Source organism: Patescibacteria group bacterium (assembly GCA_041653535.1).
In the GTDB taxonomy this organism is placed as follows: Bacteria; Patescibacteriota; Patescibacteriia; order JACRDY01; family JACRDY01; genus JBAZFH01.
In genome coordinates this window covers 230,687-288,045 of sequence record JBAZFH010000001.1, presented here as the reverse complement: position 1 = coordinate 288,045, position 57,359 = coordinate 230,687, and the positions used below count along the sequence as shown (strand labels likewise).

Sequence of the window (57,359 nt, the reverse complement as noted above, 5' to 3'; positions counted from 1 at the left end):
TAGCTAAAGTATATCACGGATTATACCCATTGTCAAGAACAAAACCTATAATTAAACAAAAATAAAAATAGGACATATCACGACCTATTTTTTATCAAATTTTAGATAAAAGTCAATACAACAACATTACCCCTCCCCTTGCCAAGTTTTTTCCAAATATTTTTATTTTTCAGCAAATCCAAGTTGAAAGAAAAAAATTTATGTTCTAATTTATGGTCTAATATTATTAATCTTCTATAATCGTTCCTTTAAACTTACCGGACAAAAGATAGTTGTCAAAATTCTTAACATCGGTTCCTTTCATTATTAAAACTTTCAAATGACTTCCTCTAGCCAAACGACTGGCTACCGGATCAAAAGGTAAATTAGCGCCAGGAGTCCACTCGTCCCCGACTAAACCAAAGAAGTTCTTCCAATTAATATTTTTAAATTTTTTAGCATCTTTATATTTCTTCGGATCTTTATTAAAAACGTAATCAATATTAGACAAATTAATCACTTCCTTGGCACCGTAAGCAATGGCAAGTTTAGCCGCATCATAATCAGTCGACCAACCAGGTCGCCAACCAGAACCTATAAGTATTGGCTCTTTAAATGCAAAAATTATACTCGGATTCATATTTATCTCCGGATGAGTATGCTCGCGAAATATCGTTCTAAGCAAATGAGCGTTGAGACGCGTAGAGTGAATCCCGATCCAATCAATGTCTTCTGACACCAACTTTCCCACCTTCTTAGCTGCCGCCTGATAAAGCCGGCAAGTTTTTCCGCCGCCCACCACTATAATAAAACGCACTCCTTTTTTGGTATATTTTAAAATAACTTTTTTAAACTTTTTTAAGAATTTATAATCAATAAATCCAACCTCTGGAACCACGATTGAACCGCCGAGGGAAATAACAACTGTACGCTTTATTTTCATATTTTTTCATCTAATTATTGCCGACAAACTTTTCATTAACCTTGCCTTCTTTTTGCCAATCACGATCCTGATTAATAATTAACTTATCTTGCACCGCCTTAATTATCGAAAAATCAAATTGATCGGAAACATGATAAATTACCATCGGCAGTTCAGCTAGAGCTGCTTTAAACTCCGCCAAACGACCACGTCGGAAGTGCTCGTAAACTGTTGACATCTGACAATGCAAAAACAAAACCGCGGTCTCAACCGTTGATTGTCCACGTTCAAACGATCGTTCTGATAGTTTTGGTGTTACTGCAAAAGTACCGGCTAAATGCAAAACACGTTGCAAGACGTCTCCCAATTCTTCATAAAAACCATCATGACCATCTAAATTATTTTGTTTATAAGCCTCATAGCTTTCAGACAACTCTGAATGAATCAAGGCTACTTTTTCCGCCACAATAATATCTTCTGATCGGATACCAAAACCTTTAGCCGCCGCCTGTGCCATAACCAGATTCTGCAATTCTCCTAAATGTTTTATTATTTTATCCATAAATCATCTTAAATACTTAGCTTTGGCAGTGTTATGTTCATCTAAAGTTTTACTAAAAACAGTCTTTCCTTCTGGAGTGGTTAAAAAGTACCAATAGTCGTTGCCCGTGGGTTCAGTTGCCGCTACTATCGCTTCTAATCCGGGATTGCATATTGGCCCGGGTGGCAATTCTCTGTTTTTATAAGTGTTATACGGAGAATCAATACTTTTATCCTTATTAGAAACAGACGGATTTTTACCACCGGTGATATAGTTAACGGTCGAATCGGCTTGCAGTGGCATACCAATATCTAATCGCCGCCAAAAAATATCAGCTACCATCCTTCTATCGTTTTCACCACGAACCTCTTTTTCAATAATACTAGCTAGAGTTATAATTTCGTGAATAGTTTTTTTGCGACTGGCTATTTTTTCCCGCAAACCGCTATCCAGCTTGCGATTAAAATTTTCCAGCATTTTTTGCACCACTTCTTGCGGTTCCACGTCAGTATAAAAACGATAAGTATCAGGAAAAAGATAACCCTCTAAATCAACACCAGCTGGCTTATTTTTTAAAAAATCGTAATCATATTTATTAGTAATAGCTTTATTCCAATCATTATAATAAACATTTTTGTCGGAAACGCTATTATAAATAAATAAATTATTAATCAAATAATCAACTAACTGTTTATTATTCCAACCTTCGACGATTGTAACTGTTTTTTCATCAACCCCCCAACCGTAAGTAATAATATTAACCAGTTCGCGTAAGCTCATACCTGGATTTAACTGATAATCCCCAGCCTGAATCTTGCCGGTACGGCGTAATAGCCATACATACAATTCGAAATTAGATTTGCTATTGATCAAATTATCTTGCTTTAGTCTTTCACTTATTTTTTTCACTCCCTGGCCCTGCTCGATTTTAAAAACTTGCGTTTTGTCGCCGGTGTTATTATTTTGCATAAAAACATCACTGACAAAATATCCCAGCCATAAAATAAATAAAACGCTAACTAACAAAAATAACTTTTTCATAGATTATAAATACTTTTTAAAACCGTTTTTTTCGATCATTTTTATCACCTGCTTAATATCTTGAGACCGATCCTTCGGACAGACAAACAACGCGTCATCTGTCTGGACAATAATCATATTTTTTAAACCAACAGTCGCTATCAACTTATTAGTAAAATTATAGATTAAATTATCTTTTGAATCATAAACCACGCTCAAACCCTTAATTACATTTCCCTTGCCGCCAGAAATCACGCCATGTAAAGCCTCCCAGTGACCGATGTCAGTAAATTGATAACTACCAGCGACAACCAGTATTTTACTGGTTATTTTTTCCAATAAACCGTAGTCGATCGACGTAGGCTTAATTTTAGTAAACTCCCTACGTAATACTGATTTTTCCTGTTTTGTACCGATCGCCGATTCTATTTTTTTCAGTATTTGATACATTTCTGGCAAATATCTTTGATAAAGCTCTAACAAACGATCAACTCTCCAACAAAAAATCGCGGGGTTCCACAGATAATTTTTTCCTGTCAAATATTTTTTGGCCGTTGCCATATCGGGTTTTTCCACGAAATGATCAACTTTATAAACACCGTTTGTTATCTTTTTACCCATTCTTATATAACCATAGCCAGTTTCCGGATGGGTTGGACGAACTCCGACCAAAACCGTATGATCTGGATATTTTTTTATCACTCTTTCCGCCTTTTTAACAACTAAAAAATATTGTCTTTCATTTTTGATATGATGATCAGAATTAACAGTTAAAATAAACTCATAAGGGTTTTTTTTATGCAAATAAACGGCTGCCAGACCAATAGCAGCGGCGGTATCTTTTTTCTCCGGCTCCAAGATAAAACATTTTTTCGATAATTTTGGTAACTGTTTTAAAATTTGAGAAAACTGCATAATGCCGGAAGAAATCAAAATATCTTCAGCGGAAAAAACCCGTCTCGTTCGTTTGAATGTTTTTTGCAATAAAGTATCATCGTCTAAAAATGGTTGTACTTGTTTTGGTTTATTGCGCCTTGACACCGGCCAAAGACGGGTACCACTGCCACCGGCGAGAATGATTGCTTTCATAAAATAGTTAATATAATAACTCCTATTTTACTATAAACGGTTCAATCAGGATAGTCCGACAAAAAACCGCAAAATAGCGATATAACTAATTGATTAATCAAATTTTTGAAACTATCAAAATAAGCTTGAGTAAACTTTTATTGTTATTGTAAACATTGTATAGTCGACCTCTAGGTATATAAATCATTTCGTCTTTACGAATTTTATAGATTTCGCTGTCTACAGCAACAGTAGCAATACCCTGCAATACACCGACGACCTCGGGATTAGAAAGGGTTCGATGAGCACCAAGATGTCTTCCCTCTCTCACTACAAAACTTTCAGCTTTAAGGTTACGCGCTGGAAAAAAATTCATTAGCTGATTGACTCGAGAAAACTCTTTGATGATAATTTTTTCCTCTTTTTTAACCATAAATGTATATCCAAAATAAAAGCAAAACACCCAACACCACCCTATACCAACCAAAAAAATTCAAACCGTGGTTTTGAACATAACGTAAAAAATATTTAATACAAAAAAATCCACTTACAGCAGAAATAGCAAATCCTATTACAAAAACCGATTTTTCATCGGCGGGCACGCCGACGCTAGATAAATCATAAATTTTCTTTACTCCGGCGCCAAATACTGCCGGTAAAGAAAGTAAAAAAGAAAAACGGGTCGCTTCACTCCTTTTTAAACCTTCGCCTAAACCTGCTATAATAGTAATACCGCTGCGAGAAACTCCCGGAATTAAAGAAAGGACCTGAAGTAACCCGATTCTGACCGTCGACCGCCAACTCAATTGTTCTATCGTATGTTCTTTTTTACCGATTTTCTCATAAATAAAGAAGAATACGCCAAAAACAATCAACATTATCGCTACATTACGTAAAGAATGAAAATAATTTTGCGCTGATGAGCTGATAATATATCCGACAAAAAAAACAGGAATACTGCTGACTAGTAGCATCCAAGCAAGCCGTTGATCGGGATTATGAAGCAAATCCCATTTTACCAAACTAGCAAAAAACGCCTTGATTAAACGCGTCACATCTCGGTAAAAAAACAACAACAAGGCGAGCAGGGTTCCTAAATGCAAAGCGACATCAAAAGCCAACGAATCCGCTAACGGTAAATTAAGAAAGTGATGCAGAATCACCAAATGACCGGAGCTGGAAACCGGTAAAAATTCAGTCAAACCCTGGACTAAACCGAATAAGATACTGTATATTATTGACATAGAATGCAATTTATTAATTATTAATCATCATCTATGAATTACTGGATATTTGGTCTACCAATTATTGCCGGGCTATTAACCCAAGCCATCAAGGTCATCGTCGAAGGTTTTAAAAATAAATTCTCTTGGAATCTTTTTAGCAAATATGGCGGTATGCCATCGTCTCACTCAGCTTTTGTTTTTGGCCTACTTGCCGAAATTGTTAGTATTGACGGTATTTATTCGACCACCTTTGCCACGGCATTAATTTTAACGATTTTAATCGTTCGCGATGCTACAGGCTTTCGTCGACTTATGGACTCTCAGGCTAAGGCGATAAACAAACTAACGGAAAAACTTCCCGCCGACAAACAAAATGACATCAATCATCTTCCGGAGAATATCGGTCACACTCCGCTGCAAATAACCATCGGTGCGTTACTGGGAGTAGCTATCGTTATACTTGGTAATCTAATATTAACCAAATAACAAAAACAAATCATCTATAAGAATATTGTCAATCACTCTTTTATTACCTGCCATTTGTTTTATTTTTGGCAACTTTCACAATAATGCGTCCCTCTTCCATTTAATTTAATCTTTTTTATTACTCCGCTGCAACGTTTGCACTTCTGTCCGCCACGACCGTAGACTTTAAGATATTTTTCAAAACCGCCCTTAGTGCCGTCGGTACGAACATAGGTATCAGCCGAAGTCCCGCCTTTACTGATTGCTAATTTCATTATTTTACTAATGCAAAGAAAAAGATTTTTTGATTCGATCTTAGTTAAGGTTTTGGCAATTCGCGTTGGTCTTATTTTAGCGCAAAAACAACTTTCATCAGCATAAATATTACCCACTCCACCAACCAAACTCTGATCCATCAGAATTTGTTTTATTTTTCTATTGGAATAATGAGCCAAAACTGCCAAAAAATTGCTAAGGGTAAAATCACGTTTAAACGGCTCGATACCGTAGCTCTTATCAATCAAAGATAAATGCTTGCCGTCAACTATTTTCATCCAACCAAACTTACGCATGTCATTATAAAACAATCGCGAACCGTCAAAAAAAGTAATAACAATATGGGTAAATTTATTAGGCAGACCGTCTAGCCCGCCTCGTTGTGGGTGTCCGCCCACCGCCGCCACTCTGCCGTCTTTCTTGGCATATATCAACTGACCGGTCATTTTCAGGTGTATCAACAAATAATGATTATCATCCAGCTCGATGATAATCATTTTTGCCCTACGATAGACTCTTTTTATTTTACTACCTATTAAATATTTTTTAAAATTTTTAACGGAAAAATTAACCATTTTCGGCACTTTAACCTCAACGGATTTAATCTTTTTATTTTTTATCTTTGAATCGAGTTCACGGACAATCGTTTCCACCTCGGGTAATTCGGGCATACTATTTTAGACCTAATTTCTGTTTAAAAATATTTTGGTAAATGTCGCGACGACTGACAATTCCCACTATCTTACCCTTAGTTATCACCGGCAACCGATTCACTCTTTTAGTAAGCATGATAGAACCAGCCTTCATTACAGGATCGTCCGGTGACAATATCACCAAATCTTTCTTCATAAACTGTTCGGCTTTGATGCTTCTGATCTGCTCAACACGCTCTTCCATCTTTTCATGATCCAAAAACATTTCCGGATTCTCTTGAAACTCCTGATAAGTTGGATACATCATTTTATAAACATCTTTCTCCGAAATGACTCCAACTAATTTTTTGTTGCCATCAACAACCAAAAGTCCGCTTATTTGATTTTTGAACAAAATCTTTACTACTTTTTCCAAACTGTCAGAAGACTTTACAGTGATAACCTTTTTTGACATTATTTGTTTCACCTTCATAAAGTTTTCTTATTTTTTTATATTATATTAAATCTCAAAAATCAAATTAACGGCGCACCTAACATGTCTTCGGGGATTTTAAGTTTCAATATTTTTAGCACAGTCGGCGCAACATCCGATAAAATGGCTTTAGGCGGGACTATGGACAAATCCGATCCGACACCTTCTGGCAAACCGGCATTTTTTCCCTCCCATTCCTTTCCCACAATAATAAAAGGTACTGGATTAGTGCTGTGTTCTTTTACCGGTTCCCCGGTCTGCAAATTTAAAAGTTCATCAGCGTTACCGTGATCAGATGTAATAACCACCACACCGCCTTTAGCCAAAACTAAATCAACTACCTGACCGACACAGCGATCTAAAAATTCTACAGCTTTAACCACTGCCGAAATATTAGAAGTATGCCCCACCATATCAGCATTGGCATAGTTAACTAAAATAAAATCATACGTATCAGCCTTTATTTCCTTGATTAATCGATCGGTTACTTTATCAGCGCTCATTTCCGGCTGTTTATCATAAGAAGCGACATGAGGCGAAGGAATAACCACCTGATCCTCGTCTTTATGTTTAATATCTTTTAAGCCATTAAAGAAAAAAGTGACGTGGGCGTACTTTTCCGTCTCGGCAATATGCAGTTGCTTCAGTCCGGCGGCAGCAACGACGTCAGACAACGAATTTTTTATTTCCTGCGGCGGAAAAGCAACGGCAGAAACCGGCAAATCTTTTTCATATTCCATCATCGTGACAAAAAATAAATCGGCAAAATAGTCACGCTTAAACTTGTCAAAATCCGGTAAAACAAAAGTTTTTGTCATCTCCCGTGCGCGATCCGCGCGAAAATTAAAAAATATCACTGAATCATGATCGGAAATGGTACCCACGGGGTTTTCACCGCTGACTATCACCACCGGAACGAATTCTTCGTCAAAAATTTTTTTCTTGTAAGATTTTTTTATTGCATCCTGCGGATCACTAAAAAATTCCGCCGACTGACCATCAACCATCGCGCGATAAGACTTTTCTATCCGATCCCAACGATTGTCGCGATCCATGGCATAATAACGACCGGAAATCGTTGCTATCTTCCCCACCCCTACTTCTCTTATCTTGTCTTCAATTTTTTTAATAAAATCTCCGGCAACATTGGGCAAAGTATCACGACCGTCAATAATAGCGTGAATATAAACCTCTTTTATTTTTTGTTTTTTAGCCAAATCTAAAAGCGCTAGCAAGTGATCGAGATGAGAATGAACACCACCCTCGGAAGCCAACCCAACTAAATGCAACTTGGATTTATTTTTTTTGACATGCTCTATTGCTTTCAAAAATGCTTCATTTTTAAAAAAATCACCATCGCGAATCGAGCGAGAGATGCGAGGTAAATTTTGATATAAAACTCGACCGGAACCTAGGGTCAAATGACCAACCTCTGAATTGCCCATTTCACCAAAACGAAGACCGACTTCCTCAGAAGAAGCTTGAAGAGTCATTGCCGGATAAGTGCTAATCAACTTATTGATCACCGGCGTCTTAGCAAGAGTGATACCGTTACCATCGCTGGGCGGAGCCACTCCCCATCCGTCCAGAATCATCAGAACAACTGGTTTTGGTCTTCTAGACATAAAATAACGGCGTTATAAAAAATTAAATAATTAAACTTCTACCCTTCATTTGAACAGGCTTTTTGATTCCCATGACCTCTAAAATCGTAGGGGCAACATCACCGATAACTCCTTTTCTTATTTTTACTTTTTTGAATTTACTACATCCTAAAATAAAAGGTACTGGATTTTTAGAATGTTCCGTTAGCACTTCCCCCGTACGTAAATCGAGCATGGCATCGCAATTACCATGATCTGACGTGATAATAAAATTACCATCCTTTTCCTTAATAGCATCATATATTTTCTCCAAACATTTATCAACCACTTCCAAACATTGCACTGTAGCGGGAATATTTCCGGTATGACCGATCATATCAGGATTAGCAAAATTTATCGTAATAAATTCGTGTTTATTTTTATTTAACGATTTTAAAACCATGGCGGTAATCTCCCGCGCACTCATCGCCGGTTTTTTGTCATAACGCGAAACGTCAACTGACGATATCCTGATCCTTTCTTCACCCGCTACCGGATCGGCATAACCACCGTTAAAAAAGTAAGTAACGTGAGCGTACTTTTCCGTCTCCGCAATATAAAGTTGCGGACGGGTATCGACCACCATTGGCAATGTCCCCAACAGATCAACTGACGGATAAGCTGTCACCACTGAATCCAAATCTGGACCAAAATCGGTCAATGCCACAAAATATAAATTATTTAAAATTTTCTCTCGTCTAAAACCACCTTTAACTTCGAAGTCTTTTTGCACAAAAGGTTTAGCTAATTGCCTGGCGCGATCAGATCGTAGGTTAAAAAAGATTACAGCGTCACCATCCTTAATCGTGCCAGCCGGTCTTTTTTTATCGTAAACTACCGATGGCGGAATAAATTCATCGGTTAATTTTTTACCGTAAGCGTGCAAAATGGCATCCTGAGGATCATCCACTATAAAACCCTTACCTAAAACCATTGCTTCGTAAGCCGCTTTGGTTCGCGACCAATCTTTTTTACGATCCATGGCGTAAAATCTTCCCATGATAGTTGCCATCACCTCACCGTCTTTGAATCTTTTACGCAATCGCTGCAATAATTTTATTGCTAAATACGGCGGCGAATCACGGCCGTCGGTAAAAAGATGCAGATAAACTCGTGGACAACCTTTTAGTCGAAAAAGCTCCAGCAAAGCATTTAGATAATTTGGATCAGCGTGAGCGGATTGATCGTTGGAAAGCATGCCCATCAAATGAACATCTGATTTGTTGCGCGTAACATGTTTTATCGCTGCGGCAAAAGCTGGGTTTTTAAAAAAAGTGCCGTCAGCAATACTCTCGCTAACCCGCACCGCATCTTGCTCTACCACCCTACCAGCGCCAATATTCATATGACCAGCCTCGCTATTACCGGCCTGCTTAGTCGGTAATCCAGCATATTTACCGGAAGCCTGTAAAGCAGTATGAGGAAATTTTTTCCACAAAAAATCATAGGTCGGCATTTTAGCAAGACTTATGGCATTGGCTTTCGATTTTGGCGCAATACCAAAACCATCCAAAACACACAATACCGTTGGATATTTTTTACCCATAAAAATTAAATCTCTCTTTCAATTTCCGTCAAACGATTGTATTTAGCAAGCCGTTCTCCACGACTAAGCGAACCAGTTTTTATAAAATCAGAATTAACCGCGACAGCTAAATCGGCAATAAAATCATCATTGGTCTCGCCGGAACGGTGAGAGATAGCCGTAGCATAACCGTTGCGTTTAGCCAAGGCGATACAATCAAGCGTTTCGGTCAGGCTGCCAATCTGATTTATTTTTATCAAAATCGCATTAGCTACTTTTTGATCGAGTCCTTGCTGCAAACGCGCCGTACTAGTAACAAACAGGTCGTCGCCGATCAAGGTAATTTTTTTACCAATCTTCTTGGTCATTTCTTGCCAACCAGACCAATCGTCCTGATCAAGCGGATCTTCCAAAGAAATAAAAGGATACTTAGTTATCCAGCTTTGGAAAAAATCAACCATCTGGGTGCTAGAAAATTCGCCTTCGTTCCAAACATATTTTTTTGATTTTTTGTCATAAAACTCAGAAGCTGCTATGTCGGCTCCCAAAAATATCTGTTTTTTGCCCTTGGAGTTATAACCAGCTTTCTTTATCGCTTCCAAGATACAAAGTACGGCTTCTTCCACCGAGGTCATGGCCGGCGCATAACCGCCTTCATCACCAACATTAGTATTAAAACCCTTGTCTTTCAAAACTTTTTTTAGCACCGCGAAAATTTCAGCCCCGGCTCGCAACTTTTCCGAAAACCTACCGATTCCCTTTGGCACAATAATAAACTCCTGAAAATTAAGTTTACTATCAGCGTGTTTACCGCCATTGATAATGTTCATCAACGGCACCGGCAATTTGTAGTCATTCAATTTAACACTATAGATAGATCGCAAATATTTATAAAGTGGCACGCCCTTGTACGCTGCGGCGGCTCGCGCACAAGCTAGAGAAACCCCGAGTATGGCATTGGCGCCCAAATTGGCTTTATTTTTCATGCCATCAAGACGCAGCATCATCTCATCAATCTTTCTTTGCTTATTAGCCTTCTTGCCAATCAACATCGGAGCTATTTTTTCATTTACGTTTTTAACTGCTTGTAAAACCCCTTTACCGCCATAGCGGTTTTTATCACCATCGCGTAACTCCCAAGCTTCGTGCACACCGGTTGAGGCACCGGATGGTACAGACGCCTTGGCCTTAATCCCTCGACGTAAAGTTACTTCAACTTCAATAGTCGGATTACCTCTTGAATCCAATATTTCCCGAGCTTTAATTTGCTTGATTTTCATAAAATAGCTGCTGGCTTTCAGCTGTCGGCTTTCGGTCAAAAATTTCACCGAAAACTGCAACCAATCACCTGTTTTTATTTTTTTATTTTATAGCGATATTATACCACAATATTGATCTAATAAAAAAGCCCTGATTTTTTTATCAGGGCCTTTCCATATTCTAAATCCTAGATTCTAAATCTCCGTCTCTTTTTTACAGAACTTCGTACATCACTGTCACGTCGTCTTGTATTTCAGTGCTACCCACCTGTACGTCTGGTGCTGGCGCTACCGAAGACAACGACTTCATCATTTCTACACTGCCGCCGATTCCATAATACGGAGTCGGCTGTCCGCCACCGAAACTTTCAGAAAAATTAACCACTTTGCCTAGCTTGATTCCCAAATCTTTGGCTAAAGCCTCGGCTTTTACCTTGGCGTTGTTTAAAGCTTTAGAACGAGCCTGGGCTTTAAATTCTTCCTGATCGTCAACAGTAAACTGTAAACCGCTAACGTCATTAGCACCCAGCTCTCCTGCTTTGGCAAAAATGTCACCGACTTTTTCCAAATCACGAACTTTAACAGTTACGCTTTGGTTAACAATATAACCGGCAAGCGTACTCCTATTACCGTCCCAACGATAATCCGGAGAAATATTATAATTGCTGGTCTTAATATCTTTGTCGTCAATCCCCAAATCTTTAAGCGCTTTGGTAATGTTGTTCATTTTATCAGTATTCTCTTTTTGTGCTGCAGCGACAGTCAAACGATTGGTAACCAAACCAATGTTAAAGGTAGCAATATCAGGAACAACTACTACTTTTCCCATGCCCTGAATCGCTATAGTGTCGCGAGTCTGAGCCTGACCAATGTAATCATAACTCTTGTACCAGTTACGAATGAGCAAAATACCGGCGACAATTACAATCACCAGTATGATTTTAAACAGGACTCCTGAAGCGCCATGATAGTGGTCGCAGCAGCAATCCTTACCGCATTCTTCGTGCATAAATTTTTTAGTATTATTTATTAATTAAAGCTTTGATAAAATGTTTTGTCCAAATAGTTTCTAAGCACTCTGGCGCTGGGAAAAAATATTGGTTCCGGCAAACCGTTTAAATCAAACCAACGCCACTCGGTTATTTCATCCGGTTCCATTATCTGCACTTCGCCGGTAAAATCTTCACATAGCAAACCAATGGTAACGAAATGAGCGTCTGTCACTTTGTCATTGGAAACACAAATAACTTTCAAACCCGTCGCCTCTAGACTAGTTTCTTCTTTCAGCTCTCTGGTCGCAGTAGTTTCCGGCGTCTCGCCAAAATCCATTTTGCCGCCAGGCATAGTCCAGCTAGATTCTCCATGCAGCTCCGAGTCGGCTTTGGCCGGATCAGCATGACGTTTACCAAGCAGAATCCGACTGTCACGTAAAACCATGACACCGACACCAACGCCGACTTTCTTTTTTATTTCTTCTGGCATAAGACAAAGATTAGAAATTAAGAAATGAGGAAATTGAAAATTGGAGACAAGAATTAAGAATATGGAATCGATACTATTTCTTAATTTCTTTATTTCTCAACTCCTAAACAAATTTTAACCACTTCAAAAATATCCAGGCCAGCACTCCACCAATCAAGGCTGTAACTAGCTGCGGCCAACTCATCAGTATCGCCAGACTATTAAACAAACTCCCGGCAAGGATAGACTTCATCAACAGATGAACTATAGCATACAACCAAACAAACTTGATAAGCGCGGCGACAACCACTGCTAGCCAATAACCACGATCGCGTAATACATCAAAAAACCAAACTAGAAACGCGTTACTGATCATAATAAACGGTATCATTGGCGCGAGTGGTAAGGGTAATAATCCGTAAGCCAAGGCAATAGAGCTCGGAATCAAGGCAATTAGCAAAGCCTCGCGGACACCGACAACAACAACCGTAATAATCAAAATAGCGTTAACCAGCGGTCCGGTCAACCATTGCAGATGAACAAACATCGGGACAAATGTCGCAATACCCAAAAGAGCTAAGAACTTAACCATAGCAACGCTTTGCACTTTAGTAATGGTTGATGCGACGGTTTTGGACATAGAATTAATAATTATTAATTATTAATTAAGTCTCCTCGCCCCCCAACGTTTCTGTCGATAATTGGAAGTGTGAAACATTTCGTGATGTAGATCAGGATGTTTATCAATATATTCTTTATAAAGTTTTTTTAATCCAGGATTGTCGTGCGCTTTGCGGAACTTTGATTTCTTATCAAGGACATAAAGTGGCGCAGCGCGCTTGGCTCTAATCTGCGCGTTAGTCGGCACTGGCTGACCGCCGCCATTAATACAACCACCGGGACACGCCATTACTTCTAGGAAATGGGGATTTTCCTTGCCAGCTTTGATTAAATCCATAACCTTTTTAGCATTGCCTAGTCCGCTGGTAACAATTATTTTCACCTTTTTACCTTTAACCATGATCTCGGCTTTTTTAGTACCCTCTAATCCCCTTATCTGTTTAAAATCAATTGATTTTAATTTCTGACCAGCGTAATAATCAAGCGCCGTACGCAGAGCCGACTCCATCACGCCGCCAGATACGCCGTAAATTGCCGCGGCGCCGCTGGATTGTCCGAGCGGATCGTCAAATTTTTGCGGTTTCATTTTGGTAAAATCTATCTTGGCTCGCCGCATCATGTGAGCCACTTCGCGAGTAGTCAAAACATAATCAACCATTTTCATATTATTGTATTCTAATTCTGGACGATCGGCTTCAAACTTTTTGGCAACACAGGGCATAATCGAAACCACTTTAATTTTTCTAGGATCAATCTTCATCTTCTCGGCAAAATAAGTTTTAACCGCCACTCCCAAACATTGCTGCGGCGATTTAGTGGTAGAAATATTGCCGACAAATTCCGGATAGTTAAACTCGACAAATTTCACCCACGCCGGACAGCAAGAAGTGGTAACCATTTTACCTTTACCCAAACACTCAAAACATTCCCCTGCTTCTTCAAAAGTAGTAATATCAGCGCCAAAATTAGTATCAAAAACATAGTCAAAACCAAGCTTTTTGAGAGCCGATACTAACTCTCCTGTTACCACCGTGCCTGGTTCGTAGCCAAACTCTTCGCCAATCGAAGCGCGAACCGAAGGTGCCACTTGAGCGACGACAATTTTTTTCTTATCTTTAAGACTTGCTTCCACTTCCGGCCAATGCGGATTACCTTGAATCGCGCCAACAGGACAATGCGTTATACATTGACCGCAAGTAGTACAATCATATTTTTTATTTTTGGTTGGTAGTACAATACTGTCGGCACCTTTGCCGGCTTTGTCATAAAAATGCACTTCTTGTTTGTGGCAAACTTCAATGCAATTATTACAATCGATACATTTAGTTTGATCAAAAAGAATTGTATTACTAAAACCAAAAATATTGCGATTTTTTTTGCGATCCTTAAATCGAGTGATTTTGCCTTGGTATTTTTTGGCGTAATCCTGCAGAGAACAATTTTTATCCCAAATACACTCCGGGCACTTCTCCTCATGCTCGGCAAATATCATTTCTAGATTTATTTTGCGCGCTCGTTTTACTTTTTCCGTATCAGTAAAAACCTCCATGCCGTCTTTAACCTTAGTTGAGCAAGCCGTAACTAGCTTACCGTTTTTTAGTTCAACCAAACAAACACGGCAGTTGGCTTTTACTTTTAAATCCGGATGGTGGCAAAGTGTCGGAATAGCAACAATGCCGTGCGCCGCCTCCAATATTGTTTGCTCAGGTTTAGCCGAAACTTTTTTTCCGTTGATTTTGATATACATAGTAGCTAGTATCTAGTGACTAGTAGTTAGTAGTTTTTTTATTGCTTCTTCATACAAAGGTTTGGTAATGCCTTTGGCCTCCGGAGTAGTAATACGACTATACATCCAATCAAACTTTTCCTTAACTTTATCAAAACCAAGCTCAAGAACAACAACTTTCAAAAAATGATCAATATTTTTCTCAAAAAAACTCAAACAATCGGCGTCTTTAAGCAAATCCTTTTCTTTGTCTCCACCCACTTCATGATTAGCAATCAAATCAGTTATTCGATCAATAACTAAGGGATCGACTTTTTGTGACTCCAAAAAATTTTTAATTATTTCTGCCCCTCGATTTTGATGCAATGTCAAAAATTCTTCATCCAACAACCCTCTTTCTACTTTTATTTTTTGAACATCTGGTTGGCGAAAGCAACGTTCAATGTCACGAGCAACCGCCGCCGAAAGCAATATTTCATCTGCCTCCGGGTATATTCTTTTTAGTTGAACCGCCGTATCTTGCAAATAAACCAAGTCACCAGCCATACCTCGACTAACAAACGAATCAACGACAAATTTTTCCACCATTTTGTACAGATTATCCATATATTCATTTAAACTTTAATTCCTAGTTCCTAGCTCCCAGATCCTAGTCCCTAACTCCTCTTTTTTACATTCTTCCAGTATGTCAAAATCGGCCGTGGTACAGACATACCCAGACCGCAAAAACTAGAGTTTTCCAAAGCAAACAAAATATCTTCAAAGAGTTGCCAATCTGTTTTTTTGCTGTTTAATATTTCGAGCAGCCGATAAGTACCCTCTCGACACGGCACACATTTGCCGCAACTCTCGGCTTTGAAAAATCTGACCCAATTCAAAATTAATTTTTTTGGACCTTCGCTGGCATGATAAACAACTATTGAACCAAGACCATGAATATCTTTAAGCGTTTGCTGCAGCTGTTTGCTGTTCAAGACTGTTCCAGCCGCGCCACCGCCAACTTGTACAAAAAAAGAAAACTTTGGCCAATTACCGGTTTCCTTTAGCATTTTTTCTATAGTCCAATTTTCTGGTAACTCATGCACTTGTGATTTTACACCTTGACCGGAAAAACAAATCAAACGTTTCTTTTCATATTTGCCGCGCAAAATCAAACCAATCTCGTAAAATGTTTCTAGATTATTTACCAACGTTGGCTGACCGTAAAGTCCAACTTGTGGCGGATACGGCGGTTTGAGGCGTGGCTCGACGCGTCGTCCTTCCAAAGATTCTAGCAAAGCAGTTTCTTCACCGCCGATATAACCTCCAGCCTCTTTAAATAATTCTATTTTGTTTTTACCAATCAATTTGCGCAATTTACTCTGATATTTCTGATAATAATCTTGGCGCAGATAAACAACCGCCTTTTTGGCGCCAAGGTATTTGATAGCGTGTTTAATGCCTTCGATAGCGATATCGGGATGATTTTGCAACACCCAGCCGTCTTTAAAAACCCCGGGCTCGCCTTCAGAAACATTGCAGACCACATATTTTTTAGCGCCTTTAGCCTCTTTAACCATTTGCCACTTACTGGCTGTGGGAAAATTACCACAACCACGGCCGATTAAGTCAGCCCTGGTAAGCTTTTCGATTGTTTTGTCCATATAAAGACATTATACAAAATTATCGACTTGCCGTCTAACAAAAAACCCGCGCCATAAACGCGAGTTTTTCTATCAAATTTTTTTCTATTCGATTCCTTTGAACATCGGCAGTCCAGAGTCCGGACTAGTTGGAATATAGATAGTCCCTTTGAGATCTTTAAGCTGTTGGATATACAAATACTGTAAATATTTTGAAGTCAAGCCTTCGTTGATAATAACCTGTGCTGCTTTTTGACCTTCGGCTTCAATAAGTTTTCGTTCTTTTTCCTTTCGTTCTTTTTCCAAGACAAAATCATATTTTTGCGCTTCTTGCTCGGCTGACAATTTTTCCTGAATACTTTTTGCCAAACCTTCCGGCAAACCAACGTTGCGCAGTAAAACATCTTCAACCGTAATACCTCTCGGTTCTAGCTTGCCCTGCAACGCGCTCAAAATTTTTATTGCCGCTTCCTGACGCTTATCAGAATAAATATCTTTTACTTCATAAACAGCCACTACCTCGCGAATCGCGCTACGAATTTCCGGCCGAATAATTTTTTCGCTGTAATCAATACCCAGATTCTTATAAACATCAGAAGCTTTATCTTCGATTAAATGAAATAAAACCGTAATATCAAGATCAACGCTTAAACCCTCTTTGGTCAAAGCAGCGATAGTATCATTGTTACTTCTAGTACCCTCTTCTTGCAAAATAGACATGGTATACTCTTCGGTGCGAATACTCATCTCCGTAACATTAGCTAACGGATTTATCAAATGAATACCAGACTGAAGTTCACCATCTTTAACCTTACCAAAAAGATGATAAACGCCAGTAGTACCGGCAGGAATAATCACAATACCATTGGCAATAATCACCAACACTATAACAACCGCGATTATCAACAAGGCTTTACTTTTAATTGTCGCCATAAAATTAGAATTTATTATTTTATTATTTATATTGCCAAGGTTAACCTTTTCACGGCTATCGCTGACTGATTCGTCCGCCAAGCGCTGAGATATTTTTTTAAAAAATTTATAAACAAAAAGAATCATGATTAATAAAAAAACCATGATGGCGCCTCCTCCACCTTGCGAAGATCTAAAAAAGACAGAAACTAATATAATTATACCGACAATTAAAAGAATTTTTTTTGCCGCATCTGGCTTGGGCATATTTTATCGCTCTAAAACATCTTCGTACTCAGTTTCATAGATATGCAGTAGTACGAAAAATATCGATATCACCACCGGACCAATAATTATCCCCCAAAAGCCGAAAGCGATAATACCGCCGAAAATAGAGAAAAAAATCAACAACGGATGAACTTGCGCCTTACCCTTAATCAACATTGGTCGTAAAATATTATCGACTAATGAGACTATCGCTCCACCCCAAACCAAAAGAAATACTCCTTGCCAGATTTTTCCGATCAGCAGCAGATAAATTCCAGCGGGCAACCACAAAATAGCCGCACCGACATATGGCAATAAAGCCAGCATGGTCATCAAAACCGCTGGCAAAAACGCCGGAATACCTACTATCAAAAAACCGATACCGCCGGCGATACCTTGGGCAATTGCCGCTATAAAAGTACTAACTATCGATGAATAACTGACATCGCGAAATTTTTGGAAAATCTCTTTGTCGTATTTGTTTGGAAGCGGTGTCAGATACATTACTCGCTGCAAAAGCTTATCTCCATCGCGGAACAAGAAAAATATGGTAAAAAACATTAAAACTAAATAGGTAACAAACTGTCCCGTGCCTCGCAAAAGCGAGCTAGCCCCAGAAACTAAAAAACTGGAAATTTTTGAACTGACAGAAATTAAATAATTACGAACATTGAAGACCGAAGGGTCAACAAAGTTAAATCTGCTAATTACCTGCTCATTGATGGTTTTTTCCAAAAATCCTGTATTAATCCAATTGGTGACTAAACTAAACGCCTCTACTGATTTTTTGGAAAGATAAAAGATAAAATCAGTAGCTGGTAAAACAATGATAATGGCAATCAAAATCACCATTACTAAAGCAGCCAGATTATTCCTCCCCTTAAACCAGGTTAGTAGTTTTTTATACCAACCGTAAAAAATGGAAACCAAAACGCCGGAAAGTATAATCACTATCAAAAACGGTTTAAAAAAAAGGTAGACCAGATACAAACACGCCGCGAGCAATGCGAAGAGAAAAATATCGGCGATTATTTTTTTGTCATGCATAAAAACAGTGGTTAGTAGTTAGTAGCTAAAAAACTAATTTTTTAATTTTGAGTTGTGATTTTGATTTTTGAATTTTGATTTTTTACTTTTTATTCACCACGCTGATCATTTCCACTAACCTATTTGAATAACCCCATTCATTATCATACCAAGCAACCACTTTAAGCAAATTACCGTCGACGACTTTGGTCAAAGCAAGATCAACAATAGCCGAGGCTGGATTGGCAATAAAATCACCAGAAACCAACTCTTCTTCTGTCACCGCCAAAATACCCTTGTAGCGCGGTGTCTTACTCGCAGTGATAAGCGCATTATTAACCTCTTTTTCCGTAACGTTTTTCTTGATCAACATCGTGATGTCAGAAATTGAAACGTCAATAGTCGGAACACGAATAGATAATCCGTCAAACAAACCTTTTAATTCCGGGATGGTTTTAGTAGTAGCTACAGCTGCTCCAGTGGTAGTCGGAATCATATTGACTCCAGCAGCGCGAGCGCGACGCAAATCTTTGTGCGGCGCATCAATTAGACGCTGATCGGCAGTATAAGAATGAATAGTAGTCATAGTAGCCTTGAGGATACCGAATTTACTTTGAATCACCTGGACTACTGGAGAAATACAATTGGTCGTACAGGAAGCATTATCGATAATCTTTTCCCCTTTATAGTTAGCGCTATTTACTCCCAAAACATAAGTATTTACTCCGTCGCCTTTTACCGGAGCGGAGATAATTATTTTTTTGGCGCCCGCCTTGATGTGCGCCATCACTTCTTTTTCCTCGCGAAAAGCGCCAGTACACTCCAAAACCACATCAACACCTAGCTTTTTCCACGGCAATTTCGAAGGATCTTTTTCTGCTAGGCAAGGAATTTTCTTGCCGTTAACTACTAAATTTTTGCCGTCGAAACCAACTTTTTTATCGTAGGTGCGGAAAACCGAATCATATTTCAAAAGATGCGCCAGGGTTTTATTGTCAGTCAGATCGTTAATAGCAACGATTTCTAAATTATTCTTACCAAAGGCGATGCGGAAAGCCGCTCGACCAATGCGACCAAAGCCATTGATAGCAACGCGAGTTTTTTGAACCATAAAAATAAGTTTATTGATTTGATTTTATTATAGCATAAACAGGATACAGGATACAGGATGCGGGGTACAGGATTAAAATACACAAGTAACAAGACATCCTGCCTCCTGTCTCCTGTCTCCTGTCTCCTGTACTAAAAACCCCCTACTTAGGGGATCTAAACTAAAAATCTAAACTCGTATTAACGAGAAATTTTATCCACTGGAACTTCAATAAAAACTACTTCTTTTTCCTTGCCATTGTCGGTTACCACCCGCACGTCCACCATTTGCTTGATCAGCCTCCAACCAACCACTTCGCCCTTACCGCTCTCTGTTTTTACGATTGAACCAAGCGGTGGCATTTTGGCAGCTAAATCACGATAAACTTCTTTTTCAAAAGCCAGACAGCAACGCAGGCGACCGCAACAACCAGAAAGGCGCTCCGAACCACGATGCACCACTTGTTGCGCCTCAGCTAAATCAGAAGTAATGCTGCCGAGCTCTTTGACAAAAGTTTGACAACACAGCTGCATGCCGCAAGGACCGATATCGCCGCACATTTTCATTTCATCACGAATACCGAGCTGCTGTAAACGAATATTTTTTTTATAATAACGGGATAAATCTTTAACTAATTCGCGAAAATCTATTCTGCCTTGAGCAATAAAGGCAAAAGTAATTCTCTTGTCGTCAAAAGAAAAGTGAGCGTCAACAAGCTTCATCGGCAGGGCGTACTTAGTTACCATTTTTTTGCAGTTTTTAACCGCTTCTTCCTTTTCCTCATCAAGGCTAAGACGTTTTTTTAAATCGTCCTTTGTCGCCTTGCGGGTAATTGGCTTAATTTCTGCTTCGTCAGCCAACTTGGCTATATCTTCAAAACCGATAATTTTCCCCATATCTATTCCTATCTGCGTTTCCACAATAACAAAATCCCCAACCGCAAAGTTTTCCTGCGCCGGATCAAAATAATAAGCCTTATCCCAAGTAGTAAATTGTACGAGCGCGACCTTCATAAAATTAGGAGACTGGAGACAGGAGACTGGAGACAGGAGACAGAAGCTTCTTTATCTCCTGCATCCTGTATCCTGTCTCCTGTATACTTATATCTGGAAGCGAGAAAAACGAACGACTTGAGCACCAGCGGCAGCGAGTAGCTGCTCAATAGTCATCTTGTCGTCTTTGATAAAGGCTTGATTAAGCAAACAAACCTCCGAGTAAAACTTATTCAATTTTCCTTCAATAATCTTTTCGATTACCGCTTCTGGCTTATTTTCCCCTTTCATCTGTTCTCGATAAATTTCCTTTTCCTTAACAATCTCATCAGCAGGTACTTCGGACGATTGCACATATTTTGGTGACATGGCAGCAACCTGCATAGCAATGTCGTTAGCCAGTTCAACCGTACCGCCCCGTAAAACAACGACGGTGGCTAACTTCTTATTGGAATGAAGATAGGTGCCGATAACCTCGCCTTCAATTACTTCCGCAGCCACTAGCTTCATATTTTCACCAATCTTAGAAATTAGCTCTTTGGCTACATGTTCTTCGGCCCAAGGCTTAAACTCTTCAACCGGAGTATTTAATAGTTTGATGGCAAAATCATTTACTACTTTAATAAAATCTTCGTTGCGAGAAACAAAATCTGTTTCACAAGTAAGACCGACGACAGCAACCTTTTTCCCCTCGCAGGCAAAAGAAATTAAACCTTCCTTAGTACTGCGTTCAGCTTTCTTACCGGCTTTTTCCAGTCCTTTTTTGCGCAATATTTCTACCGCTTTTTCAATATCGCCGTTAGATTCATCTAACGCTTTTTGACAATCAACCATACCGGCACCGGTACGTTCACGAAGTTGTTTGATAGTTTGTAGGTCGGACATATTTAGTGGTTAGTGGTTAGTGGTTAGTGGTTAGTAAACCACCCGCCCCCACCACCTTTTTATTTTTTATTGAGAGTATTTTTCTACTTACTTACCACCGCGTTTTTGCCTTCTTTTACCGCTTCGGCGACCAACGCAGTGATCATTTCTATTCCCTTAGTTGCGTCATCGTTAGCTGGAATGGGATAAGTAACCTTTTCCGGATTAACATTGGTATCACAAATCGCCACAACCGGAACATGGCGTTTTACCGCTTCAGTCAAAGCTGTTTTTTCACGCATGATATCGACAATAAAAATCGCTTCGGGAACTTTTTTCACCTCCGCAATACCACCAACACGCATATCTAAATTTTCAATTTCATTTTGGAAATCAAGCTGTTCTTTTTTAGTATAACCCTTAAAACCACCGGTCTCTTGCTTAACTCTCATGTCTTTATACTTTTTGGTGAGTTTCAAAATAATCGGAAAATTAGTCAACGTGCCGCCAAGCCAACGTTGATTAATATAAGGCATGCCGCACTCCTTGGCATATTTTTCAATAATCGGTTTAGCTTGATCTTTTGTTCCTACAAACAAAACAACACCGCCACTAGCAACGGTATTTTTAATAAAATTTAGAGCCTCTTCCAGCTTAACTAGGGTTTTTTCCAAATCAACGACATGAACGCCGTTGCGCTCAGCAAAGATATAGGACTCCATTTTTGGGTGCCATTTTCCGGTCTTATGACCAAAGTGCATCCCGGTTTTTAACATCTCCTCCAAACTTGGTAATTTTGGCATATTTTTCCTTTATTATCCCTCTTTTTCGCCGCCCCTTTGTTTAAAATTTCGGGGAAGGAAAATGCGAAAAATGAGTGATTTATTAATAAGTAAGGAAAGTTTAACAGAAAAATAAAAAACTGGCAAGACCAGCCAAGTCCGATTTATTTCTATTGACAAACAAACAAAAATAATATAACTTATAATATTCGCAAATTAACGATCAAACCTAAATAACAGCTGCCGATGTCATCGGCAATGAAAAAAAATTTTTACTCAACACCGGACTCTTTAGCAAAGTTGGGTGCGGTGTACCCACCAACTAATAACCAAGGAGAAGTGAAATGAAGACCGGGAACAACAAAGGGTTTACACTCGTTGAATTGATACTCTTTATCGCCATCATCGGAATCGTCGTCCTCATCTTCGGAGCTCTTGGCGCCGTTGTCATGGGCAACTACTGGGTCGACAAAGACGAAGCAATGAACTGCATCAAGACCATCGACCCGACCATCTCCGCTATCGACCGACTCGAAAAAAAAGTTTACTGGAGCACGGTCGCTACAGCCAAAAACACCGACGGTGTTGAAAAAAAATTCCTGATCGACGCCAATGTCTTTCGCAGCGTCGACTGCGAAGCCAAATAGCCAACAACAAAACCCCGCTCTATTACGACGCGGGGTTTTTACTTTAGCTATAAATATTTTATTTGACTGGTTCAGCGGCTACTGACGTCGAAGCGGTAACATTGAATTTCACTGAGTTCAAAATCTTTTCCATGATCACCTGATCATCAAACGAGATGTCCTTATCATCTTCTTTGGCAAGACTGGTGTTGCCTTCAGCCCAAATATTAAAATAATAGTCGCCAACGGCAATAATACCCTGATTGTTAGTACCATCGTCTTTGTGGCTATAGCCGTAAACAATCATTTTTATCTTTTTGTTATAAGAAGAAACGACCTTGTCGGTAATGATTGTACCGCCTAGATTAATCTTTGTCGCGACCACTGAAGGATAATCTTTCAGTTTAATTGCTGAAAACAAGCTACCATTATCAGCAGCTTGTTTTCTGACAAAACTAACGTGTATTCTGTTTCCGCTTACGCCATTAACGAAAGATATGTTATCTTCAGTCGTCGAAGGCACAGACCCCTGTCCGGCTATTTCTGCATCGGTTACTGCGTCCCAATTAGTGGGATAACGAAAACTAATGTTGTCCACAACGCTAGTATAGGTATTCCAACCGGCGTAATCACTTTCGCTAGCCAGTGTCGCTTCTTGATTTTTTTGCTGCAAACTATTACCCAGCGTAGTGTTTTGATCCTTACAGGCGTTTAGATCGGTTTGCAGGACAATTTTTTCTTGACCTAAAAAACCAACCTGCTCATTAAGATTATCTGCAACGGTTTTGGCGGGCAAAACAACTAGAAAATAACCGACCAGTGCCACTACTAGCGCTGCTAGTACTATACCGATAATCACTGGCAGCAAGGCGGAACTCTTTTTGGCAACATAGGGCGCAGGGCTGGCAGTCGGCGTTCCAGAAAGAAAAGGCGTAGGTTGATCCATAAATTTATTTTTTTATTTTTTATACAATGTTATTATACCACATTAACAACACCTAGTGCACAATTCCCCGCCCCCAGCTCCTAGTTCCCAGCTCCTAACTTCTCTTCCCTCTCAACAACTTATGATACCCAATCGCAAATCGATGGGCTTCATCGCGAATATTTTGCAGTAATTTCAAACCATCAGAACGTCGTTCTAAAACTATTGGCTCGCGATAACCAGGAATAAAAATCTCTTCCCGTTTTTTAGCTAAAGAAATAACCGGTAAATCCAGGCCTAATTTGGCTAAAACTTTAAGCGCTATGCCCAGCTGACCTTTGCCGCCATCGACCAAAATCAAATCCGGCATCACCCATCCTTTGTGGGCATAACGGCGCGACATCACTTCTTCCATCATGGCATAATCATTTGGCCCAGAAACTGTTTTAATTTTAAACTTACGGTACAAATTTTTATTTGGTTTGCCGCCGCTAAAATGCACGCACGAACCAACCGCTTCTTTGCCCGAAGTATTGGATATATCAAAACCGTCTATTTCTTCCGGCAATCGCGGCAGCTGTAATCTGGCTTGCAGCTCGGCCAGTGGTCCGGCATTTAGACGCACCAAAATATTTTGTCGCACCAAATCAAGCAACTTTTTTTTATCCCCTGTTTTAGGAACCAGTATTTCGACTTTTGAGCCTTTAAAACTTTCCATATATCTAACGAGTAAACTTTTATCAGTTGGCTCCACCGGCAAAATCAGCTCACGTGGCACTGGTCGCGTCAGATAATACTGCTCGACAAATCCCGACAAAATTTCGGCTAGTCCCTGCCCTGCTACCTGTAATTCAAAATGATTACGCGAAGTTACTATTCCTTTGTTGATATTAAAAACTTGAACCAACGCCTTGTCGCTAACCACCACGCAATTGATCACGTCCTGATCGTAATTTTTAGGCAGTAAAATCAGCTGCTTTTCGCTAAAGTTTTTGATCGAACGAATATGGTCGCGATACAGCCGCGCCAGCTCAAAATTTTGCTCGGCGCTGGCCTTCTTCATTTTCCTTTCTAATTCAACCAACAGTTGTTCTTTACTTCCGCGCAAAAACATTTCGGCAAGCCGGACATTGTATTGGTATTCCGTAGCGGAAATTTTTTCAAGATCTCTTTCTTTAATCTCACTGAGCAGCTTATAGAGTTCGCGACCGCTGCGAGAGATAAACCTGTCGGTCCGCAGTCCAAACAATCGAGCTGTCGTCAGCATTAAATATTTCTTGCCCTTACCCGAAACAAAAGGTCCAAAATATTTTCCGTCGCTGCCAATAGTACGGACGCTAACCAGGCGCGGAAATTCTTCATCGGTAATTTTGATATAAGTATAAGGCTGGTTTTCTTTCAACATCAGATTAAACCGCGGTTTGTGTTGGCGGATTAACCGAGCTTCGAGCAGCAGCGCCTCAACTTCGTTGCGCGTAACTATGAACTCGATATCAACAACACTACCGAGCAGCTCGTCGGTTTTCCAATCGGCATGGGTCTTTTGCCAATAACTTTTCACCCTTTTGCTCAAATTTTTCGCTTTACCGATATACAAAATATCGCCCGACCGATCTTTCATGATATAGCAGCCGGGGCTCTGCGGGATCTTAATTTTGCTTAAATTAATAGGCATAACTCTATTTTAACACAAATAAAAACTAGTCCATAACCAAAAGACAACAACTTACAAAACCGCCCGGCAAAGATTGAGCGATAATAACTGGTAGTTATATTCATAGATCATATGCCGGTCAGGGTATTTGCGTTAGTTTTTTTAAACTCGCCGTTTTTATCATTGACAAAAAAACAAAAAAAATATATTATCTAATATCCTTTATCCCTTCGAATTGACAATCAATCCGAAGGCTTTCCCCTCTTGGTCTAGAAAACCAGAGGGCAATCAAGGAGGTTCCTTTCATGAGACACGTTGTTCCAAACATCAGAACCGTTATTCCCTACAGTTTTTTTACTCTTACCCTTAAAGAAATCGATGAAATGGAGACGGTGGTAACCACACTGATCCACACCATTACTCTCAACTACATCGACTTGCCTCACCATTCACCCACTCCCGACTTCGAGATCCACTTCACGCTGTTGCGCGAATCAATCCGGGCGAGAATCCTAAAAAGAATCCAGGGCAAACGGGATGAAAAATGGCTACATCTGCACGCACCAAGAGCAGTTGATGACTTCGAACAGTTTAGCGACCCAACCACCTACGAATTTTCCTTCCCAAACGGCGCTAACCCATCTCTCTTTATCAATATTTTAGTGCGCCGTGTCGAACAACTGCTAACCGCTCGAGGTCGACTGCAAAAAACCCAAATGACCAACCACGCCAAAAAAATTCAGTATTACATTTACCTGCGGTAAAGGAGAAAAGAGATGGATAACAAATTCAAATCTGGCGTACTAGTCGGTCTTGCTATCGCTCTGGTCATGATCATTTGCTGCTCACCACACGACAGCGCTGACAAAAACCCGCCCGAAGTAGTTGAGGCCGTTTATCTGGGCATGGGACTCTGGCGCATCGATATTATAGTCGGACTCGACAGTAACGTCTGGCAGGAATTGCTTCTCAATTTCATGCAAAAACATGCCGATCTGCAAATTACTGCCATGTATTCATCGGCTGAAAATGGCTACGGCAACGCCTTGGGAATGTTTTTAGTCACAGCGCCCAAGTGTGTCTGCCAACCGCTACAACAGTAAAGAGAAAAAACGATGAACAAAAAAGTGAAAGTTGGCATTCTGATTGGTTTCGTTATCGCCATCGCTCTGGTTATGATTGTCTGCTGCTTACCACGCAGCAGTTCTGGCAAAAACCAGGATCAAATAAACGAAGGCGTCGAGGTAGCGCCGGGTCTCTGGTTAATCAAAGCCGGGGCCTGCATCAACAAGGATGCCTGGAAAAAATCGTTGCCAAACTTTATCCAGAAACATCCTGATTTGCAGATTGTTTCGATCTATCCCGCGGTAGCATCTCAGTGTGGAGATGAAGAAACTTTTTTAGTCACCATACCAAAAAGCATCTGTCCGATAAAACTGTAACAACAAAGCCCCGCTTTTTTCAGGCGGGGCTATTTTTATCCAAAAAGTTTTATTTAAAACACTGACAATTTTTCTTTTTTAATATTTCCCTTTGCCTTTCCAGAGAATCGACTAAAACGTTTTGTCTAGCACTACCTCTGGCTAACTTTTTATCAAGCGGCGACAGATGGCGATAGCCACGCGAAGCAAACTCTTTGACCAATTTTTCATGACGCAAATACAGGGCCTTCAGCTTTCCTACCCAGCGCTTGGTTTCCGGATGCTGACTGTAGCCTTTTTTATTTTTCGTTATTATCGCCCAAATCGCGTGCAGCTCGTGATGTTCGGCAACCAAATGTTTATTACAAAGATATTTTGGACTTATATCCCAAACGCGCATAAATTTTATTTGTTCAACAACCAAACCTTGTACGTTAAATAAGTAGCAAAAGCCACCCAACCAGCGTATGGCATAAGCAGTATCGACGCAGCTTTAGTTAGCGGCCAAATCAAAACAATCAAAGCCACCACCGATAAGCCCAAAACTCCTGCCTCCCAGATTGCTGCCGCCAAAAAATGTTGACCAAAAAATAAATAACTCCAAAAAATATTTAGTATCGCGTTGATAACAAATATAGAAAAAATAAGCCACACTCTTGAGCCGTGATGACCGTTCCAAACCAGTATCGCTGCAATTGTCGCCAAAAGGAAAATCGCTGTCCAGACTGCTCCAATCACCGATCCTGGTGGCGTCCAGCTAGGTAAATTGATAGTTTTGTACCAACTCATTCCGTTCGAAGTGACAGCGCTCCCCGCCCAAGCAACGATGATGGTAAACAGCGGGATGATAAGATAGTTTGGTTTCATATTAGTTTTGGCGCGCCACCATGATACAAGCATCGTGGACGCAATTTATATTATTATTTTTACAAAATTCTATTGCTTCGGCGCTCTCGCTACCCGGCTGCATCCAAACCTTATCTATTCCTAGATTTTTGACTTCAATCAAAACTTCGCTAGTCACCGTCGGTGGCACGACAAAAATTGCGACATCAATTTTTTCTTTCACTGCCGAAAGACTCGGGTAAACCTGCAGTCCTTCTATCTCACCGCCTTTTGGATTAATCGGGATTACTTTATAGCCAGCCGTATGCAAATCGATCAAAACTTTGTGACCGTATTTTTCGATATTAGCTGACGCACCGACAATAGCGTAGGTATAATTTTTATCGATCATTTCCATATTTTTGGTAATTATTTTTACTTTTTACTGATAAATTTTGAATAGACTTTCTCAACCGAAAAGTCGCCGGTGTTCTGTACGCCGGTCTTCCCGCCCGATTTCCCACTTTGGCATGGTTTTTCATTTTGTAACTTTCAACTTTATTGATCCTTCGTCCCGCGATGCGGGACTCAGGATGATGCCTTCGGCATCACTTTTTATTTTATTGCCAGTTGACCACAGGCCGCGGCAATATCTTTACCAAAACTGTGACGCAAGGTGACTTTGACTCCGGCTTCTTCCAAAACTTTTTTAAATTTATCCTGACCCTCTTTTTCCGTAGCGGAAAACTTGCCGGTTGGATTGTACGAAATCAAGTTAACGACGTAGAGTGGTTTTTTCATCAACACCCCTAGTTCACTAGCTAACTCCGGGTGGTCGTTAATATTTTTGATCAACAAATATTCAAACATCACTTGACGGTTGGTAATTTTGATATAATCGTCAACCGCGGAAATAACTTTTTTGATCGAGTATTTTTTGTTAATCGGCATCAGTTGATCGCGAAGCGAATCGTTTGGCGCATGGAGAGAAATCGCCAGATTGATTTCCATTCTTTCTTTGGCCAGTCTTTTGATACCGTCGATAATACCGATAGTTGATATGGAAAAACGCCGAGCGCCAACATTCATTGTTTCCTTGTCGTTGAGAAACCGAATCGCCGACAAAACATTGTCATAATTCAAAAACGGTTCACCCATGCCCATAAAAACAATGTTGGTGATTTTGCTGTCTTCCCTTTTTACTTCTCGAGCAAAAAATAAAACTTGTTCGACTATTTCATCGACAGTTAAGTTGCGCTGAAAACCCATTTGTCCGGTAGCACAAAATAGGCACCCGAGCGGACAGCCAACCTGTGAAGAAACACAAACAGTGTTACGCTCGTCGCGACTGCGCATCAAGACGCCTTCGATTTTCTTATCATCTTCCAGAGTAAAGAGTGCCTTAACCGTACCATCACGAGAAATAAATTTTTGCGCGTTAATATCGAGCGGACAGTTTGCCGCGAGTTTCTCCCGCAAATCTTTGGGTAACGCCGTCACCTTTGACCAGTCGTCAATCAGGTCAACAAAAATCGCCTGATAGACTTGGACTAAGCGGTATTTCGGTTGATCAGACAGGACTTGTTTTAATTCAGCTATTTTCATAAATAGTTATAAAGTGCCGGCTTTGCCGGCATCCCGCCCAGGCGGGATTGGTTGTTAGAACAACCAAAAGTAGAAAGTTGTAAAGTTAAATACCAAAACTTTCAACTTTATAACTTTCAGACTTTCAACTAATAATGGTATTCCTTACCTTTAATTATCGTTACCGCGCGGTAAATCTGTTCTAGCAGCACGACGCGCGTTAGTTCGTGCAGTAGGGTAAACTGTGACAAAGCAATCTTGTTTTTATATTTGTTTGAAACTTCCGGCGCAAAACCCAGTGTTCCGCCAATAACCAAAATTAACGTCTCATTTTTCTTGTCCAAAAATTTGGCAAAATCAACCGAAGTGAATTCTTTACCGTGTTCATCAAGCAAATAAACTTGCGCGCTTTCGTATTTGGCTAGGAAGTCTAGCAACCTGTCACCTTCTCTGCTTTTTGCTCGCTGCTTATCACCAGCACCAAAAGGCTCGGGTTTTATTTCCGCTATTTCAACCTTAACGTAAGGCCGCAATCGTTTCACATATTCCGCACATAGATCACGATAAGACGCTTCTTTGATTTTACCGATAGCAACGATGACAATGTTTTTCATATTTTCTTTAGCTCAATTAAACCGCGAAAGGGTCTTTGTGTCAAACATACGGCTTACCGCAATTTTCCATTATGTCGTTTGTCACGCTTTCAATATTTTTAAAAACCTCGCTAGAGGTGTAGCGCAAAACCTTAATCCCCCTGCTGCGTAAATACTCTTCGCGCCTAGCGTCTTTTATTTGTGCCTCTTCGCTGTCATGCGATATGCCGTCGACTTCAATAACTAAATTTAATTTGGGACAATAAAAATCAACTATAAAATTTTCTATTCCATATTGCCGCCGAAATTTGTAACCCAACTGCTCTCCGCGTAGTTCTCGCCACAACCTATCTTCTGATTTGGTGGAATTACGACGTAGCTTGGTGCGAAGATGTTTAAATTTTTTGCGGTTATATAACTGACCCATAAAAATATATTTGGTGCTTGATTCCATGCCCGGCACCCCCTCCGTCTCCCCCTTGGCAGGGGGAGAACTATAAGACAGACTCCGTCTAGTCTCCTCCCCTGCCAAGGGGAGGAACAAGGAGGGGTGCCGGGCGTGTTCCTCTAATTAAAAAACTGGCAGTCACCTACCAGCTTATAACATCCAAGATTAAATTTTTCTAAACTATTTCAGATATCGATTCTTCGATTTTAAATCGTCTATTCTACCATTAATATTATTAACATTGTTATTCAAAATATTAACTTTATCATCCAACAAATAAATCGAGCCACTCAATCCGTCATCCGAATAAATTTTTTCTTTTAAACCATTTGCTAACGCCGCGCCATCTCGTTGAACGTTATTAATTTTATCACCTAATTCGCTATGTCCAGAAACATTATAAAACCAAAATTCTAAAATTACACCTAACACCATGAGCCCTAAAACGAGAAGACCGCCAACAAAGAAAGTATACATTTTATCACCCACATCTTTAGTTGTGACCTGTATACTTCTCTCAATCTCCCCTAATCCTTCTTCCACCTTAACCTCAATCTTCCCTACTTTATCCTCTAATCTATCCGTTATTTTTTCTACCTTCACTTCTGCTTTTTCCACCCTGCCCTCCAATTTATCAATAGTAGATATAGAGTTATCCAGCCTATCAATCTTATATTTAAGATCCTTTAAAAACCACTCGCGATAATCAATCTCTTTGGTTGTTGGCTCGCTACCACCGACAACATCGACGACCGTCCGACTCGCTCCATCATCAACGCCGCCGACCGTCTGATTCCCTCCACCGGCGGCATTATTAACAGGCTGCGGAACAATGGTCTTATCATCTTTTCTACTATTTTTTTCATTCTCTCCAGGCATAATTTTATTGAACTATGTCTAACGTAAAAAAATTATTCTCACTATTATCACTAATAACAGAAAACGCCTCTTCATCGTCTTTTTTTATTGATACTTCAATTTTATATTTACCAGAATCAGAAAGCGGAACATTTGAAAAATCTGCTACAAACGTATGACCAAAAGCATCGTCAATCTTAGATTTACCACTAGCTCCAGCCAAAGGTTTCCCCAAAGGAGATACTATCTTAATTTCTTGATCATATACCCCTTTGTCTCCGGTTATTTTTGTTACTACACTAAATTTAGGAAAAAAAGCAGGCAAGTTAGGCGCGGTTATTCTATTTATAATATTAATAACACTGACCTTTACACCCTTGTCCTCGTTAACAACCAATGCCTGCTCACAAACTAGGAGAAAATTTAACTTAACATCAGCCATATACTTATTTATTATTTATCGTTTATTATACTTATCTTTCTCCTATTTCCCCTTTTTGTCAACCCTTTTTATTATTAATTCGTAATTAGTAATTATTAATTGTTTACAACACCTCTTTCAAAAACCTCCCCGTATAGCTATCTTTATCCTTGGCAATATCTTCCGGTGTACCTTTGGCAATAATCTGCCCACCACGGTCGCCGCCCTCAGGACCAAGGTCAATCACCCAGTCGGCGGATTTAATCACGTCGAGGTTGTGCTCGATCACCAGTACACTGTTACCCTTGTCTACCAAACGATTTATCACCTCGAGCAACTTTTCGATATCAGCAAAATGTAGCCCGGTCGTCGGTTCATCCAATATGTAAAGAGTACGCCCAGTATCGCGTTTTGACAACTCGGCGGTGAGCTTGATGCGCTGCGCTTCGCCGCCAGATAGCGTCGTAGCTGATTGACCAAGTTTGATATACCCAAGCCCAACATCAAAAAGCGTCTGCAGTTTACTCTCGATCCGCGGAATGTGCTGAAAAAATTTAAGCGCTTCTTCCACAGTCATATCCAAAATCTCGGCAATGCTTTTGTCTTTATATTTTACTTGCAGCGTTTCTTCGTTGTAACGACTACCTTTGCATTGTTCGCAAGTCACGTAAACATCAGGCAAAAAATGCATTTCGATTTTAATCACGCCGTCGCCCTCACAGTTACCGCAGCGGCCGCCTTCGACGTTAAAACTAAACCGTCCCGGACCGTAGCCGCGAGTTTTGGCTTCTTTACTCTGCGCAAAAAGATCACGCATATAAGTAAAAACACCGGTGTAAGTAGCCGCATTACTACGCGGCGTGCGACCAATCGGCGATTGATCGATAATAATCACCTTATCGACATAACCAAAATTTTCCACCGCGCGATATTTGCCGACTTCGATTTTGGTATTGTAAAGCTTTTTGGCAAGTAACGGATAAAGCGTGTCAGAAACCAGGCTCGATTTGCCGGAACCAGATACGCCGGTGACACAGCAAAAAACTTCAACCGGGAAATCGACATTAACTTTTTTCAGATTGTTATGCTCAGCACCAGCAATACTAATAAACCCGTGCGGTCGGCGACGTTTGGCTGGCACTTTAATTTTTTTGCGGCCGGACAAATAAGCTCCGGTCAGAGATTTTTTACTCGCAATAATTTGTTTTGGTGTACCTTCGGCAACAACATGACCACCATGCACTCCGGCGCCCGGACCAATATCCACTACGTGATCGGCCGACATGATCGTCTCTTCGTCGTGCTCCACAACAATCACAGAGTTACCAATATCACGCATGTTTTGTAACGTTTTTATCAACTTTTGATTGTCGCGTTGATGCAGACCGATCGACGGCTCGTCGAGGATATAAGTCACGCCACGGAGCTCGGAACCAATCTGAGTTGCTAGACGAATGCGCTGGCCTTCACCGCCGGACAGCGTACTCCCCCTTCTGGCTAAATTTAAATAGTCCAAACCAACATCAACCAAAAACCCGAGACGATCGTTAATTTCCTTGAGTAGCTGGTGGGAAATCTGTACTTCGGTTTTATCTAATTTTAATTTTTTTATAAACTCCAACTCTTCTTTTATCGACATGCTGGTCAACTCGCTAATATTTTTGCCAGCAATAGTCACGGCCAAGCTTTCTTCTTTGAGCCGAGCGCCGGAACATGCGCCGCACGGTTTTTCAAACATAAATCTTTCCATTTCCTGGCGTCGAGATTCTGATTCGGTTTGTTTATAAAGTCTTTCCAGACGCGGGATAATACCTTCCCAGCGACCAGTCCACTCCCAATAAGTATCAGTGGTGCTGGAATCAATCCGCCAATCAATCTTGTCGTTAGTACCGTAAAAAATAATATCCAGCGCCTTTTGCGGTAATTTTTCAAATGGCACGTCGAGACTGAATTTATATTTTTGCCCTAGCTTTTCCATCATCTGCAAAAAGAATCCGTGGGCGGAAAATCCTTGCGGTTTGATAGCGCCATCAGAAATACTGAGCGTTTTATCTGGCACAATCAAATCTTGATCGAACTTTTGGATAAAGCCAAGACCATGACAAATCGGACAAGCACCAAATGGTGAGTTAAAAGAAAACATGCGCGGTTGCAGTTTATCAAGACTAAAACCGCAATCCGGACAGGCCAGATGCTGCGAATATATTTTTTCGGTGATTGCACTTTTTTTGACATGATGAGCAGCAGCTGACTTTTCTAACGCCACGATAGCCAGTCCGCCGCCAATTTTGAGCGCAATCTCAACTGCATGATGCAAACGACTTTTATCTGCCGGCTCAACTTTGATCGTATCAACTATCACTTCGATATTATGTGCCGCGTAACGCACCAATTCTTTTTTGCCCGGACCAAAAAAATCAGTAACTTCCATGGTCTTGCCGTCAACACGAACATGCACATAACCTTGTTTATTGAGATCGATAAAAACCTGCTCGTGATTTCCCTTTTTACCGCGAATCGCCGGCGCCATTATTTGCGCCTTTTGTCCGGTAAACTCAGCTAACAAACTTTTGGTGATTTTTTCCGGATCCTGTGGCGAAATTTCTTTGCCACAAAGCGGACAATGCGGTACGCCAATACGGGCATAAAGTAAACGCAAATAATCGTAAATCTCAGTAATCGTGCCGACAGTCGAACGCGGATTGTGCGAAATGCTTTTTTGCTCGATAGAAATCGCCGGCGACAAACCCTTGATACTGTCGACATCGGGTTTACCCATCACGCCCAAAAACTGTCTGGCGTAACTCGACAGACTTTCTACATAACGGCGCTGACCTTCGGCGTAAATAGTGTCAAAAGCGAGCGTCGATTTACCCGAGCCTGATAAACCGGTAATCACCGTGAATTTATTTATCGGTATATCAACGTCGATATTTTTTAGATTGTGTTCCCGCGCGCCGCGGACCTGGATGTTTTCGGATTGATTCATAGGGTTAGAATAGAGTATATAGTATAGAGTATAGCGGGATAGATATCCACGTTTTATCTATATTTAATAAAAAGTTTAGGATTTTTTAATCTTTCTTCGTTTAATATAACTTTATAATCAATTTAATATTTTACCTAATTAATAAGCTAAAATTATGACAGACAAAATAAAATCATTCACCGATCTAATCGCCTGGCAAAAATCCAGAGTCTTAGCTAAAGAAATCTATCAGACAACCGAGTCTTTTCCATCAAAAGAAGTTTATGGTCTAACCAACCAAATACGCCGCGCAGCAATCTCTGTTGTATCAAACATCGCCGAAGGCTTTTCTCGAAGGTCCAAGGCAGAGAAATCACAATTTTATTCTATCTCCAAGGGATCGCTAACAGAACTTCAGGCTCAACTGATAGTCGCCAGTGACATTGGTTATCTCAAAATCGATATTTATCAAAAGTTATCTGTTATGACCGATGATTGCAGCAGACTGCTAACCGGTCTTCTACGCAGCACTGAAAGCAAATAACCCCCCCCTCTATACTCTATACTCTATACTCTATACTCTATTCCTTTTTCCCCTTAAGCCCTTTTAGCTTTTCCCTCAGTTCTATTGCTCGCTCAAAGTCTAATTCCTCCGCTGCCGCTTGCATCGCTAGTTCCAGCTCAACAATCATCTGCTCGCGATCAAGGTCTTTACCTTTTAACTCTGGCAAAATAACTTCTTCGCTTTCTCTGATTCCTTTCTTAATGCTCTGCGGCGTAATGCCGTGCTTGGTATTATATTCCCTCTGTATCTGACGACGACGATTGGTTTCACTCACCGCTTCTTTGATCGATCCAGTCTCAATATCGGCGTACATTATTACCTTGCCATCAACGTTACGAGCTGCGCGACCGATAGTCTGAATCAAACTACGCGCGTTGCGCAAAAAACCTTCTTTGTCTGCGTCCAATATTGCTACTAACGCCACTTCGGGGATATCCAGTCCTTCACGCAAAAGATTGATACCAACCAGCACGTCAAATTTACCCAAACGCAAATCGTGCAAAATCTTGGTTCTTTCCAGAGTGTCGATTTCGCTATGCAAATATCGGGTCTTAATATTTTGTTCTGTCAAATAATTGGTCAGGTCTTCGGCTAAACGCTTGGTCAAAGTGGTGACCAAAACACGATAACCGCTATCAATCACCTTACGGATTTCTTTTTCGACGTCTTTAATCTGACCTTCAGCCGGTTTGATAATAATTTCTGGATCGATCAGTCCGGTCGGACGAATAATCTGCTCGACGATCTGACCGGAATTCTGCCGTTCATAATCTGCCGGCGTTGCTGTGGTATAAACCACGTGACCGAGATATTTTTCAAATTCTTCAAAAGTCAGTGGCCGGTTGTCATAGGCCGACGGCAAGCGAAAACCGTGATCAATTAGATTGGCCTTACGCGCACGGTCGCCGGCATACATACCGTGCACCTGTGGTAAAGACACATGACTTTCATCAATCACCATCATCCAGTCGCCTTTAGCAGCAAAATAATCGATCAAAGTATACGGCTTTTCACCAGGTAGTCGCCCATCAAAATGTCGAGAATAGTTTTCTATTCCTTTGCAGTGACCAAACTGCTCGATCATTTCTAGGTCATAATTAGTCCTTTTTTCCAAACGGTAGGCTTCAATCTGACCAAGCTGCGGCAAGCGTTCCTTTAGCTCGGTGCGAATACTGGCCATCGCTTTTTTCACTTCTTCCGGATTGGCCACGAAATGTCGGGCCGGAAATATCCAGACACGAGACAACTCGCCTATTTTTTTGAAAGAAATTGGATTCAGCTCAGTAATCTTAACGAGTCTGCTTTCGTCAAACTCGAAACGCCAAACCGTCGAAGCCGATCCGGCGATTACTTCGACAATACTACCGCGCAAACGAAAAGTTCCCGAGTGTAAACGCAAATCGCTATTTTCATATTGAATATTAACCAGCTCCCCGACCAGCTCGCGTGGAGTGATTTTTTGACCAACTCGAAGCTCAAAAGCGCTGGCCTTGAAACTATCCGGCCGACCGAGACCGTAAATACAAGAAACCGACGCCACAACAATCACGTCGTCGCGCGACATTAGACTGGCCGTAGCTTCAAGTCGCAGCTGCTCGATCTTCTCGTTTATCTGAACGTCTTTTTCAATATAAGTATCGGTAATCGGCAAATAGCTCTCCGGCTGATAGTAGTCATAATAAGAAACAAAGTAACAAACCTTATTTTCTGGGAAAAAATCACGAAACTCGTTGTACAGCTGCGCTGCCAAAGTTTTGTTGTGCGACAAAATTAAGGTCGGTTTACCCACCTTGGCTATCATATTGGCAACAGTAAAGGTCTTGCCCGAACCGGTGACGCCCAGCAAAGTCTGCTGCGGGTATTTTTCGTACCCGGCGACTAACTCCTTGATCGCTTTTGGCTGATCACCTTTTGGTTTAAAATTTGATTTTAATTTAAATTCCATAAATTAGTATATAGATAGTATGTAGTATGTAGTATATAGAATGTAGGGATTTTATACCTCTCGTTCGCAAAAACAATCCCCTATAACAATATACTAAATACTAATTCTTTATCCCCATCCCCTGTATACTCAAAAGGGGCAACGGTATTTTTCTTATACCCCTGCTTAGACCCACTTGATTAGGTTGTACTACCAGCTTAACACCAAAAACCGTTTTGATCAACTCAAGCAAAAAGAAGTCAACTCAAAAACAGACTGACTCTTTTTAGCTCAAATATCTAGATCTGAATCTTGGAAAAGAAATAACCGCCAAGTGAAAGCAAAACAACCGTCACCGCTCCTAAAACCAAAAAGTCTATTCCTAGCCCGAAATGTGAGCTATTAATCAAAAATCCGCGCAGCGCATCAATACCGTAAGACAATGGATCAAATCTAGCGATAGTAACTATAACTGTCGGCAAACCTTGAAGAGGAAAAAGCGCGCCCGAAAGGAAAAATAACGGCATGACAAGGAAGTTAACAATCAACTGAAATCCCTGCATGTCATCAAGAAAAGACGCAATCAGTGTTCCTAGGGCGGTAAAAAGTAACGCGATCAGCAACATCACCACGATCACCAATGGTAAAAAAGACCAGCTGTATGGACGGAATCCAGCGATAAGTGATATCAAAAACACGATAACGCCTTGCATTGTCGCTACTGTCGCACCGCCTAGCGTACGACCAATCATAATATTAAGACGCAATACTGGGGCAACCAGTGTTTCTTTGAGAAAACCGAACTGTCTATCCCAAATCACTTCCAACCCGGAAAATATGGCAGTAAAAATAATACTCATGCCGATAATTCCCGGCGCTAGAAAATTAATGTAATTGCCCTGCCCCGCTTTCTGAAAAATCGGACCAAAGCCATAACCAAGCGAGACTAAAAAAAGTAGCGGTTGCGCTAGCGAACCGACAATCCTCGAACGTGATCGTAGATAACGTTTAATTTGTCTTAACCACAATATGTAAATAGTTTTCATATTTTTATTATTATTTTCTCCCACCAGCGTGCATGGCATGCATTCGACGCATTTTATCCATTTGAACACTCCCCTCGTCTTCACGGATTGCTTTACCGGTGAGCGCCAAAAAAGCATCTTCCAACGTATCTTTTTTGGTTAATTCTTTGAGCTGCGCTGCAGTACCAGAAGCAACAATCTTGCCATGATCGATAATCGCAATCCTCTGGGCGATACGTTCGGCTTCTTCCATATAGTGAGTAGTAAAAAATACAGTCGTACCTTCGGTTTTATTTAGCTCCTGTAGATAGTTCCACATATAATTTCTCGTCTGCGGATCAAGACCGAGCGTCGGTTCGTCCAAAAAAATCACTTGTGGATGATGTAGTAGTCCCCTGGCAATTTCCAGACGTCGTTTCATACCGCCAGAGAACTCTTTAACCAAGTTATCTTTACGATCCCACAAATCAACGTATTTCATCAATTGCTCAGTGCGCTCGCGTCGCAATTTTTTTGGCACGCTATAAAGAACGCCGTGAAACTCCATATTTTCCAAAGCTGTCAGCTCGTCGTCCAAACTCGGATCTTGAAAAACGATGCCAAACGATCGACGAACATCAGCTGGATCCCGAGCAGTATCGTGACCGGCGAGCGAAACTTCACCGCTAGTGGGTGTCAAAAGCGTGGTCAACATTTTTATTGTTGTTGATTTGCCGGCGCCGTTGGGACCAAGAAAAGCGAAAACCTCTCCTTTAGCCACGTCAAAAGAAATATTGTCGACCGCCATAAAGTCGTCAAATTTCTTCGTCAATCCTTTTACTTCAATAATATTCATAATATGTTTCTTTTTTTATTAACGTGAAAAATTTTCTCCTACCGCAAAACCAGTACTCCAGCATACTTGCAAATTAAATCCGCCAGTCGGACCATCTAGATCCAATATTTCACCTGCCAGATAAAGATTTGTGACGATTTTTGATTTCATGGTTTTGGGGTCAATTTCTTTTAGCTCCACGCCACCGACAGTGACAATCGCCTTGCCAAAACCGTCTACTTTTTTTACCTTTAGCCTAAAATTTTTCAGCAAACGAACCAAAGTCTTTCTTTCTTCCTTAACTATTGAGTTTACTTTTTTCTCCGGGTCTAAACCGAGAAATCGAATCACCACTGGAATCAAAGTTTTGGGCAGTAGGTCATCAAGGCTGTTTTTGAGCATTTTACCCTTAGACTGCTCAAAATCTTTTTGCACCCTTTTATCCAGCTCAGAAAAATCTAACGCCGGTTTGAAATCAACCGCCAGTTCAACCGTACCGATAGTTAAAAGCTCGCCGATTTTTTTACTCATGTCGAGGATAATCGGTCCCGACATACCGTCATCGGTAAAAAGCGCTTCGCCAAAACGCGAATCAACTTTTTTATTATTTTGATAAATACCAATCTCAACGTTTTTCAAACTAAGCCCCTCCAAATCTTTGACCCAGCTCTCGGCAACCACTACCGGCACCAAAGCCGGTCGCGGCAAAATAATAGTGTGACCCATTTTTTCTAACCAAAAGTAGCCATCGCCGCTTGATCCAGTCAAAGGATAAGATTTGCCACCAGTACAAATGGCGTAATTTTTCGCTCGTAATTCTTTTCCGCCAAACAACACTATTTTTTCGATTTCTCCATTTTTAACAATAATTGATTTAACCGTCGCGTTGGTTTTAATCTCTACCTTGTTTTCTTTCAAATATTTTACCAAGGCGCGCAAAACATCGTCAGCTCTATCACTAACCGGAAAAACACGCTGACCGCGTTCGGTTTTGGTCGGTACCCCCCGGCTGGTAAAAAAATCGATCACTTCAGCTGGACCAAAGCGACTCATAGAGGAAAATAAGAATTTTCCCTTGGGGCCAAATCTTTCCACAATATTTCGTTGTTCTGATTCGGCATTGGTGATATTACAACGACCTTTGCCGGTAATCAAAAGTTTCAATCCCAACTTGTCGTTTTTTTCGAGCAACAAAACACGGGCGCCGCACTCCGCCGCCCGCCCGGCCGCCATCATACCAGCCGGTCCTCCGCCAATAACTATTAAATCATATTCCATATTTGCACGCCTAGATTATACCCCACCTATAGTAAGCAGGCAAAATCATTTTAATAAAATGAAAAAGGGGCTGAATCAAATCAGTCCCTTTTATGTTGAAAATGGTGGGTACGAGGGGATTCGAACCCCCAACCTCCGGGGTCACAGCCCGTCACTCTGCCAATTGAGCTACGTACCCGATTGGATCGTTAAAACTTACCGCAATCGTCGGATATTGTCAAGTGGCTTCGCGAGTGGCGAACTGCAGAAAGTCACGCAAAGCCCCGCGATTAAGGTTGTCCTGGCTACGAAACTCCAGGTCTTTGAGCGCAACGACATTTCCGGCAACTTCCTTTTCCCCCAGCAGGATAACGTAACGAATACCTCGCTTGAGGGCAAAAGCGATCTGCTCTTTGAGCGGTACGTCACCATCCGGAAAAAAATCGACGTTGAAACCATCAGCTCGTAAATCGCTTGCCAGTTTCAGACGTTCCGCCACAAAGCTGTCGCGCCAGTTAACAATCAAAGCCAAAGTTTTGGTTTTGATCTGTGGCAATCGACCCAATTCTTCCAGCGCGGTAAAGAGCCGATCAACGCCAACCGAAGCACCGGTAGCCGGAATCTTGTTGCCGGTAAAACGCATTACCAGGTCGTCAAAACGGCCACCCGACATGACACTGCCGATATCCGGCAAATCAAGCAAGGTCGTTTCAAATACCGGCCCGGTATAGTAGTCGAGCCCGCGAGCAACCGACAAATCGATCACCCAATTCATCGAGTCGAGACCGTAGGCATAAAGGTACTGGCAAATCTCTTCGAGTTCGGCAATACCTTCTTGACCGATTGGAGAGCTGGCGAAAAGCTCACGCAGCTCAGCAAGCATAATTTTGGGAGCATCAATTTTGGCCTTACCCAAATCGATAAACCGAACGATCTTGGCGATCTGGTCGGGATTCAGATTGGGCGCCGTCTCGTCGTATTCGTTGTCCGGCTGTCGAGCCAAATCAGCGACTACGCCTTCGATGCCAACTTTTTCCAGACGATCGAGCGCACGCAAGACCAGCTTAATTTTGGTCGGATCGAAACCGGCATACTCGGGCAGAGCGTTGAGAATCTTCCTATTGTTGAACCGGACGCAAAACCGACCGACGTCGAGCGCCTCCATCACCTTAATGATAATACTGATGATTTCCGCATCAGCAACCATCGATGCCGATCCGACGATGTCCGCATCAAGTTGAGCGAACTCACGATAACGCCCGGCTTGCGCTTTCTCACCGCGCCAAACATCACCGAGCTGATAACGCTTAAACGGTCGAGGCAGCTGGTCGCTGTAAGCGGCAACCACTCGGGAAAGCGGAACGGTCAGATCGAACCGCAACGAAACATCGAGTTCGCCGAAGTTGAAGCGGTAAACCTGCATGCCAAAATTTGGCTTGTCGACCCCCAAAACACTCGCCCTTTCCAGAGCCGGAGTTTTGAGCGGCACAAACCCGAAACTGCGATACACCTCGATCACTCTGTTGATCAGCCATTCACGCTGCTCCATCTCCTGGGGCAAAAAATCGCGAAAGCCGCCGAGCGCCTCGGGTTTTATGGTTTTTTCGGTTGACATTTTTCTCTCCTTTATGTCGACGTCTCTTGGTTTTTTGGTTGAAAAAAGAACGATTTGCCCTCCACAAATTTTCATTTAACTGTACCACTTCAGTCAAAAAAGTCAATGTTATTGACTACGGTCTCAAAAAAGGTTAAAATTTCTTCATCAGCTTAAACAACTATCAAAAACCTATGTCAATGCAACCACACATTAAATGCCAAGAAGGAGATATTGCTAAAATAGTTTTAATACCCGGTGATCCGGCTAGAGTTAAAAAAATCGTCACCTACTGGGACGAAGCCAAGGAAGTCGCTAATAACCGGGAATTTTTAACTTATACCGGAAAATACAAAGGCATCCCGATTTCCGCTACCTCAACAGGTATTGGCGGACCATCGGCTGCTATCGCCGTAGAAGAACTGGCTAATATCGGCGCCAAAGCTTTTATCCGAATCGGCACCTGCGGCGCTTTCAAAAAAGAAATAAATCCTGGCGATTTGATTATCCCCTTTGCCGCTATCCGCGCTGAAGGCACCACCAAAGAGTATGTACCGGCTGAATTTCCCGCCGTTGCCGACCCCAATATTTTTCGCACGCTCGAAGAGACTGCTAAAGAAAAAAGTTTTGTTTATTTTACCGGCATCAACCGCACTCATGACGCTTTTTATGAACACCTGGACAATATGCTACGTTGGGGCGATATTTACAAAGATAAAAGAATGAGTAAATGGAACACACCGCTGGTCAGTTCAGAAATGGAATGTAGCACGGTTTTTCTGGTCGCCATGTTACGCGGCTTAAAGTGCGGTACAATTCTCTCCGTCAATACCACCGAACCGTTAGATGAAATCGCGGAAAATCCGGATTTGATTTATGAATTAATCGAAAGCCCCAATGCCGCTGATGGTATAGATAAAGCAATCCAAGTAGCGCTCGATACAGCCGTCAAAATCAGTCCGTCAATTGAATAAAAACCCTTAATTTTAGAACACAAAGCAACACTTTTAACAAGTGTTGCTTTATTTTTACCTTCCATGATAAGCTAATATATTAGCAAGAAAAACCAACAAGGAGGGCTAGTTAATGGCTATAAACAAAAAAAAGATCGTCTTGCTAGACGTCGACGGAACGATCCTTGACAATCGATATCAATTCAATATCGAAGAACTGACTTGGCTTGCCGCTATCGCCAAAGCCAAAGCCGCTGGTTTCTACGTCGGTCTCAATTCTGACAGTCCGTACGAAAGCCTGCGTGCCTGTTATGACAAATGGCAAATGAACGGACCGATTATTTCCGAAAAAGGCGCAACGGTCTGGACGCCTGACTTCGAGCTACCGCAGGTTCTCGCGCCTTTCAAAACCGGCGCCTTTCCTGTTGTTCGCAATCAACTACGGTTGGTGACTCCGCTCAAAAAATTCGGAATAAACTATTTCGTCTGGGTAGACTTTCTCAATTTTCAAGAAAAAAAAGCTCAGATCAAAGCCAACCAACGCGTTTTGATGGTCAATCAATTCCGGCGCCACAGTCTCAGTTTTTACGCCATGCGCAATGTCGACGGCAATAACATCCAACCCGATTTCGAAGTACTGGAAGCCGTCCGTGACTTCATCAAGGACTGCTTGCGAAACGGTCACGCGATCAAAAAAGAAGATCTCGATATCGATTCCAACCGTGATTACGGCATCTGTATTTTTCACCACGTTGCCACGACCAAGAAAAATGCTATCACTTGGCTCAATATGCGTTATCCCGACTATCCCGTCTTTATGGTGGGTAACAGCATGTCCGACTACTGCGGTCCGAAAAACGTTACCCATTTGGCGGTAGGCGGAGCCTCGCAAGAGTTTAAAGATTTCTCCGCCTATACTGCGACTGCCGACCTGACCGAAGGCGTTGTAGAAATCCTGAAAAGACTAACCGCTACCTAAGACAACCTGCCGAACGAAGAAGGAATACGACGATGAACGACAAATTCTATTTGATCACCGAGGACCTAGGAAATCTTGTCCGACATTTTCTCCTGCGCGACGGCAGCCAAGAAACAAGGGATCTACCCACGGATAAAATCTTGGTTGCTCCGCGCAGGTTACTACAAACCGAGATTAAACACTTGCTGCAGGAACATCGGGTATTGGTATTCAAAGAAGCGTATTTTCGCGCCAGACTTAACGATCAGGTCGACAAAAACCGTTCAGCCGACCGTCTGGTGGTGGCAATGGATTACTACGCCAGTAAACCCGACTACATCTTGCATATCACCCGGGTTTCCATTCCTGACCAAAACGCGCCTGGAAAATGGGTCAAAATCAACGATCCGCGCCACCGCCCAGGTGAACTGTCGGTAGCCGATCAGGTTCGATCGATCAGTAATATCGCCAAACAAAACCAGAAAGACATTGTTTTGGTTGACGACGGCATCTGGAGTTCCGGCACCTTCGAACACATCATTAAGTTGTTCGCGGAAAACAACGTCAGGGTGGTTAAAATCGTCGCCGGAATCGTGGCAAAAAAAGACCTGACCGACAGCAGTATTTTGGATCGCACCGACTTTCTTCACTCTTTCGAAAGTAAAAACATGGCTGATTGGATCTGCGAACGAGACTTTTTTATCGGGTCGCCTTTCTTTGGTCGAACTTTGGGAACCAACGGCGGCAGCGAACCCGATCCGCGCGGCATCGGCATCCCCTATTGCCAGCCACTGGGTGATTGCGACTGGGCCAGCATTGACCCGGCTCGCGCTCAAGCCTTCTCGCAACTTTGCATCAAAGCGTCCAAATCACTATTCCTGGAAATCGAAAAACACCTGGGTCGGCAAATTATGGTCGGCGAACTGCGAACCATGCCACTCGGAGCCCACCGCCAGCCGCAAATGCCGTTTGTCGACTGGCTGGATCAACTGGCTGGTCAAATTTGAAAAAAACAAACCAAAAACGGTCTGACAACAAAAATCAGACCGTTTTTTTTAAATCAAAACTAAAATTTTTTACCTACTAATATTTCTTTAATATTTCAACAAGGTTTTCTTTGGTAACCATAGACTGAGAGCTAGTCGTCATATCTTTTAACATAAACTTACCTGCCGATATTTCATCTTCACCAATAAAAATAACATACGGTATCCCTAATTTATTCGCATAATTAAGACGCGCTTTTATTTTAGCATCTTCGAGAGAAACTTCAGTTGGAATACCCGCGGAACGAAGCAAGGAAGCAATCTCCAAAGAAGCCGACATATCTGGTAAAAAAGAAACTACTAATGCCCGAGTTTTTGTGGCAGGACCAATATTTAAGAGTCCTAAATTTTGCAGTTGAGAAAAAAGTCTAGTCAGCCCGATTGATATTCCGACGCCGGGAAGTTTTTTATTGGTGTATTTTTCCGCTAAATTTTCATATCTTCCGCCGGAACAAATAGATCCGATTTCCGGGTGACTAACAAGCACTGTTTCATAAACGGTACCGGTATAATAATCGAGTCCGCGCGCAATAGATAAATCAATGTTATAAAAATCTCTCGGCATACCCAATATTTCCAAATATCGAACAACCTCTTCCAGTTCGGCGATTCCCATGGCAAAAAAATCGTTAGTTATATTAAGATCGCGTAACTTACTGATTATCTCGGTTGGTGAACCTTTGATTGCTAAAAATTCAAAAACACTGGCGATTGCTTGCTGTGTCAAACCAATCTCAATCAATAATTTTTTAACCTCTTCTTCTCCAACTTTCTCAATCTTGTCAATTATTCGCATAACGTCCACTGCTGACCGTTCGGCGCCCAAAAAAGCCATAAGACCATTGATCAATTTCCTGTTGCTGATACGAACTACAAACGGACCAAAGTCCAGTTTACGAAAAACATCATAAATCACCCGCGGAATTTCGGCATCATTTATAAGATTCAGATTTTCGTTACCAATCACGTCAATATCGCACTGATAAAATTCACGAAACCGACCTTTCTGCGGACTTTCTCCGCGATATACTTTACCAATATGATAGCGGCGAAATGGAAACGTCAATTCGTTGACATGATCGCTCACATATCTGGCGAGCGGAACAGTCAGATCGAATCTCAAAGCCAAATCGTTTTCACCCTTGGTAAAACTATAAATTTGTTTCTCGGTCTCTCCCCCGGCTTTAGCAAGCAACACTTCTGCCCTTTCGATCACCGGCGTGTCAATGGAAATAAATCCATAGAGTTCATAAACCTCTCGTATTTTTTTCATCATCTCGTCAAAAATTATCTGTTCGGACGGCAACAACTCCATAAAACCAGGCAAAACCTTGGTATTTATCGTTTCTTCTCTTGACTTTTCGCTTACTGCCAAATTCATAAAAATTTTTACTCTTAAGTTAATGACTGAATTATAGCAAATATTAACCCATTTTTACAAATAAAAATACGCGCCTTAGTAACAGCGCGAAACAACCAGCTGACTGCCATCAAAATATCAAACCTTTATTTTGCCGATTTCTTCCTCAACGATATTTATTACCCGAGGCAAAATTTTGACTATCTTTTCCAAATCACGATAAAGCGGACGATCTTCCGCTAAAAAATCAACTACACCGCGCACCACCTGATGAGCCAAAAAACTGCCGCTGCCGGCTTTAAGCGGCTGACGAAAATCTATTGCTTGAGTGGCGCACATCAGTTCTATGGCTAAAACCTGCTCGACATTATCAATAATTTTTATCAATTTTCGCGCCGCGATAGTACCCATACTAACATGATCCTCTTGGTCAGCCGAAGTTGGAATGGAATCAACGGAAGCCGGATGAGAATAAACTTTATTTTCGGAAACCAACGAAGCGCTGGTGTATTGCGCGATCATGAAACCGTTGTGCAACCCGCCCTTATCTTTGGGAATTAAAAAAGCCGGCAAACCTTCATTCAAAAAACCAGTTAATAATCTAAAAATTCTCCTGTCAGAAATATTAGCCAGTTCGCTCATGCCGATTGCCAGGCAATCCATGGCAATCGCTATCGGCTCGCCATGAAAATTACCCCCGGAAATTACCTCGTCCTGATCCGGAAAAATCAACGGATTATCAGTAACCGAGTTTATTTCGGTTAAAACTACCGAATAAGCATAGCGCCAAACATCTTTGACCGCGCCATGGACCTGCGGCGAACAGCGCAAGGCGTAAGCGTCCTGCACCCGATCGCAATGTTTATGCGACTCCATAATCTCGCTATTGGCACAAACTCTACGAATATTATCAGCGCTATCGATCTGTCCTTGATGCGGACGCAAATCATGAATTTTGTGATCACAAGCAGCGGCCGTACCCATTAAAACTTCGACCGACATACCGGTAACAATATCGGCAAGTTTAATCAAATTTTGCGCCTTAACAATATTTAAAACCGCCACTGCAGTCATAAAGGCCGTACCGTTATTAAGCGCCAGACCTTCCTTGGAGGTCAATATCAACGGCTCCAAACCGAAACCGGACAGAAATTCACCGCTTTCTTTCCTTTGTCCGTCAACCAAAACCTCGCCCAATCCCATTCGGCATAAAACCAAATGCGACAAAGGCGCCAAATCGCCGCTAGAACCGACCGACCCCTGACTCGGAACAAAAGGATAAATATTATAATTAATAATATCTAACAACGCTTCGATTGTTTCCAGGCGCACCCCCGAATTGCCATGCGCTAAAGAATTTGCCCGAATTAAAACAGCAGCCCTAACGACTGCCTGCGAAAAAGGTTCACCGACGCCAATGGAATGACTGGTGATTAAATTTTTTTGCAACTGCACAGTCTGGTCCTTATCGATTGCAACTTTCTTAAACTCGCCAAATCCGGTAGTTAAACCATAAATCAGCCTTTTCTCATCCACCGCTTTTTCTACCAACTGACGCGCTTTAAATATTTTTTCTCTTGCGCTATCCGCTACTCGAACCTTAAAATTGTTGTTTACGGCTACTTCGTAAACATCTTTAATCGTCAAACTATGACCATCGATTTCCAACTCGTGCATAAAAATTTAGTTACTCATGTTACTAAATTACTACCTCTGCCAGAAATGTCAACTAGCCAAAATCAATAAATTCTGTTATCGCCTTTTTAATCAAAAAACATCAAAAAAAGGTCGTCTTTTGGCAGACGACCTTCGGATGACTTGGACTAGCTAAAGTCTCTTCGCCTTAGCTAGCCGTCGCTGTAAAGCGAAATATTCTTGACCAATCTCCAAAATTTCTGACGAAATCCAACCATCCGGTAAAGCCAGTATTGGCATCGATTCACGAATAATTTTCTTGGTTTCCGAATCAACCATAGCACAAACAGCATATCCGTCATAACTGACTTTATCCATGGCGGTTGCGTCGACTGGCTTTACACCGAGCGGCTGGGAATAAACTCGACCGTAGATCAGGGCAAATCCCAGTTTCACGTCAATCACCTGAAAAACAGAGTAAACACTGTGACCGGTAAAAACCGGGTTGTGAAAACCAACCAACTCAGAAACATGCAAAGCGTGACCTCTGAAAAATAAGCCGGCAAGTAACCCGCTCAACTCGTCAAAAGAAGTCAGCACCACTCCACCGAACAACATTCGATAAGGATTTTCCTGAGTCGGCATCAAGATGCCGGTGGAAGACAGCCCGACGACATTGCCGTTTCCGTCTTTGACAAATGGGCTCAAACCAAAACCGAGCATAACCAACCTCCTTTGGTTTTGTATTATTTTATTCAAATCAAAGAACTGACATTTAAAATTATCATGTCTGTTGCAAAAAATCAAGGGTGGAAAAAATAAAAAGGGGTCGGAAATATCCAACCCCAAATAGATTTTAGACGGCTTGTGCCACCAGCGTTGTACCGGCTAACAACCGACTCTCAATCTTAGCGATCTCTTCTTGAGTGAATAGGGCCCGTAGCTCGTTGAAGAAAGTCACTTCATCCTTGGTGGAATGTGTGATGTTTCTCCTGATGGACTCGCCAAATCGTCTTCGGATTGTGCTAACCGCGGCTTTTTCCGGATCAGTGTTACCCACAATAGCATTAAGGACATTGATGGCGTCTTTACCTATTACCACGTAAGCGTAGACTTCACCCGAAAGAAGGAAATCCTTCAGACCAAGAAAAAAATCCTGGTCGGCATAACTGCCATACACCGCCATTATGATTTGGATACTTCCTCTGGCCGGCAAAGGAACCAGAACCAAAGAGATGGGAGAGTTTAAACCGTTCATCAAAATTAACGGCCAACCTATTCTTGGCTGGTGTCTTTCTTCAGTAAAACACCTCTTTAAGCCAACCGACAAAATAATCCTGATCACCACTCATTATTTCGCAGAAAAATATCATTTTCAGAAAGAAACAGAAAAACTACTACAAAAACATCGGATACCAAACCCAGCCACAATAATCACCTGTGACGAAGCTCCCGGCGCATCCGCCACGATTTTGAAAGCTAAAAAAAAGATCAACAATGCCGAACCGGTGATCGTCGTAAACCCTGATCAGTATATCGACTTTGCCTTACCACAAAATTTTAAAAAAAATACCGCCTATTTGGGCGTCTATTTTAACATGGAAAAAAAATCTGGTTTTGTAAGAATAAAAAATGGCATAATCACCTCCTTTGTCGAAAAAAAAGCCATCTCCTATTATGCCAGCGCCGGAGTCTACTTGTCTCCTACTGGTAAAAAGCTCGTAGCCGCTCTAGAACACCAAATAGCTCACGGAAAAAAATTAAATGGCGAATATTATATTGGCCCAGCTTTCAACTATCTAATCAACAATGGAATGACGGCAATACCCTTGCCGGTGTACGCCAAATACGATCTAGGCAATCCCGAGAGTATAAAATATTTTCGCGATAAACGTTTTAGATATTAGGATTAAGATAACCTGACAATTCTGTCAAAACTTTTTCCACAGTATCAAAATAGTTGGTAAAATCTTTCGTCTCGTGATCAATATAGTTTTTCAACTGATTGTGACTCACCCACTGATATTTTTTGATCTCGTCGGCTAACTTGAAATCTTCATCTTTACCCAAAAATTCAACTAAAAAAAATTTTTGTGTCTGACCGCGCCACCTATATCCAGCCTTTTCAACAGAATCGTTACTCCAATCGTATTGATTCATATATTGACTTTTGGCTCGAATAACAAAATTGTTCGTACCCAGCTCTTCCGCACATTCCCTCAAGACTGCGTCTTCATCGGTCTCACCGCTGTCAACGCCTCCCTGAGGAAACTTCCAGCAAGTATCTAACCAATCTATCCGTTGCAATAATAAAAACTTGCCTTGACGAAAAACGATAGCGGCGACATTGTCGCGATAAGGCAGACTGTTAATATCAGTCATAATTTTTTTGTTATATTTAATAATGAAGGACTATCACTATAGATACAGGTCGGATTTTTTATGCCTGGTTGGACGAAACGATTTAATTCCGTTTCATATTTTGACCCCTGACATCGTCCATTAGTAAACTCATCGCAACGATCACAAAACAAAATCAGCAGTCTCCCGTCATCTCTAATCTGCTCCAGCTTCTGGCTTTTTTGCCACACATCAACAAGATCATCGGTTCTGACATTGCCTAATATGAGCGACGGATCGATATATGGAGCGTAACCACCACAGCAATAGCTACCATCACTTAATAGATTAAAAGTGGTGGTGCCTGAAGGCGGACCAACGCGCAAGCCGAATTTCTCGCCCAAAGATTTATCAACAGATGTTTTGCGCGACACTTCAGCGAAATGTAACACTCTCAACTGAGGATATTTTGGTTTTAATTTATGTAAAGCAACCGACATTTTAAAATGATCTTCTACCGTAACACCTTCAACTGTCTCCAATTCAGCGCCACGGCCAATGAATACGATGGTAAAAAAGTTGATCTCGTCAGTATATTTAGCAGCAAGATCCAACATATACTCTATGTCGTGCATAGAATATTTATTAACCAAAGTGTTAATCCTCAATCTAACTCCGCCCCGATGGAGCCCTGCTAGATTCTTTATGGTTCTATCAAATGATCCGACGCCACGGTTTAAGTCATGATGCTCTTTGATACCATCTATACTAACCGTAACCTGGTCTAGATCCAGTTGAGCAAATTTTTCACTAACGGTATCATCATGATACGCCGCATTTATATTGCACGATATAGCAAACCCCAAATTTTTTGCATATTGTAAAATATCAAACCAATCAGAACGACAGGTTATTTCCCCGCCGGTAAAGCGTAAATCCAAAACGTTGCTTTGACGTAGATGATCTAAGCTCTGCATCACCTCTTTTGTAGTGAGCTCGTTTTTTCTCGGAATACCAGAACTATTGAAACAATACCGGCAACGCAAATTACAACCTAGCGTCAATTCATAGTATATCCGAATCGGCGAATAAATAATATCCTTGCGATACTCCTTCCGCCGGGCCTTGATTAGTTCCACCTCTTTTGCAGAAACACCTCTATTCCTCAAAACCTTCTTCAATTCGGTTTTAGCCAAAAATTCGTGTCTCAGCTTGCGTTTATCAAAAAACGTATAGCCAAAAGACTCCTCTCTGACAAAATATTTTTTCATAATATCATTATATTCGACTTATCTACAACTTTATAATATGCTATGGTATATCTGACTTTTTATCAAGTCTCTTATACACCGGGTAATGAGCGGATAAACTATTTTTAAAATGACACCGAACACTACGAAAAGTACACCGGAACCATCGGCAGGCATCCGCTTTGTTCCCGAAATCGGTAAAACGATAGAGGTAACTTTTAATTATACTAAACATTCTCAGCCACAAGGACAAAGAAAAAAAGAAATAGAAAATTTTTATCAGACGCTACTTAAAGAAATAAATAATCTTCAAATAGAGAACATAATCGACATCGGCTGTGGCGAGGGTTTCACCCTTGATCGGATACAAAAATCAAGTATAAACAAAGAGCTTGTTGGAATAGATAGCTCGCTGGTTGCCGTCAACCTGGGGAAAGAACTGTTTCCCCAATTAGACTTACGCTTGGGCAATATCTATCAACTCCCCTTTCCCGATAAATCATTTGATTTAGTTGTTTGTACAGAAGTGCTGGAGCACCTAGAAAATCCCAGTCAGGCGTTACAGGAAATCGTCCGTATGGCAAAAAAATATATCATCCTTTCGGTACCGCACGAACCATTTTTTAGCCTGAGAAACATTTTGCAGGGTAAACACCTAAAACGTCTAGGCAACACCCCTGGTCATATCAACTGGTGGACTGAGGCAAAATTTAAAAAATTTGTTGAAAAAGAAAATATTACTATTTTAAAAACAAGACATCCTTTCCCTTTCACTATGGTAATAGGAATAAAAAAATAAAACTAACCAATTGAATATAAAAAACCGCTCGCCTAGACGAACGGTTTTTTGTTTACTGATCCAACTAAAGATTCTAATCAACGAGTTTATGGCCGTGACGGTAGAGGTGAAGAGAGATCGTTCCCATTCCAACCAGGAAAAAAACCGCACAAATAACCCAGCCCACTATCGGAACCAACATCAAAACTGACAACAAAATTATACCTATTACCACCGACCAGTGATCAACTCGGTAATTTTTGGTAAACAAACGGAAAATCAAAGCCCCTAAAATCATACCAGCCACCGGCGCCGCCAAAATACAAAGTATGGCATACAAAAGCATTGCCAAAATACCTAGCGGCAAACCAACTATGGTAATCATCAAAATAACCGCCACGATTGGCAAAACAATCATAACTACCAAACCCCTGAGGAGATCCAAGCCAAACTTTTGACTGCTGTATTGAGCTACTTCCTTTATTTTCTTTTTGAAGACGAAGTAAAGTAGCAGACCCAAAATCAGCGTACCAATAAGTTTCAAAAACCAGACTACGCCAAATAACGCAGATAGCGCAGCCTTACCGTCTACTTTCTTATGTCCGTTACCAAGATCTTTTTTAATATAATTGGTCTCGCCTTTAACTGCGGCGCCAGCGGTAATTTGCGGTTCGTTCGGACCAGTGCAATCCAGATTACCATTAACCACGGCAGTTGATGCCAAAATTAAACTATCGGCTATTACCTTTAGGTTACCGTCAATAGTACCGTGAATCTCTATTTCTCCAGCGCCAAGCTCCGCATCGCCTTTTATATCACCAAGTAAAACCATTTTTCCTGCGGCACTATAAAAATTGCCAGCTATTTCCGCTCCGTCTGCCAAAACCACATAGCCACCCGCAGTCATTACTTCTCCGCCAATATTTTTGTTAATATAGACGTTACTACCAACCGCGCGCAGATCGCCGTTAACCTGACCGTTGAGTAAAACATTAGCTCCGGCAACATTGAGGTCGTCTTGCACTAAACTGCTGACAGTTAGATTGGCGCCGGCTAGATAGGCATCTCCCTGGATTTCATCATTGATGTTAAGCGAAGCACCGACACCGTAAAAATTGCCGACAAGCGGTTTACCGCTGTTTAGACTGTACATTTCGCCACTACCAAAAGTAGCGGCGGATGCCGGCAAAGCAAAAACAAACAAGAGCAAACCAGCTACAATCAAGGTTTTTTTCATAGTTTTTTTGAATTAATTATATAAATATATCGCTGGTTTAATTATAGCAAAAAACCGTACGATTGACGATTTGTCTGGATAGACAAAACCCCCGCCGTAAAGCAAGGGTTTATGATCTGATGTGGGGCGAAGATCAGTACACCGTCGCCCAGCGACAGGCGTCAAAAACTTCGAGAGACCCCCACGGTCTCCGGCGAACCGTGTCTCCGACTTCGATCATCGACTGACCATTCAAGTCGATGCCGAAGCCAAAAAGCGAATACTCGCGTCGGATCCTACCGTCCTTGTTTTTCACATCGATTTCCCAGCCGATGTAGTAGTAATTGCCGCTATCGACGCTAGACCAGACATTGGTCACGGTTCCTTCGAAAGACCGGGTGTGCCGGTAAATCCACCGAGGGACGGTGTACGGTAACGACACGACGGCGGTCAAAAGTCTGAACCAAAACATGAAAAAATCAATAATACCTTTCATTTCTACCTCCAGTAAGTTGCTGATAGCCAAAAGTTCTTTGTATTTAAATCATATTTTACACTAACATAATTATAAATACTTGTCAACAATAACTGCTACCCTCAAAACACTACTTACTCACCCGATCTCCTTGTATTAAAAACCTCGCCGTAAAGCGAGGGCTTTCAAGCAAATTAATTTAAAAATCTTAATCTACATTGCCAAAAACTTCAGCAGTCCATAAACCAAAAAAGCTGGCCAAACCAAAGCTTTGAGAAAACCCAAAACTCCTAGCCAAAAACTGGTTGCTGTTGAGATGTAGTATATCGCCGCACCAATCAGACCGAGTCCGTAGGCAGCGCCACCACCGGCATTTTTATTCATATTGTTTTTTATTTATTAACTAAAAGAAATTATACCTCATCTAAAGCGGGGAAACAAAAAAACTGTCATACACTATTTTAATGCCTTTCGCACCTCTTTCGCAATTTCTTCCAAAGAATAATGTGCTTTGATAAAATATCCTTTAGCACCCAGCTCTTCTGGACTGATTTCATTACTTGATTCAATTTTTGGTTCGCCTAACATAAATTTTATTTATTTTCTAAATCTTCTTCTTTAATATACCTCATAATTTTTCCAAATGCAATTTTACCTACATCAAAAAAACCTCTAAATTTATAGAGATTTTTTTGATATGAGCCTTGTCAGTCTGGAACCCCCAACTAGCAATCTTCAAAGGCTTTTGTGGGGATCAATTTGGGGTAGTTAGAGACCCTTTCGGGTAGGGGTCTGAATTCGAAAATGCGACAAATGCGACAGTGCAGTATAGAGGGATTCTTTTACCTTGGTTTAAATCGACTATTTGTTTTTTATAAACCAAACAGCCAAAAGAGTGGCGATCGGCATGGATAAAGCCACGCCGATACTGCCGACAAGAGTGCGGACAATTTCCGTAGCTATCAACTCATTATTAATTACCTGCGAAAAAGAAACTGTTCCCATCGGGTTGAGATAAAAAAGTAACAAAAGCGGCAGGCTGGCTCCGGCATAAACTAAAAACAAAGTATTGACGATCGCTCCCAAATGAGTATTGCCGACTTCATAAGCCGACTTATAAACCTGCTTATTAGTGAGGTCAGGATTAGCTTTCTTAATTTGTTTAACCGATTCCACTTGACCGACGATAATATCATCCAAAACGCCGACTGTGCCGATCAAAATTCCCGCTAAAAGCAAACCTTGAAAATCTATCGCCCCACCGTTCGTACCAAGCAGAAACATCGCTTCTTCCTGAGCCATGCCGGTCAATCTGGTTAAAGAGGTAAATATCCAAGATAAAACAAAAGTGACTAATAACGAAAAAAAGACGCTGGTTACGGAAATATGCGACTTCCTATTCCACCCTTCAGTTAGATAAATAATGATCGCTAAAATTATTAACGCTCCGAATACGCCGACTAGAAGAGGACTGGCGCCGTTGACAATTTGCGGGACGATAAATTTAATAATGATAATGAAACTGACTACTAAACTTATTAACGACTTAATGCCCTTCTTTTTGCTAATAAAGATAATTACGGCACAAAAAATAAAAGCCAGCCAATATAAATAACCGCTGCGAACTAGATCAGTTATATAATAATTCGTGGCGCCGTCAACCGTCTTGACTTCACTGACCAAAACTTTATCGCCGACTTTGTAGGTATTGGCGCTAGCCACATCAATTTTAGAAATTCCTTGATGCTCAAATTCTTTGCCTCGCCATTCCTTTTCCAGCCCGCGCAGAAGCAGGTTTTGCTGCAACGCGCTTGAGCCGTCCTCTCTCTCTAGCGTCTTTTCTTCCAAAATCTTTATCACCTCGGCTTTAAAAACCCGATCAACCAAATCCTCGGCATTATTCTCTGTTTGAGCCGATACAAAAATTGGCGCTAGGAGAAACAAAATGGATAATAATAAAATTATTTTCTTAAACATAAATTACTTTAACAAGTATAAACTAAACGCCATAATTATCATGCCAACCACTAGGCCAAATAAACTTATATGTCCGTGACCGAATCTCCTGGCGGCGGGCAAAAGTTCATCAAAAGCTACATAGACCATAATACCGGCAACCAGCGCCAACATTATACCTAAAACAAAATTATTAATAAAAGGAAAAAGTATCAGATAAGTAATCAGTGCTCCCAGCGGTTCGGCTAAACCGGCCAATAAAGCGTACAAAATACTTTTTTTCTTATCCTGCGTTGCGTAATAAATCGGTAAGGCGACACAGAAACCTTCCGGTATATTGTGGATGGCGATAGCGATGGCGACCGATAAACCAAACAAAGGATTAATGCTAGCGGTGGTAAAGGTAATTATCCCCTCGGGAAAGTTATGCAGAGCAATAACTATGGCGGTAATTGTCCCTGTTTGCAAAAGAGCTTGCCGTCTCGACCAATACCTTCGGCGACGACATCGTCCGCCAAATCCATCGTTCGGACATTGAACGGCATCCCCGCCGCCATTCAATCCGTAATCAGCAACCGAACAAGTTTCCATACGATTATGAGTAAAGGCGTCGATTACGCCGGCAATCGCCAAACCGACTAAAAACATCAAAACTACCAACCAATGATAACCGCCACTGGAAGCTTCTTGAAAAAAATTATTTGATTCCTTGAGCAATTCAAAAAAAGACAAATAAATCATCACGCCGGCCGACAGTCCCAAACCGAAAGACAAAAATTTAGTGCAAGTGGTTCTGGCCCAAAAAATCAAACCAGCGCCGATGACGGTCGAAAGTCCGGCTAAAATAGTTAAAGTAAAAGGTAAAAAGAAATTACCAGCCATACTCAATTAAACATTATCCATTCCGGCTTAAATATCAACGCTAAACCAATCACCAACATTACCAATCCGCCGATTAAACGAGATGCTCTGGCATATTTGGTGGTGACTCCCGTCATTTCTAAGGTAATCATAGCGATAAAAAAGATAAATAAATCGTCCAACATAAAAAAGAATATATAGAGCAGAATGTAAAGGTAATAATGCCAACCAGCCATTTCATTTAAAGCTAAAACTTGTGTGTAAACCGCCGGAAGTCCGGCCGAACAAATCAACTCAACTAAATTAACGGCGAAAGCTAAAATAATAATTCCCCCCAGCGCCAGCCATAAACTATTTTGTTGAACCGCTGACTTTAATCTGGCAAAGGTTTTTTGCCTTTGCTCGTCACCGGCTATTTTACAGCCGCTGTCCTTATTAAATAAAAATTCTTTAAGACTGTAACCGCCACCCAAAAGAGCCAATAATCCAATCAATGTTCTTACCCAAACCACGAATCCTAAGAAGAGAATTAGATTGAGCCAAGCTGACATGAACAGAAAATAAACGGTGGCAGAAGCGACGATAAACGCGCTACCTAGAAGCCACATTCTTTTCCT

The 57,359-nt window shown here is 41.2% G+C and carries 63 protein-coding genes and 1 tRNA gene (1 of these 64 cut by a window edge); 11 read left to right on the top strand and 53 right to left on the bottom strand.

The features are described 5' to 3' along the window. Positions 1-226 precede the first annotated feature (226 nt). From pyrH to WC310_01400, 6 genes are all read right to left on the bottom strand, one after another. Positions 227-922: a UMP kinase gene (gene pyrH / locus WC310_01425; GenBank protein MFA5358464.1), complete on the bottom strand. Its 696-nt coding sequence runs from the start codon at positions 920-922 to the stop codon at positions 227-229. 10 nt (positions 923-932) lie between these two features. Continuing rightward, the gene (locus WC310_01420; GenBank protein ID MFA5358463.1) at positions 933-1,463 is read right to left on the bottom strand and encodes a hypothetical protein; all 531 of its coding nucleotides are present in this window, start codon (positions 1,461-1,463) and stop codon (positions 933-935) included. A gap of 3 nt (positions 1,464-1,466) precedes the next feature. Continuing rightward, positions 1,467-2,483, bottom strand: coding sequence for an endolytic transglycosylase MltG (gene mltG, locus WC310_01415; GenBank protein MFA5358462.1), 1,017 nt, complete (start codon positions 2,481-2,483; stop codon positions 1,467-1,469). A gap of 3 nt (positions 2,484-2,486) precedes the next feature. Beyond that, positions 2,487-3,551: a sugar phosphate nucleotidyltransferase gene (locus WC310_01410; GenBank protein ID MFA5358461.1), complete on the bottom strand. Its 1,065-nt coding sequence runs from the start codon at positions 3,549-3,551 to the stop codon at positions 2,487-2,489. A gap of 97 nt (positions 3,552-3,648) precedes the next feature. Further along, positions 3,649-3,963 (bottom strand): cupin domain-containing protein, encoded by a 315-nt coding sequence (locus WC310_01405; protein ID MFA5358460.1) that lies wholly within the window; start codon positions 3,961-3,963, stop codon positions 3,649-3,651. Then, positions 3,956-4,774 (bottom strand): undecaprenyl-diphosphate phosphatase, encoded by an 819-nt coding sequence (locus WC310_01400; GenBank protein MFA5358459.1) that lies wholly within the window; start codon positions 4,772-4,774, stop codon positions 3,956-3,958. The genes WC310_01405 and WC310_01400 overlap by 8 nt, the downstream gene beginning before the upstream one ends. A 33-nt stretch (positions 4,775-4,807) precedes the next feature. On the opposite strand from WC310_01400, the gene WC310_01395 reads away from it, so the two are divergent. Beyond that, positions 4,808-5,242 (top strand): divergent PAP2 family protein, encoded by a 435-nt coding sequence (locus WC310_01395; protein ID MFA5358458.1) that lies wholly within the window; start codon positions 4,808-4,810, stop codon positions 5,240-5,242. Between the two features lie 59 nt (positions 5,243-5,301). Here the strand turns inward: WC310_01395 and mutM are convergent, their stop codons facing one another. The 17 genes from mutM to rpsB form a co-directional block, all read right to left on the bottom strand. Next, complete coding sequence (gene mutM, locus WC310_01390; GenBank protein ID MFA5358457.1) at positions 5,302-6,168, bottom strand: bifunctional DNA-formamidopyrimidine glycosylase/DNA-(apurinic or apyrimidinic site) lyase; 867 nt, start codon at positions 6,166-6,168, stop codon at positions 5,302-5,304. A 1-nt stretch (position 6,169) separates the two neighbouring features. Next, positions 6,170-6,622, bottom strand: a complete 453-nt coding sequence (locus WC310_01385; protein ID MFA5358456.1) for a CBS domain-containing protein — start codon at positions 6,620-6,622, stop codon at positions 6,170-6,172. Positions 6,623-6,663: 41 nt separating this feature from the next. Further along, entirely contained in the window at positions 6,664-8,247 is a 1,584-nt protein-coding gene (gene gpmI, locus WC310_01380; protein ID MFA5358455.1) for a 2,3-bisphosphoglycerate-independent phosphoglycerate mutase, read from the bottom strand. Positions 8,248-8,269: 22 nt separating this feature from the next. Beyond that, positions 8,270-9,811 carry a 2,3-bisphosphoglycerate-independent phosphoglycerate mutase gene (gene gpmI, locus WC310_01375; protein ID MFA5358454.1) on the bottom strand — a complete coding sequence of 514 codons (1,542 nt, stop codon included), beginning with the start codon at positions 9,809-9,811 and terminating at the stop codon, positions 8,270-8,272. Between the two features lie 5 nt (positions 9,812-9,816). Further along, positions 9,817-11,070, bottom strand: coding sequence for a phosphopyruvate hydratase (gene eno, locus WC310_01370; GenBank protein ID MFA5358453.1), 1,254 nt, complete (start codon positions 11,068-11,070; stop codon positions 9,817-9,819). 193 nt (positions 11,071-11,263) lie between these two features. Beyond that, on the bottom strand, positions 11,264-12,058 hold the full coding sequence (locus WC310_01365) for an SIMPL domain-containing protein (protein ID MFA5358452.1): 795 nt from the start codon (positions 12,056-12,058) through the stop codon (positions 11,264-11,266). 20 nt (positions 12,059-12,078) lie between these two features. Continuing rightward, on the bottom strand, positions 12,079-12,531 hold the full coding sequence (locus tag WC310_01360) for an NUDIX domain-containing protein (GenBank protein ID MFA5358451.1): 453 nt from the start codon (positions 12,529-12,531) through the stop codon (positions 12,079-12,081). Positions 12,532-12,634: 103 nt separating this feature from the next. Continuing rightward, positions 12,635-13,150 (bottom strand): iron hydrogenase, encoded by a 516-nt coding sequence (locus WC310_01355; protein MFA5358450.1) that lies wholly within the window; start codon positions 13,148-13,150, stop codon positions 12,635-12,637. Positions 13,151-13,171: 21 nt separating this feature from the next. Next, positions 13,172-14,878, bottom strand: coding sequence for a [FeFe] hydrogenase, group A (locus WC310_01350; protein MFA5358449.1), 1,707 nt, complete (start codon positions 14,876-14,878; stop codon positions 13,172-13,174). 12 nt (positions 14,879-14,890) lie between these two features. Next, complete coding sequence (locus tag WC310_01345) at positions 14,891-15,463, bottom strand: DUF4202 family protein (GenBank protein ID MFA5358448.1); 573 nt, start codon at positions 15,461-15,463, stop codon at positions 14,891-14,893. Between the two features lie 50 nt (positions 15,464-15,513). After that, positions 15,514-16,500 carry an NADH-ubiquinone oxidoreductase-F iron-sulfur binding region domain-containing protein gene (locus WC310_01340; GenBank protein MFA5358447.1) on the bottom strand — a complete coding sequence of 329 codons (987 nt, stop codon included), beginning with the start codon at positions 16,498-16,500 and terminating at the stop codon, positions 15,514-15,516. 84 nt (positions 16,501-16,584) lie between these two features. Then, positions 16,585-17,658 carry a prohibitin family protein gene (locus WC310_01335; GenBank protein MFA5358446.1) on the bottom strand — a complete coding sequence of 358 codons (1,074 nt, stop codon included), beginning with the start codon at positions 17,656-17,658 and terminating at the stop codon, positions 16,585-16,587. Between the two features lie 3 nt (positions 17,659-17,661). Beyond that, on the bottom strand, positions 17,662-18,705 hold the full coding sequence (locus WC310_01330; protein MFA5358445.1) for an AI-2E family transporter: 1,044 nt from the start codon (positions 18,703-18,705) through the stop codon (positions 17,662-17,664). 82 nt (positions 18,706-18,787) lie between these two features. After that, entirely contained in the window at positions 18,788-19,795 is a 1,008-nt protein-coding gene (gene gap, locus WC310_01325; protein ID MFA5358444.1) for a type I glyceraldehyde-3-phosphate dehydrogenase, read from the bottom strand. A 179-nt stretch (positions 19,796-19,974) separates the two neighbouring features. Continuing rightward, a complete protein-coding gene (gene ricT / locus WC310_01320) occupies positions 19,975-20,787 on the bottom strand; it encodes a regulatory iron-sulfur-containing complex subunit RicT (GenBank protein ID MFA5358443.1) in 813 nt (270 codons plus the stop codon). Between the two features lie 87 nt (positions 20,788-20,874). After that, positions 20,875-21,651: a translation elongation factor Ts gene (gene tsf, locus WC310_01315; protein ID MFA5358442.1), complete on the bottom strand. Its 777-nt coding sequence runs from the start codon at positions 21,649-21,651 to the stop codon at positions 20,875-20,877. A gap of 83 nt (positions 21,652-21,734) precedes the next feature. Beyond that, entirely contained in the window at positions 21,735-22,433 is a 699-nt protein-coding gene (gene rpsB / locus WC310_01310) for a 30S ribosomal protein S2 (GenBank protein ID MFA5358441.1), read from the bottom strand. A 323-nt stretch (positions 22,434-22,756) separates the two neighbouring features. Between rpsB and WC310_01305 the strand changes: the two genes are divergently transcribed. Then, on the top strand, positions 22,757-23,059 hold the full coding sequence (locus WC310_01305) for a prepilin-type N-terminal cleavage/methylation domain-containing protein (protein ID MFA5358440.1): 303 nt from the start codon (positions 22,757-22,759) through the stop codon (positions 23,057-23,059). A gap of 58 nt (positions 23,060-23,117) precedes the next feature. Here the strand turns inward: WC310_01305 and WC310_01300 are convergent, their stop codons facing one another. After that, complete coding sequence (locus tag WC310_01300) at positions 23,118-23,984, bottom strand: hypothetical protein (GenBank protein MFA5358439.1); 867 nt, start codon at positions 23,982-23,984, stop codon at positions 23,118-23,120. A gap of 94 nt (positions 23,985-24,078) precedes the next feature. Continuing rightward, positions 24,079-25,638 carry an excinuclease ABC subunit UvrC gene (gene uvrC, locus WC310_01295; protein MFA5358438.1) on the bottom strand — a complete coding sequence of 520 codons (1,560 nt, stop codon included), beginning with the start codon at positions 25,636-25,638 and terminating at the stop codon, positions 24,079-24,081. A 284-nt stretch (positions 25,639-25,922) separates the two neighbouring features. Here uvrC and WC310_01290 point away from each other — a divergent pair, with 284 nt between their 5' ends. Genes WC310_01290 through WC310_01280 form a run of 3 tightly spaced genes read left to right on the top strand, consistent with a single transcriptional unit; the run spans position 25,923 to position 27,059 of the window. After that, entirely contained in the window at positions 25,923-26,381 is a 459-nt protein-coding gene (locus WC310_01290) for a hypothetical protein (GenBank protein MFA5358437.1), read from the top strand. Between the two features lie 12 nt (positions 26,382-26,393). Next, positions 26,394-26,720 (top strand): hypothetical protein, encoded by a 327-nt coding sequence (locus WC310_01285; GenBank protein ID MFA5358436.1) that lies wholly within the window; start codon positions 26,394-26,396, stop codon positions 26,718-26,720. A 12-nt stretch (positions 26,721-26,732) separates the two neighbouring features. After that, positions 26,733-27,059 carry a hypothetical protein gene (locus tag WC310_01280; GenBank protein MFA5358435.1) on the top strand — a complete coding sequence of 109 codons (327 nt, stop codon included), beginning with the start codon at positions 26,733-26,735 and terminating at the stop codon, positions 27,057-27,059. A gap of 49 nt (positions 27,060-27,108) precedes the next feature. On the opposite strand, the gene WC310_01275 is transcribed toward WC310_01280, so the two are convergent. The 9 genes from WC310_01275 to uvrA form a co-directional block, all read right to left on the bottom strand. Next, positions 27,109-27,438 (bottom strand): pyrimidine dimer DNA glycosylase/endonuclease V, encoded by a 330-nt coding sequence (locus WC310_01275; protein ID MFA5358434.1) that lies wholly within the window; start codon positions 27,436-27,438, stop codon positions 27,109-27,111. 5 nt (positions 27,439-27,443) lie between these two features. Then, entirely contained in the window at positions 27,444-27,905 is a 462-nt protein-coding gene (locus WC310_01270) for a TspO/MBR family protein (GenBank protein ID MFA5358433.1), read from the bottom strand. Between the two features lies 1 nt (position 27,906). Continuing rightward, positions 27,907-28,281, bottom strand: coding sequence for a CoA-binding protein (locus WC310_01265; protein ID MFA5358432.1), 375 nt, complete (start codon positions 28,279-28,281; stop codon positions 27,907-27,909). A 197-nt stretch (positions 28,282-28,478) separates the two neighbouring features. Continuing rightward, positions 28,479-29,468: a 23S rRNA (adenine(2503)-C(2))-methyltransferase RlmN gene (rlmN, locus tag WC310_01260; GenBank protein ID MFA5358431.1), complete on the bottom strand. Its 990-nt coding sequence runs from the start codon at positions 29,466-29,468 to the stop codon at positions 28,479-28,481. A gap of 128 nt (positions 29,469-29,596) precedes the next feature. Next, positions 29,597-30,061 (bottom strand): 23S rRNA (pseudouridine(1915)-N(3))-methyltransferase RlmH, encoded by a 465-nt coding sequence (locus tag WC310_01255; protein MFA5358430.1) that lies wholly within the window; start codon positions 30,059-30,061, stop codon positions 29,597-29,599. A 40-nt stretch (positions 30,062-30,101) separates the two neighbouring features. Next, a complete protein-coding gene (locus WC310_01250; protein MFA5358429.1) occupies positions 30,102-30,467 on the bottom strand; it encodes an endonuclease domain-containing protein in 366 nt (121 codons plus the stop codon). Between the two features lie 201 nt (positions 30,468-30,668). Then, a complete protein-coding gene (locus WC310_01245) occupies positions 30,669-31,367 on the bottom strand; it encodes a hypothetical protein (GenBank protein MFA5358428.1) in 699 nt (232 codons plus the stop codon). Positions 31,368-31,371: 4 nt separating this feature from the next. Further along, on the bottom strand, positions 31,372-31,788 hold the full coding sequence (locus WC310_01240; protein ID MFA5358427.1) for a hypothetical protein: 417 nt from the start codon (positions 31,786-31,788) through the stop codon (positions 31,372-31,374). Positions 31,789-31,891: 103 nt separating this feature from the next. Beyond that, on the bottom strand, positions 31,892-34,756 hold the full coding sequence (gene uvrA, locus WC310_01235; GenBank protein ID MFA5358426.1) for an excinuclease ABC subunit UvrA: 2,865 nt from the start codon (positions 34,754-34,756) through the stop codon (positions 31,892-31,894). 154 nt (positions 34,757-34,910) lie between these two features. Between uvrA and WC310_01230 the strand changes: the two genes are divergently transcribed. After that, positions 34,911-35,279, top strand: a complete 369-nt coding sequence (locus WC310_01230; GenBank protein ID MFA5358425.1) for a four helix bundle protein — start codon at positions 34,911-34,913, stop codon at positions 35,277-35,279. Between the two features lie 37 nt (positions 35,280-35,316). Here the strand turns inward: WC310_01230 and uvrB are convergent, their stop codons facing one another. The 6 genes from uvrB to hisS (WC310_01200) all read right to left on the bottom strand — a co-directional run bounded on the left by uvrB (position 35,317) and on the right by hisS (WC310_01200) (position 41,935). Then, positions 35,317-37,245: an excinuclease ABC subunit UvrB gene (gene uvrB, locus WC310_01225; protein ID MFA5358424.1), complete on the bottom strand. Its 1,929-nt coding sequence runs from the start codon at positions 37,243-37,245 to the stop codon at positions 35,317-35,319. 278 nt (positions 37,246-37,523) lie between these two features. Continuing rightward, the gene (locus WC310_01220; protein ID MFA5358423.1) at positions 37,524-38,270 is read right to left on the bottom strand and encodes an ABC transporter permease; all 747 of its coding nucleotides are present in this window, start codon (positions 38,268-38,270) and stop codon (positions 37,524-37,526) included. Positions 38,271-38,280: 10 nt separating this feature from the next. Continuing rightward, positions 38,281-39,084: an ATP-binding cassette domain-containing protein gene (locus WC310_01215; GenBank protein MFA5358422.1), complete on the bottom strand. Its 804-nt coding sequence runs from the start codon at positions 39,082-39,084 to the stop codon at positions 38,281-38,283. A gap of 18 nt (positions 39,085-39,102) precedes the next feature. Then, on the bottom strand, positions 39,103-40,341 hold the full coding sequence (locus WC310_01210; protein MFA5358421.1) for an NAD(P)/FAD-dependent oxidoreductase: 1,239 nt from the start codon (positions 40,339-40,341) through the stop codon (positions 39,103-39,105). A gap of 102 nt (positions 40,342-40,443) precedes the next feature. After that, positions 40,444-40,519, bottom strand: a tRNA-His gene (locus WC310_01205). A 39-nt stretch (positions 40,520-40,558) separates the two neighbouring features. Next, the gene (hisS, locus tag WC310_01200) at positions 40,559-41,935 is read right to left on the bottom strand and encodes a histidine--tRNA ligase (protein MFA5358420.1); all 1,377 of its coding nucleotides are present in this window, start codon (positions 41,933-41,935) and stop codon (positions 40,559-40,561) included. A gap of 173 nt (positions 41,936-42,108) precedes the next feature. Here hisS (WC310_01200) and WC310_01195 point away from each other — a divergent pair, with 173 nt between their 5' ends. From WC310_01195 to WC310_01185, 3 genes are all read left to right on the top strand, one after another. Next, positions 42,109-42,888, top strand: a complete 780-nt coding sequence (locus tag WC310_01195; GenBank protein MFA5358419.1) for a nucleoside phosphorylase — start codon at positions 42,109-42,111, stop codon at positions 42,886-42,888. 112 nt (positions 42,889-43,000) lie between these two features. Next, positions 43,001-43,846 (top strand): HAD hydrolase family protein, encoded by an 846-nt coding sequence (locus WC310_01190; protein MFA5358418.1) that lies wholly within the window; start codon positions 43,001-43,003, stop codon positions 43,844-43,846. Between the two features lie 32 nt (positions 43,847-43,878). Next, the gene (locus tag WC310_01185) at positions 43,879-44,832 is read left to right on the top strand and encodes a phosphoribosyltransferase (GenBank protein ID MFA5358417.1); all 954 of its coding nucleotides are present in this window, start codon (positions 43,879-43,881) and stop codon (positions 44,830-44,832) included. Between the two features lie 76 nt (positions 44,833-44,908). Here WC310_01185 and hisS (WC310_01180) read toward each other — a convergent pair whose 3' ends face one another. The 4 genes from hisS (WC310_01180) to WC310_01165 form a co-directional block, all read right to left on the bottom strand. After that, positions 44,909-46,252: a histidine--tRNA ligase gene (hisS, locus tag WC310_01180; GenBank protein ID MFA5358416.1), complete on the bottom strand. Its 1,344-nt coding sequence runs from the start codon at positions 46,250-46,252 to the stop codon at positions 44,909-44,911. A 117-nt stretch (positions 46,253-46,369) separates the two neighbouring features. Then, positions 46,370-47,908, bottom strand: a complete 1,539-nt coding sequence (gene hutH / locus WC310_01175) for a histidine ammonia-lyase (GenBank protein ID MFA5358415.1) — start codon at positions 47,906-47,908, stop codon at positions 46,370-46,372. Between the two features lie 150 nt (positions 47,909-48,058). Continuing rightward, on the bottom strand, positions 48,059-48,625 hold the full coding sequence (locus tag WC310_01170; GenBank protein MFA5358414.1) for a hypothetical protein: 567 nt from the start codon (positions 48,623-48,625) through the stop codon (positions 48,059-48,061). A 97-nt stretch (positions 48,626-48,722) separates the two neighbouring features. Next, the gene (locus tag WC310_01165; protein ID MFA5358413.1) at positions 48,723-49,052 is read right to left on the bottom strand and encodes a nucleoside-diphosphate kinase; all 330 of its coding nucleotides are present in this window, start codon (positions 49,050-49,052) and stop codon (positions 48,723-48,725) included. 1 nt (position 49,053) lies between these two features. Between WC310_01165 and WC310_01160 the strand changes: the two genes are divergently transcribed. Further along, a complete protein-coding gene (locus WC310_01160) occupies positions 49,054-49,773 on the top strand; it encodes a sugar phosphate nucleotidyltransferase (protein ID MFA5358412.1) in 720 nt (239 codons plus the stop codon). Here WC310_01160 and WC310_01155 read toward each other — a convergent pair. Both WC310_01155 and WC310_01150 read right to left on the bottom strand, forming a co-directional pair. Continuing rightward, complete coding sequence (locus WC310_01155; protein ID MFA5358411.1) at positions 49,763-50,248, bottom strand: NUDIX domain-containing protein; 486 nt, start codon at positions 50,246-50,248, stop codon at positions 49,763-49,765. The two genes, WC310_01160 and WC310_01155, sit on opposite strands and share 11 nt — an antisense overlap. Next, positions 50,245-51,477: a radical SAM protein gene (locus WC310_01150; protein MFA5358410.1), complete on the bottom strand. Its 1,233-nt coding sequence runs from the start codon at positions 51,475-51,477 to the stop codon at positions 50,245-50,247. The genes WC310_01155 and WC310_01150 overlap by 4 nt, the downstream gene beginning before the upstream one ends. A 109-nt stretch (positions 51,478-51,586) precedes the next feature. Here WC310_01150 and WC310_01145 point away from each other — a divergent pair, with 109 nt between their 5' ends. Beyond that, positions 51,587-52,255, top strand: a complete 669-nt coding sequence (locus WC310_01145) for a class I SAM-dependent methyltransferase (protein ID MFA5358409.1) — start codon at positions 51,587-51,589, stop codon at positions 52,253-52,255. A gap of 73 nt (positions 52,256-52,328) precedes the next feature. On the opposite strand, the gene WC310_01140 is transcribed toward WC310_01145, so the two are convergent. From WC310_01140 to WC310_01110, 7 genes are all read right to left on the bottom strand, one after another. Next, positions 52,329-53,471, bottom strand: a complete 1,143-nt coding sequence (locus tag WC310_01140) for a polymer-forming cytoskeletal protein (protein ID MFA5358408.1) — start codon at positions 53,469-53,471, stop codon at positions 52,329-52,331. Positions 53,472-53,604: 133 nt separating this feature from the next. Then, positions 53,605-53,976 carry a hypothetical protein gene (locus WC310_01135; GenBank protein MFA5358407.1) on the bottom strand — a complete coding sequence of 124 codons (372 nt, stop codon included), beginning with the start codon at positions 53,974-53,976 and terminating at the stop codon, positions 53,605-53,607. A 162-nt stretch (positions 53,977-54,138) separates the two neighbouring features. Beyond that, positions 54,139-54,309, bottom strand: a complete 171-nt coding sequence (locus WC310_01130; protein MFA5358406.1) for a hypothetical protein — start codon at positions 54,307-54,309, stop codon at positions 54,139-54,141. Between the two features lie 72 nt (positions 54,310-54,381). Further along, complete coding sequence (locus tag WC310_01125; GenBank protein MFA5358405.1) at positions 54,382-54,513, bottom strand: hypothetical protein; 132 nt, start codon at positions 54,511-54,513, stop codon at positions 54,382-54,384. A 273-nt stretch (positions 54,514-54,786) separates the two neighbouring features. After that, positions 54,787-55,902 (bottom strand): YibE/F family protein, encoded by a 1,116-nt coding sequence (locus WC310_01120; protein ID MFA5358404.1) that lies wholly within the window; start codon positions 55,900-55,902, stop codon positions 54,787-54,789. A 3-nt stretch (positions 55,903-55,905) separates the two neighbouring features. Next, positions 55,906-56,763, bottom strand: coding sequence for a zinc transporter ZupT (zupT, locus tag WC310_01115; protein ID MFA5358403.1), 858 nt, complete (start codon positions 56,761-56,763; stop codon positions 55,906-55,908). Between the two features lie 2 nt (positions 56,764-56,765). Then, positions 56,766-57,359: the final stretch of a hypothetical protein gene (locus WC310_01110; GenBank protein ID MFA5358402.1), read on the bottom strand. 696 nt of this gene lie beyond the right edge of the window; only the last 594 of its 1,290 coding nucleotides appear in the window; the start codon falls outside the window, past its right edge — the gene reads right to left on this strand; its stop codon occupies positions 56,766-56,768.

Excerpts from the sequence above, each read along its gene's own strand:
- WC310_01420 (MFA5358463.1), bottom strand. The coding sequence starts at position 1,463 with ATGGATAAAATAATAAAACATTTAGGAGAATTGCAGAATCTGGTTATG.
- WC310_01245 (MFA5358428.1), bottom strand. The coding sequence starts at position 31,367 with ATGCCTGGAGAGAATGAAAAAAATAGTAGAAAAGATGATAAGACCATT.
- WC310_01365 (MFA5358452.1), bottom strand. The coding sequence starts at position 12,058 with ATGCACGAAGAATGCGGTAAGGATTGCTGCTGCGACCACTATCATGGC.
- WC310_01255 (MFA5358430.1), bottom strand. The coding sequence starts at position 30,061 with ATGAAAAACATTGTCATCGTTGCTATCGGTAAAATCAAAGAAGCGTCT.
- WC310_01285 (MFA5358436.1), top strand. The coding sequence starts at position 26,394 with ATGGATAACAAATTCAAATCTGGCGTACTAGTCGGTCTTGCTATCGCT.
- WC310_01400 (MFA5358459.1), bottom strand. The coding sequence starts at position 4,774 with ATGTCAATAATATACAGTATCTTATTCGGTTTAGTCCAGGGTTTGACT.
- WC310_01335 (MFA5358446.1), bottom strand. The coding sequence starts at position 17,658 with ATGCCCAAGCCAGATGCGGCAAAAAAAATTCTTTTAATTGTCGGTATA.
- WC310_01265 (MFA5358432.1), bottom strand. The coding sequence starts at position 28,281 with ATGGAAATGATCGATAAAAATTATACCTACGCTATTGTCGGTGCGTCA.
- WC310_01190 (MFA5358418.1), top strand. The coding sequence starts at position 43,001 with ATGGCTATAAACAAAAAAAAGATCGTCTTGCTAGACGTCGACGGAACG.
- WC310_01215 (MFA5358422.1), bottom strand. The coding sequence starts at position 39,084 with ATGAATATTATTGAAGTAAAAGGATTGACGAAGAAATTTGACGACTTT.
- gpmI (MFA5358454.1), bottom strand. The coding sequence starts at position 9,811 with ATGGGTAAAAAATATCCAACGGTATTGTGTGTTTTGGATGGTTTTGGT.
- WC310_01195 (MFA5358419.1), top strand. The coding sequence starts at position 42,109 with ATGTCAATGCAACCACACATTAAATGCCAAGAAGGAGATATTGCTAAA.
- WC310_01160 (MFA5358412.1), top strand. The coding sequence starts at position 49,054 with ATGATTTGGATACTTCCTCTGGCCGGCAAAGGAACCAGAACCAAAGAG.
- WC310_01345 (MFA5358448.1), bottom strand. The coding sequence starts at position 15,463 with ATGGATAATCTGTACAAAATGGTGGAAAAATTTGTCGTTGATTCGTTT.
- WC310_01270 (MFA5358433.1), bottom strand. The coding sequence starts at position 27,905 with ATGAAACCAAACTATCTTATCATCCCGCTGTTTACCATCATCGTTGCT.
- zupT (MFA5358403.1), bottom strand. The coding sequence starts at position 56,763 with ATGGCTGGTAATTTCTTTTTACCTTTTACTTTAACTATTTTAGCCGGA.
- WC310_01150 (MFA5358410.1), bottom strand. The coding sequence starts at position 51,477 with ATGAAAAAATATTTTGTCAGAGAGGAGTCTTTTGGCTATACGTTTTTT.
- WC310_01360 (MFA5358451.1), bottom strand. The coding sequence starts at position 12,531 with ATGCCAGAAGAAATAAAAAAGAAAGTCGGCGTTGGTGTCGGTGTCATG.
- uvrC (MFA5358438.1), bottom strand. The coding sequence starts at position 25,638 with ATGCCTATTAATTTAAGCAAAATTAAGATCCCGCAGAGCCCCGGCTGC.
- gap (MFA5358444.1), bottom strand. The coding sequence starts at position 19,795 with ATGGTTCAAAAAACTCGCGTTGCTATCAATGGCTTTGGTCGCATTGGT.
- WC310_01125 (MFA5358405.1), bottom strand. The coding sequence starts at position 54,513 with ATGTTAGGCGAACCAAAAATTGAATCAAGTAATGAAATCAGTCCAGAA.
- WC310_01300 (MFA5358439.1), bottom strand. The coding sequence starts at position 23,984 with ATGGATCAACCTACGCCTTTTCTTTCTGGAACGCCGACTGCCAGCCCT.
- WC310_01305 (MFA5358440.1), top strand. The coding sequence starts at position 22,757 with ATGAAGACCGGGAACAACAAAGGGTTTACACTCGTTGAATTGATACTC.
- mutM (MFA5358457.1), bottom strand. The coding sequence starts at position 6,168 with ATGCCCGAATTACCCGAGGTGGAAACGATTGTCCGTGAACTCGATTCA.
- WC310_01280 (MFA5358435.1), top strand. The coding sequence starts at position 26,733 with ATGAACAAAAAAGTGAAAGTTGGCATTCTGATTGGTTTCGTTATCGCC.
- WC310_01395 (MFA5358458.1), top strand. The coding sequence starts at position 4,808 with ATGAATTACTGGATATTTGGTCTACCAATTATTGCCGGGCTATTAACC.
- WC310_01140 (MFA5358408.1), bottom strand. The coding sequence starts at position 53,471 with ATGAAAAAAACCTTGATTGTAGCTGGTTTGCTCTTGTTTGTTTTTGCT.
- WC310_01155 (MFA5358411.1), bottom strand. The coding sequence starts at position 50,248 with ATGACTGATATTAACAGTCTGCCTTATCGCGACAATGTCGCCGCTATC.
- uvrA (MFA5358426.1), bottom strand. The coding sequence starts at position 34,756 with ATGAATCAATCCGAAAACATCCAGGTCCGCGGCGCGCGGGAACACAAT.
- hutH (MFA5358415.1), bottom strand. The coding sequence starts at position 47,908 with ATGCACGAGTTGGAAATCGATGGTCATAGTTTGACGATTAAAGATGTT.
- pyrH (MFA5358464.1), bottom strand. The coding sequence starts at position 922 with ATGAAAATAAAGCGTACAGTTGTTATTTCCCTCGGCGGTTCAATCGTG.
- WC310_01165 (MFA5358413.1), bottom strand. The coding sequence starts at position 49,052 with ATGGCGGTGTATGGCAGTTATGCCGACCAGGATTTTTTTCTTGGTCTG.
- WC310_01120 (MFA5358404.1), bottom strand. The coding sequence starts at position 55,902 with ATGTTTAAGAAAATAATTTTATTATTATCCATTTTGTTTCTCCTAGCG.
- WC310_01275 (MFA5358434.1), bottom strand. The coding sequence starts at position 27,438 with ATGCGCGTTTGGGATATAAGTCCAAAATATCTTTGTAATAAACATTTG.
- WC310_01330 (MFA5358445.1), bottom strand. The coding sequence starts at position 18,705 with ATGCATGACAAAAAAATAATCGCCGATATTTTTCTCTTCGCATTGCTC.
- WC310_01405 (MFA5358460.1), bottom strand. The coding sequence starts at position 3,963 with ATGGTTAAAAAAGAGGAAAAAATTATCATCAAAGAGTTTTCTCGAGTC.
- WC310_01355 (MFA5358450.1), bottom strand. The coding sequence starts at position 13,150 with ATGTCCAAAACCGTCGCATCAACCATTACTAAAGTGCAAAGCGTTGCT.
- rpsB (MFA5358441.1), bottom strand. The coding sequence starts at position 22,433 with ATGCCAAAATTACCAAGTTTGGAGGAGATGTTAAAAACCGGGATGCAC.
- mltG (MFA5358462.1), bottom strand. The coding sequence starts at position 2,483 with ATGAAAAAGTTATTTTTGTTAGTTAGCGTTTTATTTATTTTATGGCTG.
- gpmI (MFA5358455.1), bottom strand. The coding sequence starts at position 8,247 with ATGTCTAGAAGACCAAAACCAGTTGTTCTGATGATTCTGGACGGATGG.
- WC310_01290 (MFA5358437.1), top strand. The coding sequence starts at position 25,923 with ATGAGACACGTTGTTCCAAACATCAGAACCGTTATTCCCTACAGTTTT.
- tsf (MFA5358442.1), bottom strand. The coding sequence starts at position 21,651 with ATGTCCGACCTACAAACTATCAAACAACTTCGTGAACGTACCGGTGCC.
- eno (MFA5358453.1), bottom strand. The coding sequence starts at position 11,070 with ATGAAAATCAAGCAAATTAAAGCTCGGGAAATATTGGATTCAAGAGGT.
- WC310_01230 (MFA5358425.1), top strand. The coding sequence starts at position 34,911 with ATGACAGACAAAATAAAATCATTCACCGATCTAATCGCCTGGCAAAAA.
- rlmN (MFA5358431.1), bottom strand. The coding sequence starts at position 29,468 with ATGAAAATAGCTGAATTAAAACAAGTCCTGTCTGATCAACCGAAATAC.
- WC310_01250 (MFA5358429.1), bottom strand. The coding sequence starts at position 30,467 with ATGGGTCAGTTATATAACCGCAAAAAATTTAAACATCTTCGCACCAAG.
- WC310_01145 (MFA5358409.1), top strand. The coding sequence starts at position 51,587 with ATGACACCGAACACTACGAAAAGTACACCGGAACCATCGGCAGGCATC.
- WC310_01385 (MFA5358456.1), bottom strand. The coding sequence starts at position 6,622 with ATGAAGGTGAAACAAATAATGTCAAAAAAGGTTATCACTGTAAAGTCT.
- ricT (MFA5358443.1), bottom strand. The coding sequence starts at position 20,787 with ATGAAGGTCGCGCTCGTACAATTTACTACTTGGGATAAGGCTTATTAT.
- uvrB (MFA5358424.1), bottom strand. The coding sequence starts at position 37,245 with ATGGAATTTAAATTAAAATCAAATTTTAAACCAAAAGGTGATCAGCCA.
- WC310_01210 (MFA5358421.1), bottom strand. The coding sequence starts at position 40,341 with ATGGAATATGATTTAATAGTTATTGGCGGAGGACCGGCTGGTATGATG.
- WC310_01350 (MFA5358449.1), bottom strand. The coding sequence starts at position 14,878 with ATGTATATCAAAATCAACGGAAAAAAAGTTTCGGCTAAACCTGAGCAA.
- WC310_01340 (MFA5358447.1), bottom strand. The coding sequence starts at position 16,500 with ATGGACAAAACAATCGAAAAGCTTACCAGGGCTGACTTAATCGGCCGT.
- WC310_01220 (MFA5358423.1), bottom strand. The coding sequence starts at position 38,270 with ATGAAAACTATTTACATATTGTGGTTAAGACAAATTAAACGTTATCTA.
- WC310_01240 (MFA5358427.1), bottom strand. The coding sequence starts at position 31,788 with ATGGCTGATGTTAAGTTAAATTTTCTCCTAGTTTGTGAGCAGGCATTG.
- WC310_01185 (MFA5358417.1), top strand. The coding sequence starts at position 43,879 with ATGAACGACAAATTCTATTTGATCACCGAGGACCTAGGAAATCTTGTC.
- WC310_01130 (MFA5358406.1), bottom strand. The coding sequence starts at position 54,309 with ATGAATAAAAATGCCGGTGGTGGCGCTGCCTACGGACTCGGTCTGATT.
- WC310_01410 (MFA5358461.1), bottom strand. The coding sequence starts at position 3,551 with ATGAAAGCAATCATTCTCGCCGGTGGCAGTGGTACCCGTCTTTGGCCG.
- hisS (MFA5358420.1), bottom strand. The coding sequence starts at position 41,935 with ATGTCAACCGAAAAAACCATAAAACCCGAGGCGCTCGGCGGCTTTCGC.
- hisS (MFA5358416.1), bottom strand. The coding sequence starts at position 46,252 with ATGAATTTGGCAGTAAGCGAAAAGTCAAGAGAAGAAACGATAAATACC.